Below are 57671 nucleotides of genomic sequence, written 5' to 3'. Positions count from 1 at the left end.
ATGTACTTCCATGCACACGGCGATGCCGCCGACAATGACCTGCGTGGTTTTATCCGCCTCGGTAAAGATCTTGACTCCAACTACTACGAGATCGAAGTACCCCTGAAGATGACCAACATCTCTGATACCGACCCGGTGTCGGTCTGGCCGGACGAAAACCAGATCGACCTTGCCCTCGACGAGCTCTACCGCCTCAAGGCCGACCGCGATCGCGAAGGTGTTTCGATGAACGTACTCTATCCGCAGAGCGGTCACCGCGTCGTTGGCTACCATGGCCTTCGCATTTTTGGTCGTCCCGACCTGACTGAAGTACAATCCATTATGATCGGTGTACGCAACCCGCGCACACCTGACAAACGTGCCTTTCAGGTGTGTCTCTGGGCAAATGAGCTGCGTGTCACAGATTTTAACCGCACCCCCGGCTGGGCCGTCAATGGCACCATGAGCGCCAAGCTTGCCGACTTTGCTACCCTCACCGGCGCCGTGCGGCATACCAGCTTCGGCTTCGGCAGTGTCAGCTCCAAGATTGGCGAGCGTACGCGCGAAGAGACTACGGGCTATGACATATCGGCCAACGTAAACGTCGACAAATTGCTGCCCGGCAATACCGGCATCAAAATACCGATGTTCGTCAGCTACGAAAAGACGACCATCACGCCATTGTATGATCCCGCCAACCCCGACTTAAAGCTGGACGCAGCCTTGCAATCGCTGAATGAAGACGAACGAAAGAATTACCTCAACATTGCCCGCGACCGAACCGTGGGGCGAAGTATCAACTTTGTCAACGTACGAAAGGTTAAAGTAAACCCGGATGCCAAAACGCATTTGTGGGACATCGAGAACCTCGCCTTCAGTTACTCCTACAGCGACCGCCGGCGTACCAACTTCTCGATGGCCGAGCTGTTCGAAAAACAATACCGCGGATCGGTCGCCTATACGTATAGCCCAAAGGCCACCGGCATCGAACCCTTCAAGAACGCCAAAGGGCTTTCATCGCCCTGGCTCAAGGCTATCAAAGACTTTAACATCAGCTTCCTGCCCAGCAGCTTGTCGGCACGCATGGACCTGGATCGCTCGCTGACGTCCACGACGTATCGTAACTCCAACGGCTATGGCAAGTTCATCGAGTCCACACCGAACTACATGAAGTATTTCACCTTTACCCGCCAGTATAACTTGCGGTGGAATCTTTCCAAGGGACTATCGCTGGAATATAGCTCGCGTGCCGATGCCGTCATCGACGAACCCGAGGACATGGTAAAAGGCGAAGTGGATACCAAGCCCGAGCGTGACTACATCATCAAGAACATCAAAAAGTTGGGGCGTATGAAGAACTTCACACAAAATGTGACGGTCAACTATACCCTGCCACTGGATAAAATTCCGGTGACCGACTGGATCGGCGCCGATTACCGCCACCAGATAACGTACGGCTGGAAAGCCGGCCCGGTCAACTATGCCGACTCGTTGGTGAACAGGCCCCGCGGCGATATCCTCGACGAATACGACTTCAAGAACACCATCCAGAACAGCCAGGATCAAAACTTCTCCGGCCGTCTGGACATGCTCAAGCTCTATAACAAAGTAAAGATCCTGAAAGACCTCAACACGCCTAAAAAGCCGTCGAAGATCGTGACAAACCCGCGCCTGCAGAAGACAGCCGCGAAACCCGACACAACCAAAACAAAAGCTCCGGCCGAAATACCTGGGGCCGTCAAAGGCCTGTTGCGCCTGCTCATGTCCGTGCGCTCCATCAACGGTACCTATACTGTTACACGAGGCACCATGCTGGCAGGGTTCGAGCCGTCTCCAAAATTCTTCGGCATGGACCAGGATTGGAATGCTCCGGGTTGGGATTTTATCCTTGGCAGCCAGGATCCGAACATCCGCTACAAGGCCGCCGAAAAAGGATGGCTCACCAAAAATCAAAGCCTCACCACACCGTTTAACCAAACGCGTACCGAGAACATCAACCTGCGTGCGAACATTGAGCCTTCAACCGACTTTAAAATTCAACTCGACGTCAAGAAAGAAACCAATAGCACATTCCAGTCCATCTTCCGGTACGAAACCGACGAGGTGACTGGCGATAGTGACTTCCAGGACCTCAGCCCCAGCCGTGGTGGTAGCTACCGCATCTCGACGATCAACATCAGGACTGCCTTTAACAGCAGCAATGATAAGATCGTCTCTGCGGTATTCCAGGATTTCGAGCAAAACCTGGAGGTGGTCCGGCAACGCTTCAACTACCTTTCCACGGGCGATCCTACCCCTCCGGAGGGTGTTACGCAGTATGATACCGCCGCGCAGGACATATTGATCCCGGCATTCATTGCAGCGTACACCGGCAGTGACGCCCAGCGGATAAGCCTTTCTCCGTTCCCGAAGACCCCCATGCCCAACTGGCGTGTAGACTATACGGGGCTTAACAAACTGGGTATATTCAAAGATGTCTTTAGTTCGATCACCCTCTCACATGCTTACCAGGCGTCATACTCTGTCGTAAACTATCAGAACTCCCTGGAATTTAGTGAGAGCGGCGATTTACGAGGCTTGCAGCTTGACCGCCCGGTGACGGACTACAATGTTTCCTACTTTGGTCGCGTCATCCCTGCCGATCCCGATGCCGGCACGGAGGCACGACTGCTGCCGGTCTATATCATCAGCCAGGTACTCATCAGCGAACAATTCTCACCCCTTATCGGTGTGAACATGCGCACGAAAGGACGCCTCTCCGCTAACTTTCAGTATAAAACCAAACGCGACCTGGCCCTGACCGTTTCTAACGCACAGGTGACCGAATTGAGTACGAAAGACTTTTCGTTCGAATTGGGCTATACCAAAAACAACATGAGGCTACCTTTCAAATCGCAAGGCCGCACCGTGGTATTAAAGAACGATGTCACATTCCGGATGAACGTCTCCGTAGCCGATACCAAAACTATCCAACGGAAGATTTACGAGACAAACATCATTACAAACGGTAACATCAACTTCCAGCTGCGCCCTAACATCAGCTATGTGGTAAACCAGAAGCTCAACATCCAGCTATATTTCGAACGTACTATCAACGAGCCGCTTGTATCGAACTCCTACCGACGCGCTACCACACGCTTTGGTACGCAGATACGGTTTAGCCTGGCGCAGTAGTAATCGCTTTTTAAGGTGTCGAGAGTATATAAAACGAGGCTCCTGTGATGAACACATGAGCCTCATTTTTTTCTTAAATAAACCGTGGATCAGCTTCCATCACCGTACCACACTTCTTACAGGTACGCAAGTCGACACTGCCGTAGAACTCGCGGAAGCGCGGCAGGAAGTCCTTCTCGATGTTGTCGAGGTGAAAGCGATATTCGTGTAGCTTGTTATTACAGCTCTCGCAGAACCACACCAGGCCATCCAGCACTTCCGGCTCCAGGCGCTTACACTCGATGACAAGCCCTACACTTCCAGCCGGACGTTCCGGGCGGTGTGGCACGCGCGCCGGTAGCAAAAACATTTCGCCTTCTTTCACGGCAATGTCGACCGGCTTGCCGTCTTCCTGGATGCGCACATTGATGTCGCCTTCCAATTGATAGAATAGCTCCTCGGTCTCATTGAAGTGATAGTCTTTACGGGCATTCGGCCCGCCCACGATCATGACAATATAATCGCCCGCATCGGCATATAGGTTTTTGTTGCCCACGGGCGGCTTGAGCAGGTCCCTGTTTTCCTGTACCCATTGTTTGAGATGAAAAGGTCTGCGGATGGCCATCGGTGTTTTGGTTAATGCGCAATTACTCCTTTAATTTAACAAAGATTACGATCGTTTCAACTACACGATGAACCTCGATTTAAACGGTAAACGAGCCCTGGTGTGCGGTAGCACCCAAGGCATTGGCAAAGCTTCCGCCATCGAGCTGGCCCTCCTCGGCGCCAGCATCACCCTGGTAGCACGCGACGAGACCAGGCTCCAGGCCGTCGTGCGCGAGCTGCAAGTGTACTCGGGGCAACAACACGATTATATCGTGGCCGACTTCAGCCAGCCCGAGGACCTGCATCAAAAGATACAGGCTTATGTTGCCACGCAGACAGCTCACATCCTGATAAACAATACCGGCGGTCCCCCGGCCGGGCCGGCCCTCGACGCAACGCCCGATGATTTTGTGCGGGCATTTTCAGCGCACCTGCTCTGCAACCACCTGCTTACCCAGGCGGTCGTGCCCGGCATGCGCCGCGATGGATACGGCCGTATTATAAACATCATCTCTACCTCTGTTAAAATTCCCATCAAAGGCCTCGGCGTGTCCAACACCACCCGCGGTGCCGTGGCCAACTGGGCCAAGACATTGTCCGTGGAGCTGGCGCCGTTCGGCATCACGGTTAACAATGTACTTCCCGGCGCTACGATGACAGGCCGCCTGGAAGGCCTGATTCAAAGCAAAGCGCAAAAATCAGGAAAGAGCTTTGAGGAAGCGAAACAGGAGATGATGGCCGAAATACCGGCTGGTCGTATTTCCGAGCCGCACGAAGTAGCCGCCGCGGTCGCCTTCCTGGCATCACCGGCAGCGGGATATATTAATGGCATCAATGTGCCTGTAGACGGCGGCCGCACGGGCAGCTTATAACCATGGAGAAAATTCTGAACTATATAAACGGTGTGCTCTGCGAGCCCCGGTCGTATCAATACCTCAACAACGTAAACCCCGCCCGCGGCGAAGTATACAGTCTTGTGCCCGACTCCGACCTGGGCGATGTCAAGCAGGCTGCCGGCTCTGCCAAGAAAGCATTCCCGGCGTGGTCGGGTATGCCAGTAGAACAACGATTGGCCATCCTCCTGCGTATCGCCGACCTGATCGACCGCGACCTCGACAAACTGGCGCTTGCCGAAAGCGTCGACAACGGCAAGCCTGTACAGCTGGCGCGTACGCTCGACATTCCACGTGCCTCCGCCAACATCCGGTTCTTTGCTACTGCCGCGATGCATACATCGACCGAGGCGCATCTCACCGGCGAGGAAGCCGTGAATTATACCGCACGCACGCCTATCGGCGTAGTCGCCTGTATTTCGCCATGGAACCTGCCGCTATACCTCTTCACGTGGAAGATTGCGCCCGCCCTGGCCGCGGGCTGCACGGTCGTGGCCAAGCCATCCGAGCTTACGCCCATGACCGCATACCTTCTCGCCCAATTGTGCATAGAAGCCGGCCTGCCCGAAGGTGTACTAAATATCGTCCACGGCCTCGGCGCCAAAGCCGGACAGGCCATTATTGAACATGCCGACATCGTCGCTATATCTTTTACCGGCGGCACAGCCACGGGCAAGAAGATTGCCGCCACCGCTGCACCCCAATTCAAAAAGCTCTCATTAGAGCTGGGCGGCAAGAACCCGAATATCATCTTCGCCGACGCCGACTTCGAGCAGGCTGTAAGCACGTCCATACGATCGTCGTTCTCGAACCAGGGAGAGATTTGTTTGTGCGGCTCGCGCATCTTCGTCGAACGGAGTATATATGACAGATTCCTGGAAGCCTTTGTCGAGCAAACCAACCGACTGGTAGTAGGCAACCCGCTAAAAGATGGTACCCACCTGGGGGCCTTGGTATCCGAAGCGCACCTGCAAAAAGTATTGTCGTACATCGAGCTCGCAAAGAAGGAAGGCGGAATGATCGTAACCGGGGGTACACGCATACAGCTGGAGGGTGAATGCGCGAGTGGCTATTTCCTCGGGCCCACGGTTATTACTGGTCTGCCGCAACAATGCCGCACGAACCAGGAGGAGATCTTCGGCCCCGTGGTGACCGTCATGCCGTTTGACACCGAAGAAGAAGCGATTAAAGCCGCAAACGCTACAGACTATGGTTTATCGGCGACGATCTGGACTGAGAACCTGAAAAAAGCTCATCGCGTATCGGCACAAGTCAAGAGCGGTATCATCTGGGTGAACTGCTGGCTCTACCGCGACCTGCGCACGCCATTCGGCGGCATGAAGCAGTCGGGTGTAGGACGTGAAGGAGGTTGGGAGGCACTGAAGTTTTTTACCGATACGAAGAATATCTGTATACGGCTTTAGCCTTCACTAGGCTCCAGCCGTAAAACATAGTAGTCGATTATCTTCAGTAAGTCCTCTTTTCTTTTAAAAGATAGTTTGTTTTCGCGGGCATATTGTTCCAGCAGCGTATACCGATTCTTGCCAATGCACTCCAGCAGGTAATCTTTACGCAAAGCCTTTCCTTTTTCGTTTTCACTATCTTCTTGTGTTAGCGCATCGGGATCGTACTCAATGGATGTTTTGAAGAGCCGACGGATCACGCCGTCTTTATCCATGAGATAAATGGACTCTAGCCGGGCCGCTGTTGTTTTTGTCACGACAATACTTGGACCTTGCGACGGAAGAGGCATACCCGAGGGATCGAAACCGGAGGATGATGGCGTAGCATACTCCTTGGTTACCACCGCCAATTGGTCCGACTTGGTTAGAATTGCAAATTGCCTGAGTTCCTTTAATATCTCGAAGAAATAAAGCTGTGAGGTGTGCGTTGTCGGATCTTCGAATGGAAGCGTTACAAACTGACGTTTCTTATTTAGTTTTTGATCGAGGAAATCAAACGCAATAACCCTTCGCTCATTAAATATTCTCGCATCATCGCCATCGTGAAATGACAGCGTACCCGTCCGATCATCGTATCGAACCTGTCCCCTCATTTCCGTTTCATCGGTCAACAAGATGCTTCCTTCTGCCCACGGAAGACCATCGTCCAGCGATACCGCCGCCTCTTCCTTCTTTTTCTGACCGAACAGTGCGGTTTTCTGACTGAACAGCGGGGACCATAATATGACACAGACTACCAACCATACAAGTTTTTTCATATAGCGCTATCATTATTACTCTAAAATAATGATTTCCCAGCGTTAGAAAGCGCCAACGATGAAAGTTTTGCAACCTACTTTTTCAACTGCTCTTTGTGGTAGTCGAGAATTTTTAAGAGGTCGTCTTGCGTTCTAAACTCCAAATCATTTTCCTTTGCATAGGACGCCATCTTTGCATACAATTCCGCCCCGGTATACTTCTCCAATAAATCGCCGTCAATGACCTTACTTCTTATGCGATCGTCCTCTCCGGTAAAGATTGAGCGCATTCCATTTTGCTCGAGCTTATTCTTAAAGTAAGCTTCGATTTCGCCATCTGTCCCCATGAGGTATACCGTTTCCAATTGAGACACTACTGTATATTTTGAGTTGGCAGTGGAAGCAGGCCCAGGATTGACCGCATTAAGAGGGTCAAACGGTCTCGCCATTACCGGTGACCGCCGCTCTGTTTGTATCGGGTCGCATTTTACCAAGACAGCAAACTTTTTATACTCACGCAGCATCTCAAAAAATTGTGGTTTCCGAACATTATCCTTCGGAGATTCGTAGTCAAGTGTGTAGAACACGCGCTGACGCTGCTGCACTTCATCAAAAAATTCAAATCCCATCACACTCCGGGGACCGAACGCCCGCGTGTTATCACCATTGTTGTAAGACAGTATTCCCTCGCGGTCGTTGTATTTTATCATGCCATTGAGTTCCGTATTATCGGCCAGCAGTATGCTACCCTCCGACCACTCGCCACGATCATTTAACAATTCCATTTTGGGAGATTTTTTCTCATCCTGCCCTACGGTCTGATACACTGAAAAGACAGCTACCAACAAAAAACTCAGGTATTTCATATTTCTAAATAAGCTGCAAACGCTTGTTTCGACTATTATGCGGCCAATCGCAAAAGTATTTGCATATCGCACTATATTGAGCCTCCAAAAATACGCTTTTTCCGACACGTCCGTATGTCTCTCTTCAGCATCGATAACATCTTTTTTGAGTTCCTGGGGTACAAAATGAGCTACCTCGAATTTTTCGGCGCCGTGTTCGGCGCAGTAGCGGTATGGCTATCGGCAAGGGCCGAGGTCCTGAGCTGGCCCATCGGTATCGTTAACGTTGTATTGTCGTTTTTTTTGTATTACCAAATCCAGCTTTACCCCGACATGTTTCTGCAAGTATTCTTCTTTGTCACCAACGTTCTTGGCTGGTGGCAGTGGACACATCCCAAACCGGGAGAGGAAGACCAGAAACAAGAACTGAAGGTTAGCTACATGGGGTGGCAAAAGTTCGCACTTGTCTGCATGGGCACTATCGCCGGCACGGCCGCGCTGGGCGCCCTGGCCGCCCGCCTGCATGAATGGTTCCCGCTGGTGTTTGCGCTCCCCAGCGCATTTCCCTATGCCGATTCCTTTATCCTCGTCATGAGTGTCATCACCACCTTCTTCATGATTCGCAAAAAGATCGAGTGCTGGATCATCTGGATCATCGTAGATGTTGTGGCAACCTATCTATACTTCATCAAGGGCGTCATGCTGTACAGTGTGTTGTACCTGGGTTTCACCATTATCGCAGCCTTCGGCCTCTGGCACTGGATCAAAGAATACCGCCGCTATAATCGCGAAGCAGCATGAAGCGTGGCCTGGTAATAGGCAAGTTTATGCCCGTCCACATGGGCCACCTCGCCCTGATCCGCTTTGCCGCAGAGCGATGCGACGAGCTGATCGTATCCATGAGCTACACACCAAACGATCCCATCCCTCCCACATTGCGCTTCGGATGGCTGCAAGCGCTCTGCCAGGATGACCCTATGATCAAACCCGAAATGGTAGCCGATGACTTCGACGATGAATCATTACCCTTACCGCAGCGCACGAAAATATGGAGTACATTCATCCGAAAAACGTATCCTCCTATTGACATCGTCTTTAGCTCCGAAGAATATGGCGAGCCATTTGCAATGAACCTGGGCGCAGCCTATATACCGTATGATCCACCCCGAACACAGATCCCTGTATCGGCTACGGCCATCCGGCAACATCCCTTTCGTCACTGGGAATATATCCCGCCCATCGTACGACCGCACTTCGTCAAAAAAATCTGCATCTATGGGCCTGAAAGCACCGGCAAGTCGACACTCACACAAAGACTGGCAGCGCACTACCAAACGGAGTTTGTCCCTGAAGTAGCGCGCGAGATCATCACCTCCAATGACTTCACCGTCGACGACATCATCCGTATCGGACATGCTCAACACGCACGCATTGAACAGAAGCTGAAAACCGCCAACAAGCTACTGTTTTGCGACACCGATATCATTACGACGCAGCTGTACTCCAACCATTACCTCGACCTTGTACCGAAAATACTATACGATCTCGAGCGCCAGGTATCGTACGAGCGATACTTCCTGCTCGATATAGACGTCCCCTGGGTAGCCGATGACCTGCGCGACCTGGGCCATCAACGTGAGCAAATGTTTACCGTTTTCCGACAGGCTTTGGAGCGGCGTAACATTCCGTATATACTCGTTCGCGGTACTTATGCAGAGCGGCAAGCCACCATCCGGCAAGAAATTGAACGGCTGTTAGCCGAGGGGTAATGCCGCCAGCTTGCGCTGCAGCAACGTGCGCCCTGCAGTTGTCGGCACCTGCGTCAAGGCCCGCTCATAACTCGATCGGGCCTCCACGAATGCCTGGTCAGCAGCATAAAAATCACCAAGCGCAGACAGGCACAAATAATCATCCTGCATATGCGGTATGGCTTTCAGCGCTTCGACACCAGCAGCCGGCGTCGAAGCATAACCAATAGCAATCGCGCGGTTCAACGCCACGATTGGCCCCGGCTTGATCGTCTCTAAAATATTATATAGTTGTACAATCCGGTTCCAGGCTATCGCTTCAAATGTCGCTGCCCGTGCATGGCAGGACGCAATGGACGCTTCTACGTGATAGGCGGAAATTTCATTACCCGTAGCCGATATCTCCAGAAAATGTTCGGCCTTTTTTATCAATGCCCCGTTCCAACGGCTGCGGTCCTGGTTTTTTAACAGCACCATGCTGCCATCTTCCGCCGTACGCGCCTCCTCGCGCGACGCCTGAAAACACATTAATGCCAACAATGCATATACTACGGGCAAAGCCGTAACCGGATTCTTGAGTAGCAACAGCGCCAGCCGAATAGCCTCCGCACAAAGCTCGTGACGGATCAGCTTGTCAGGGTGTGCCGAATGATAGCCTTCATTAAAAAGCAAATAGATAGCATGCAACACGGCATCCAGGCGCGCCGGCAGGGCCGCAGGTAACGGCACTTCTAATGCAATCTTCTCCTCGCGGATCTTCTCCCGGGCGCGGTATAGGCGTTTGCCAATGGTCTCTTCGTTGGTGCGAAAGCTTTGCGCGATCTCCCCCACACTAAGACCGCATAGCGTTTTGAGGATCAGCGCAAGTTGCGCTTCATAGGCGATGGACGGATGACAACACGCAAATATCATCCGAAGCTGACTGTCCTCGATCTCGTGATCGAGAAAGAGTTGCTGTACAGCGGGAGATAAGGTATACTCCGAGTGAAGCGCCTGGCCGATCACCGCGTGGTGCTGCTCCTGCATCCGGCGCTGCCGCAGCTTGTCCACAGCCTTGCGCCGGGCAACGGTATACAGCCACGCCGAGGGATTGTCAGGGATACCCTTGAGCTTCCACGAGCCCAGCGCCTGCAGCAAGGTATCCTGTACGATGTCTTCTGCCTCCTCCCACGCCTGTACACCCAGCAACCGGGTGAGCACGGCCGCCATCCGCCCCGCCTCGTGGCGAAACAGATGGCCTACCTTCTCATGCACCGATTCCTGCATCCATAAATTTATGGATTTCAGAAATTACATATCAAATTTCTGCACTACGCGGATCTCCACCACACCGCCGGTCTCGAAGTCGGGGAAGTCTTTGGCCATCTCTGTGGCTTCGTTCAGATCCTTGGCGTGGACAACAAAGAAGCCTCCGACCACCTCCTTGCCTTCGGCAAACGGACCATCGGTTACCGTTTTTTTTGCGCCAGCAATCGTTTTTCCACCCGGCAGCAGCGCTTCGCCAGAAACGTAACGACCTGCCTTGGTGAGCTTGTCCACCCAGGCAAACCACTTTTGCATGCTGGCTTCCTGTTCAGCGGGTGAAAGGCGGCTGGCGTCATCACCCATGAATACGAACATGTACTTTTCCATTGTTTATTGGTTTTTTGGTTTAAATGCTCTTATGACGATCCAACTTCCGCAATCCGGACACCCGAAATTTAAATTTTATTACATTTAAGATTCGTTGAATCTAAAAAAGTCATGGTCAAGCATGTTTCGATCAAAATAACCGGCAGGGTGCAGGGTGTGTTTTTCAGGGCCGCCACAAAAGAGCAGGCAGATACCCTGGGCGTAAAAGGCTTTGCCCGCAACGAGTCCGACGGCAGTGTGTACATCGAAGCCGAAAGCGACGAGATGACCCTGACCATGTTCCTCACCTGGTGCCGCAAGGGGCCACCCCTGGCGCAAGTGGACCGCGTACAGGTGCTACCCGGCGAGTGGCAGGGATTCAAACATTTTGTGATCAACCGCGAATAAACGCGCATGCCGTACCGCGTTGACCTCTTCGCCGTCTTTATCCTGATGGGCATTGTTCAGGCGCTGTTCCTGTCCTTCTTTTTCCTGACACGCGAAAACCGGAAAATGCCCGCCAATCTGTACCATGGCATTTTATTACTGACAATGGCGGCGTGCCTGCTGGAAATCCTGCTGCTGTATACCGGCTACATCCAGCACATGCTGCACCTGGTCGATTTTTCAGAAGCGCCCGCATTCCTCATTGGCCCCGCATTATACCTCATGGTGGTAAGCCTCATTCATGGCACCCCCGGCAAGCGCCCCTACCTGCATTTCATATTTCCGGTAGTATACCTGCTTTTGCAATTGCCCTTTCTGCTACAGCCCGAAAATGAAAAGTATAACGCTTATATTTTTTCCTACCACCCCGGCTTGCCGTACCGCGAAATGCACCACGCTTTCGACCCACGCCCGTTTTGGGTAACCGACAATCATTCCGCCACACTCCTCATCAGCCTCTTTCTATACGGTATCCTGGTCGTTGTCGAAGTCGTAAAAGCCTTTCGCCAAAAACGGGAGTCGTTACTACACACCCAAAATCCCGTGCTGCGTAAAGTGCGGGCGGGCATCCTGCACCTGGCCCTGGTCTTCGGCATCATCCTACTGGTAAAATTGATCTATCGTGCCGACACCGGCGATCATCTGTTGGCAGCATTCCTCTCGTTGACGGTCTACTTTACAAGCTTCAACATCATCCGGCAGTCTGGCTTTTTCAGCCAGGTCGGCCTGGCCGAGGCGCCGCGGTATAAAAACTCGAGCGTCACACCCGCCGCACAAAGAGAGCTGCTCGAAAAACTAACGCGCCTGATGGCGGAAGAGAAACCCTTTCTCAACAGCAACTTCTCCCTGCCGGGATTGGCCCAGGCGTTGCATGCCTCGGTGCACGCGGTGTCACAAGCGATCAACGAAGGGCTCGGCAAGAGTTTTTCCGAGCTCACGGCAGAGTATCGCATTGAAGAGGCCCGGCGCTTGCTCAAAGACATGCCCCACATCAAAGTAGAAGAGATCGGTTTGCAGGTAGGGTATAACTCCAAATCGGCATTTAATATCGCCTTTAAAAAGCTCACCCAGCGCACACCTTCCGAATACCGAGGTCAATAACAGCACAGTTCCCTGAGCGGGTATGGTTTTTTCGGCACCCGAGCGATATCCCTTGGTGAACTAAAATCTCATGCTGTTATGAAAGACCAGAAAAAGACTATGGAACACGCGCACAGCGAGCTGGTACAAATCCTGCTGGACTGCGCAGCGGCCTGCGAAACCTGCGCTGCCGCTTGTTTGTATGAAGAAGACCCCGCCATGATGGCCCGGTGTATCGAAACCGACCGCGACTGTGCAGACATTTGCACACTAGGTGCCCGCCTGCTGTTGCGCGATTCGGAAAACGCGAATCACTTTCTTAATGTGTGCATAGAGGCCTGCCGCCTGTGCGCCGAAGAATGTAAAAAACATAACAATGACCACTGCCGCCAGTGTGCCGAAGCATGCGACCGTTGTGCCGATGCCTGCATCGACCAGCACGCCGAGGCCGTGAAATAGGCTCTGCCACGTCATAAATCCCTGTAAACAATGCCCGGCATGCACGTGCCGGGCGTTTTTATGCGCAAGAAGCGGGTTGAGATCGCGTGGGCCGCACGCGACCTTTGTGTCATCACAAACCACTAATTTTGTTTTTATGGCGACGACACACGAGGATGACATTAACTACCGGCGCATCGAGCAAGCCATTCGCTACCTGGAAGAGCACTTCAAACGCCAGCCCGAGCTGAGCGAGGTAGCCGACGAAGTGAGCATAAGCCCCTTTCACTTCCAACGCCTCTTTACAGAATGGGCCGGTATCAGCCCCAAACGCTTCCTGCAATTTCTCACAATCGATTTCCTGAAGGACCGCCTACAGGCCTCTCGTAACCTGATGGAAGCCGCCGAGTCTGCGGGGCTCTCCAGCCAGTCACGGGTCTACGATCTGTTCACGACCCTGGAAGCTGTTACGCCGCAAGAATATAAACAACACGGTGCCGGCATTCACATTGAATACGGCTTTCACGAAACACCGTTTGGCCTTTGCCTGCTCGGCGTGACGGCGCGCGGCATTTGCTGGATGTCATTTCTGCAAGCCGACGAAGACGTCACGCAAGCCTTGCACGCCATGAAAGAGCACTGGCACAACTCAGTGTTCCACCAGGACCAGGAGCTTACGCAGGCATTCATCGGGCAAATCTTTCCGGCAAAGGATCAGCCGCAGCAAAAGAAGCTACATGTCTTTGTCAAGGGTACTAATTTTCAGATCAAAGTATGGGAGGCCCTCCTGCGCATTCCCGAAGGACATGTCACCACGTATCAACAGATCGCGTCTTCGATTGAAAATGCACGGGCCCTGCAGGCCGTCGGCTCTGCGGTAGGATCCAATCATGTGGCATACCTGATACCGTGTCATCGCGTCATCCGCAAAGACGGTATACTGGGAGAATATCGTTGGGAGCCTACCCGCAAGAAAAGCATGCTTGGGTGGGAAATGGCGCGACAGGGACTATAGACTAATATTTCTCGTCAGCGTTCGGAAAGCTTTTGGACTTTACATCCGAGACATATTTTCCCACAGCACCGGTAACGATGCTGCTAAGGTCTGCATACCGCCGCAGGAACCGGGGCTTGAACTCTTGTGTAATGCCCAGCATATCCTGCATCACCAACACCTGCCCGTCTACATCGGGACCGGCGCCAATGCCGATAATGGGTATATGCAACGACGACGATACCTTTCCTGCCAGCACTGCCGGGATCTTTTCCAGTACGATACCAAAGCAGCCGCATTCTTCCAGCAGTTTGGCGTCTTCCAGCAGTGTCTGCGCCTCGGCTTCTTCCTTCGCGCGCACAGAATACGTTCCGAATTTATAGATGGATTGCGGCGTCAGGCCGAGGTGGCCCATCACGGGAATGCCCGCACTGAGAATGCGTTGAACAGATTCTTTTATTTCATGGCCACCCTCCAGCTTCACAGCATGGGCACCCGCTTCTTTCATGATGCGGATCGACGAGCGAAGCGCCTCGCCCGAGCTGCCCTGGTATGAACCAAACGGCAGGTCGACCACCACCAGCGCACGCTTTACTGCGCGTACCACCGAGGCGGCGTGGTAGATCATCTGGTCCAACGTGATCGGCAAGGTTGTTTCATGGCCTGCCATCACGTTCGAGGCCGAGTCGCCCACCAGGACGACGTCGATACCGGCACCATCGATCAGCTGGGCCATGCTGTAGTCATAGGCCGTCAGCATCGCGATCTTCTCGCCCCGGTTTTTCATCTCTTGTAACTGGTGCGTGGTAATACGCTTGATATCTTGTTTGTGAACAGACATGATGGTGGTGGTAATAATAGAAATGCCCTAGTGTAAGTATACCGCCATAGTATCCTTTGTCAGGTCTACTTCGACGTGATCTTTTATGGTGGTGGAGAGCTCATACCCCACATACTGGGCGTGAACAGGAAAAAGCGGGTGGCTACGGTTGATCAATACCGCTGTCTCGATCTTTTTTACTTCAATGCTCAGGAACGGCTTCATACCGTATGTAAACGTGCGCCCGGTATTCAGCACATCGTCTACCATAATAATACTGCGTTTGCGTATATCCTTCAGGTCACAATCCAGCGTGATCTCGCTTTGCTGCGGCGCCGTTTTATCGATGCTGATCTTCACCAGCTTGACCTCCAGGGGTGAGATACTTTCCAGCTGCTTCGCCAGCAACTTCGCCAGTACATGTCCCTGCCCTTCGATCCCCGCAAGCACGACATTCTTTTCTTTGAAGTTGTGCTCATAGATCTCAAATGCCATGCGCCGAATCTTCTGCTTTACCTGGTCGGCATCGAGAATAAAACTTTTTTCAGCAAGCATACTCCTTCCTTTATTATCCGGGTATCGGAAGCGATTTACTGTCTTTGAAGGTAGAGAGGATCACCATCGACTGCAGGCTGTCGACCACTTCAATGTTCGACACCTTGTCCAACATCAGTTGTTGATACGCCGCGATGTCGGCACAGACAATCTTCAGAATGAAGTCGCCCGAGCCCGTGATGTGATGACATTCCACCACTTCGTCTACTGCTTTGATAGCGGTTATAAATTTGCTGATGTTCTCTTTATTGTGACCCTTCAACGAAGCCATCACAAATGTGCTCACACCTAAGCCTACGGCGGCCGGGTCGATCACGGCATGATAGCTTCTGATCACTCCGGAAGTCTCCAGCTTATTCACACGCTCCAGCGTCGGCGCCGGCGACAGACCGATCTCCTTGGCTAGCTGTGCATTTGTAATATTCGAATTACGCTGGAGGATTTCCAGGATCTTACGATCCGTACCGTCTAGTTTAATGTTCTTAATCATAATATAAAGCGAGGGTTCGTTTTCCAAATAAAATTTGGCCAAAAATAAGGGAAAAATGCAATTCTATGGCTAACGGCTGTTAATAATAATTTAAGAGGGATAAAACGTAGGTGAAGTACAAAAGAAGATCGGCTAGCCGCCAAGCCTATGGTATACCGTGTTATACCGCTTTACCCCCTCGGCCAACGAGAAAAAGTCGTCAAAGAATGCACGCGATACCGGGCCGGATGATACCGGAATAATAGGGGTTTGTTGTGCGTGCGGGTCCACCACCACCAGGCTATCAAGCTTATCTGCCAGAAAGGCCACATCGCCCCACCCAGGATTGGTAATAACAGGTACCCCCATCGCCAGCACCTCGGCCATCTTCGTCGCCGATGAGCCTTTCTTCGAAAACGATGGCTTGATAAAACAGACCGAGGCATCCGCCAAACTGATCAGGACGGGTACCTCCTGCCGGCTCACCGTACGGACAATAAAATCAGCATGGGGTATAACCTTGTCGACATCAGGCGTGAGGACAAGGAATTTAGCATTTGCATGCTCTTTTTGAAGGCGCTCAAAGAACAAAACCATTTCATTCCACAGGTACCAGGTTCCGATAGAGCCCAGGTACAGCAGCACATAGGCCCCGGGTGGTATACCCAGCTGCGTGCGCCATGCCTCGGTATCGGGGACTGCAACCGCACCGCGATCAAAAAGTTGTAAGTCGACACAACAAGGTATAACCGTAATCTTGTCGTCCACACCCCACGAAAGGATCTCCGCTCGTGCAGCCATGGTCAGCACAATCACCGCGTCGGCATCGTGCAGAAACTTGCGCTCTTGTCCTTTAAAGAACTTATAGACGCGGCGGTACAACGGACTGTTCAGGTTCCAGAGCCCTCCTTCTACACGCTCGTCCGCCCAGAACCCGCGCATATCAAAGATGAACCGTATGCCGTGCTTATTCTTCAGCCAGCGCCCCACCAGCGCCGTGATATAGCTTCGGCAATGCACAATCGTAAACGGCGTTTGCGCGTGAAGCTTTTGTGCCAGCTGCCGCATACGCCAAACGTCGTACAACGTAGAAAATACCGGCGGCTGCTTATGATACCGCAGGGGATGCCATGTCAGGTTATTCTGCCGGCAAAACTGGTGTATCTGTTCACCACCGGTTTCCAGCTTATCGTCTTTCTCAAAGCTAATGATGGAAATACGATGCCCCCGCGCGGCCAGGCCGGCGAGGTAGGGTAATATCTGCGATTGTCCCAGTGGATCGGTTAGGCCGTCATACGAAAGGTATAATACATTTTCCGCCATGGCCTTATCCGTTATCGTGTAGCCACTTGTGCAGAACAATCAACACCCACAGGCGGTTATACAGATAATCCTTCCCGCCAAAGAAGTCCTTCACCAACTGCTTGACATAACCGGCATCCAACACCCCCGCCGTGGCTACTGCCTCCGGGCTCAGGTAACGTTCCACCAGGTAACGCAAATCACCCTTTAACCACGTGGCCAGCGGCACGCTAAAGCCCCACTTAGGCCGGTCTACCAATGCCGAAGGTATATATTCCCGCAGCAGCTCTTTCAAGAGCCACTTGGCGCGTCCATCACGGACTTTCAGCGAAGCATCCAGCGAGAAGGCAAACTCAACGAGGCGATGGTCCAGCAAGGGCGAGCGGCATTCCAACGCATAATACATCGATGCCCGGTCTACCTTTACCAACAGGTCGTCACGCAGGTAATACTCCAGGTCAAACAGCGCCTGTCGTTCGCCCGCTGTAAAGCGCTGTTTACTATCCGTGGCATCCTGATAGCGAAAGGGCGTAAACCCGTTGGCATACGTATCCAGCTCTTGTTGTGAAAAGAAATATTGCTCTTGTGAAAAGATGTGGCTTCGTTCACTTCCCAGGGGAGACGCCAGCAGGTGCCCAATACGCTCCATGCGGCTTGTGCCGGCAGCTTTTAACACTCCCCTGAGCGGTGCACGCAACAGTCCCATGCCGGGCCGGTCCAGGCGGTTGGCCCAGGTGTATGTGCCATACCCCTGAAAAAGCTCATCACCGCCATCACCCGTCAATACCACTTTCACCTGCTGCCGCGCCAGGCGCGACACCAGCATAGTGGGGATGGCCGAGGTATCCGCAAAAGGTTCGTCAAAATGTTGCAGATAGGTTTCCAGGATACCCAGCGCTTCCTTTTCAGACAACGTATAGGCTGTATGGTCCGTGCCCAGATGTTCGGCCACTGCGCGTGCATACCGGCTTTCGTCAAACTTGCTTTCTTCAAAGCCAATGCTAAAGGTCTTCAGAGGGGTGCTCCGTTGTGCCGCCGCGACAGCCGTCACCAGCGACGAATCGGTACCGCCACTGAGAAACGCGCCCAGCGGTACATCGCTAATCATGCGTTTCGCCACGGCATCATGCAACAGTGTGCGCAGGGTATCTTTCACCTGCGCTGCATCCGTCAGGATCACATCCGATAAGTGATCTTGCAATTGCCAATAGGGACGGGCGTAGATCCGCAACGAGGCATCACACTCGCCGATATGCCCTGCCGGGAACTTAAAGATATTTTCGTAGATCGTCGCGGGACCTGGTATATAGCCCAGGTGCAGAAAGGTTGTAAAAACATCGCGGTTGATCTTTGCCTCCCGCCGGATCTCTGGGTCGCGCAACAACGCCTTCATCTCCGAGGCAAACGCCAGCGTTGTTCCCGACTGAAAATAGAACAAGGGCTTCTTGCCCGCGCGGTCACGCAACAGGTATACCTTGCCAGTTTGCTGGTCAGCAATAATGGCGGCAAACATTCCTTCCAGCCGGCCTGCAGCACCTTTACCCCACACGGCAAACGCTTCAACCAATACCTCGGTATCGCTCGTCGTGCGGAACGTTACGCCGTGACGTTCGCTAAGCTCGTTGCGCAGGGCCTGGAAGTTGTAGATTTCGCCATTGAAGACCACCACATACCGGTTGTCTCGCGAGTAAAAAGGTTGGTTCGCGTCGGTGCTCAGGTCGATGATGCTGAGCCGTGTATGCCCCAGGCCGACGGTTGCGCCCGCATCTACCCATACGCCTTGCGCGTCGGGGCCGCGATGCGCAAGGGCCATGGTTATCTGCCCGATGCGCTCACGCGTAACGCCCGCGCGCGAGAGAATACCTGAAATGCCGCACATAAACTATCGTATGCCTTTTACTGTATAGATTTCGTTGCCATCGCCATACCGCACAACCGAGGGGATCACCTCGCGCATGCCCGCTTCTGCAAACCATTTGGCAACGGTCTCCAGGCGCTGCGGCTGATCGTATTGTGGCGAAAACATATCAAAGGTATCTAATATCACCCATTCCCGCAGTTCTTCCTCCGACAGATTCGTTGGCAGTGTGCGACGAATGTCGCAGATCGGCAGGAACCGGTTCACGATCCGGCCTACACCCAGGCGATCAAAAAAACGATACGCACGGATAAGCCTGTCTGCGTGTTTCTCAATAAGATTCAACAGCCGGATGTGATCCATCCGGCGCGTAAACGGGCGCAGCAGATATTTCGCATGGATCTTCGTATACCATCCTTTTACCGGATAAAAATCCACGATCAGCTCGCCCCCTGGTTTTACCATCCGGATCAGACATTCTACCGAATGCTTAACGTCTGGCGTATGCTGCAACACGCCAAAACAAAATACCTTGTCGAATTGCCCCGCAGCAAACGGCAGCTCATATACGCTCGCCTGGAAAAGATTCAGACGATCATCGCTGCCATTGTTGCGATAGTTGGCCTCTACGGCGTCCGAATAATCCACGCTATACAATGTTGCCTGTGTATGCTGTAGAACAACCTGTGAGAACCGGCCCGCACCCGAGCCCACTTCTAAAATATTTTGCCCCGAAAGATCTTGCTCATTCCAACGCGTCACGGCGAAGAACCGGTCATAGCTCTGCGACGAATGACGCTGAAAGCGATCTACCTGCGTACGCTCAAAACGGTTCCATTGAAAACCGAAACTACCGGTGTAATTATCGCTCTTCACAAAACGCCATGCACCATTCACCCGGGGAAACGAATCCCCCGTGCTATCGATCAGCTGCGCTGACTGCTGCGTAAGCGGAGCACCCGTGTTCGGATTGATCAGTTGAGGGGTCATATTATTCAAGTACTATAGAATCGTATTTTTAATCACTGCCGCAAACCGCCGGGTGAAAAACACAGTGGGCTTGTTCTTGACGGCGGCCACCAGGTAGCGAATTACTTTACCGGTCGACAGTCCGGCCATGGCAAAGTGTAAGGCCATATAAATAAACAGGTAGGCGCGGAAGGTTCCCAGCCGGCGACCGTAAACCTGCATAAAACGTTCGTCCTGTTCCAGCGAGGTCTGCAAAAGCGCGATGCGGTACACAAACTTCGCTTCATTCATTTTCAGCACACTGCGCGACTGGTGATCCACTACCGTAGACGTGACCGTGTTGATACAATGAAAATCAAAACGCGCGGCCAGGCGTAACCACAATTGGTAATCTTCCGAGGCGTGCAGCTTTTCGAAAAAGGGATATTGTAAACAAACGTCGGTGCGGATAAACACACCGTTGCAGCTCAAATGATTGCCGTCGATCAACAGGTCGTTGATCTTCGCCGGCAGGGTATCAACGGCTCGAAGCAGTCGCTTCTTATCGTCCCTGACGTCATAACCCAAGTGAAAGACTTCGGGAGACTGTAACCGCTGCACCGTTTCCCACGCCGTGTGTACGTGGTGCGGATAAGCCAGATCATCAGAGTCAAAAAAGTTGATGTAGTCACCCTTCGCCAGCCGTGCCCCATAATTCCGCGCCGCCGACCGCTCGCCATTCTCCTTACGAAAATAGCGTACGCGTTTGCGGTCGAATGTTTCCATCACCGCACGCGTGTTGTCCGTACTACCATCATCTATTACAATGATTTCAAAATCAGACGCGGCAGCGTCCTGACTTAACAGGGACGATAAGGTCTTGCCGATATAACCGGCGCGGTTATAGGTGGGAATGACGATGGAGAGGAACATCTGATTTTACGGCAAGCAATGATACAGACCTTTTGAGCAAAATTAAGCAGATTGCCAGGGGAAACCTTAAGCATGTCTGTTTTTCCCTCAGATGCGCGCTTTTGAAGACGCTTGATACGCGGCATCCAGGCGCTCGATCATAACAGGCATACCAAACCGCTGGGTTACTGCCTCGTACCCTTGAGCGGTAACACGCTCGCGCAGCGTCACATTCTGTAGCAGATCCTGGATAGCATGCGAGATCGCGGCAGCATCGTGGTAGGGAACCACCCGGGCGTTCACCCTATCTTCCACAAACTCCCGGGCAATGCCCGACAGCGTAAAGACCGAGGGCACCCGCATCGCCAACGCTTCTACATACGTCTGCCCAAACGCCTCACAATCAGGCGCGATTGGCACGTGCACAAAAACATCGAACAATGCATACAGCGCCCGGACGTCCTCCTCAAACAAGATCTCAGTAAAAGACCCCGGCGGTAGCGCGTGCAGTTTTGAAGACAACACCTCTTTGTAATCACCACTGGCATTGCTCAGGACCAGGTGCGCTTGCGGGTAGCGCTGGCGCAGTGCAGCAAATGCCTCAATCGTGTATTGAATACCCTTAAGATGCGTATAGCGGGAAATGACGCCAACGACCGGATGTTGCCCGGTGGGAATGCCGTGTTTGATTCGCACCGCTTCGATCTCTTCTGGCCGGCGCACAAAGTAAGAAAAATCAAATCCGTGCGGAATCCGTGTGATCTTTTCCGGCGCCACATGTTCCCGTGTCACCAGCACATTCTCCACCACCTGGCTGATGGCGACCAGCCGGGTCGAAAAGAAATTGATGATCCTGTCGAGAACGACAGCCTTCTTAAAATAATCGTGGTGATAGCTGCTATAGTGTCTCGTATAAATTCGGTGACGCACACCGGCCAGCCAGGCCGCCGGCAGCGCGATAATGCCGGCGTAAAATAAATGTACATGCACTACGTGCGGCTTCGTACGACGCAAAATCCGGAAGATCTTGTAAAAGGTCGGCAGCAGGTCGGCCTTGCCGTCATACGGCACGACATCGTATGGTACGTTTTGCTGCTGCAGAAATTGGGTGAAGGGTGTGTTATCCTTTCCCATCATGATAAAGGACAAGTCATATTTTGTCCGGTCCAGGTTTTCAATCACCCACTCGACGGGCAACGACTTCTCTACAAAAGACAGAATATACACCAGCTTCTTTTTCATACGAAGTCCGTAGAGTTTGCTGTAACGATCACATCGTAAAACCGGTAGCGGATCTTCACCGGCAGAAAGGTAAATACACCCACGTCCGCCCACCGGATATAGAAGGGAAATGCGAAGAAACGATAGATCATTTTTTTCAACAGATTTCCCTGCCAGGGCGTTTCCGCGGTATACTTCTTCACGGCCGGATTGCGTTCGCGCAGCGCACGATGCGCATCTTTATATTGATTCAAGCGGCGTACATACACCTGCATGCTCTGTTGCAGATGATGACCGACACGCAATGCCGGATCAAAATACAGTTTATATCCCTTCTCGAATAATTTCACTGCCAAATCAAAATCCTCGGCATCGCGCAGGCCTTCATCGAAACCACCCACCTCATAAAAGATTTTCTTTTGCACGAACGCATTCGCAGCCGACATATACGGCGTCTTCATATACCCCGCCGTGTTGCCGTTCAGGTTGGCGCTCCACTTCGTATTGAGGTATTCGAAATAGTGAAAGAACTCGTTCCGGCTTTCTTGTACAGAATAAAGCCCGCCGACTACCAGGGCTTCTCCTTGTTGGTGATATTGATAGTAACACCCGAGCACATCCGCCGCGACGATCACATCGTCGTCAAAAAATACAACGGCATCTGTCCGTGCCGCTTGTACGCCGGCATTCCGCGCACCCGCCCGCCCCTTGTTCTGTTGTACGACCACACGAAGCTGGAGGTTGACACCCGCCCCCTGCACCACGGCCTCGGTGTTGTCCGTGCTGCCATCGATCACCACGATCACCTCGAAGTCGCGAAACGATTGTTGCTCCAACGAACGCAGTACCGTCAGGATGCGCTGTGCTCCCTGATAGGTGGGAATCACCACCGACAGCCTTACCCCACTATTTTCTACGGTCGCTGTCATGGTATCAGTAAACGGTCTAACTGCCGGATCACAGATCGCTCTACCGGCGAGTAATACATATTCATAAAGATGGCGGCATTCTTTTCGATCAGATCCGACTTCGCCCCGCCGCTCTTACCCATCAGGTGCAACACCCTGGCCGCCGGCTCATAGGCAATATGATAGCCCAGCTTCTTAAACTCCAGGCACCACTGCATATCCTCACCATACATAAAGAAAGTCTCCGCCAGCTTGTTATCTTTTAGTTCGTGCAGCAGCTTCTTCTCAAACATAAAGCACGTCCCCCAGATCCAATCCGTCTCCACCGGTTCGGTGTGATCAAAGAAATAGCCCTGCAGTATTTTTCCACCGACACGACGGGGAAGGAACTTTTGTAACCGGAACAGCTCGAAGAGCTTATACCGGATCGAAGGGAACCGCTGGCAATTATGCTGCCGCGTGCCATCATCAAAGAACAGCGCCGGACCCACCACCGCCACACGCGGGTGCGCGCGCAAGTACTCCAGGCAAATATGCATGGCGTTGTTCTGCAATACCGTATCGCTGTTCAGTAAGACTATGTATTGCCCTTCGGCCACCGCAATGCCGAGATTGTTTCCGCCGGCGAAGCCCACGTTCTTTTCGCTCTTCACAAGCTTGATAAACGGATAGCGCGCAGCGAAATCCTGCGGGTCGCGTTCGCGCGAAGCATTATCCACGACAATGATCTCATACCGAACGTTCTGCGTCTGCTCAACAACACTATCAATACATTGGCATGTCAGGCCAAACGTATTGTAGTTGATGATGACGATGGACAGCGCGATCATGAAAATAATTTAGAATACAACGCCTTGATCCGCGCTACGTTTCGATTATTCCGCATCGCCAGGCGCAGGGGTGAAAGCGGAAAGACGGGAGGCTTATAGTTTTCCATAAACTCTTCCACCGACTTGCCCGGGCAGAATCCCAACGTAGGCCACACAGTTGCTTGTGCCGGGTGAAAATTCGACAAGTATTGATAATTATACTCATCCAATACTTTCCAGAGATTGTAATAGCTCTGCCGGGCGTTTCGCTCCACCAATTCATCGCCCACGTGCCCCCAGTTATTCATCTTAAACCATAGCTCGTCCTCCGACCGCGCCCAGGTTTCATGAATCACATAGTGCGACGTCAGGATATTAAAATGCCCGCTATGCCGCGCACGTTCATATTGCGGCAAGGTCGTCGCCACCGGTACCACTTCCGGCACCTGATCTTTAAAGTCGACATAGATATACCCATTGGGTACGCGTCGGATCAACGGAACCCAACAAACACAAACATTTATCGGCTTTTCCCTGCCAGTAGGGTTTGGGTTGATCTTTTTAAGTTGCCGGGTAAAGCTTCCAAAGTCCAGGAAATATTCGTCGCTGTCCACCTGCACGTGCCAACCGCCTTCTCCCAACCGCTGGGCCATTAGCATTCGCTGCCGGCTGTCGTTTTGCATCGGAGAGAGCCCATCGATGGAAAAATCGTCTTCGTACAGGTCGACCTTTTTATCCGGATCCGCCTGTGCCAGCCAGGTAGCAAAGGCTACTTCATCAAATGTATAGTGTTGCCGATTCCAGCTTGCACGATTTTTATCGAGTGAAAAACAAATCCTGTCCGCATGCGCATACACCCGCGGCAACGACCGCTTCAACATCTCCCAATCGTATGAAACGCAAAAACCAACCTTGATCATACCGTTGTTGTTTGGGTAGACGATTCCTTTCGCTTGAAGCGGTCCGCAAGCCGTCCGAAATAAAAACGCGTCGTCCGAAGCGGATGCCGCAGCAAGGTGCCGGCCAATAGTTGGAAAGCTTTGCCCCACTTACCTTGCACGCGATAGGCATACATGGCGCTCTTGTCGTACTCGAATTGGTTGTCGCGCATACATGCATGGTATTCCGATGCTGTGATCTGCCCGTGTTGATAATAATAGATTATAATCATGCTCCGCACTTCATACAGGTTCCGTTCCCGCTTGCTCAGCTTCAGTATTTGTGTACGGGTAAAATTGTCGGGCCGTACCCGATAAGAATAATATACCTGGTTGATCCCATAAATGCGATAGTGCGCCCCAATGCGATACCACATTTCCGTATCTCCGGAATCATGCAGGGAGAAAGGACCGATTTCCTCAAAGATGCGCCGCCGGATCAAGCCGATGCCCTGCTTCATAACGTTGTCCATCAGCATGCCATACGTGCCGCGCTTTACCAGAGAGGCTCCAGTAAACGCCGCATTCCGCGCATAGGCCGGCAGGTCACCTTCGATGCCTGGCAGAGGCTGGTTGTTGTCGTCAATCAGCCGATACTGTGAAAACACCATGCCCACCGATGCATCCTGCTCCAGGATGGTATAACATGCCTGGAGCATCTCCGGTGCCCATACGTCGTCACAATCGAGTTTGGTAAAATACCGGGCCGTGCAAAGCGACAATCCATAATTCCAGTTGCCCATCATCCCCAGGTTTTCCGGATTTCGAATCAGTTTGATCCGGGCATCCGCGGCGGCAAAGCCGGCAACAATATCTGCCGTACCATCGGTCGAGCGATCGTCTACAACGATTAGCTCCCAGTCTGTAAAGGTCTGGGCCATCACCGACCGGATCGTCTCCGCGATATATTTCTCCGTGTTGTAAGCAGGTATCAGAACGGATACGGCGGCCATTACTTTGTTGCTTCTAAGATCATTGTCTCCAGGGCGTTGTTCGCCTCACCCATCTCCACCATGTGTTGCTCTACATTCCGCAACATCGGGTCATCGCTTACCCCTACAGCACAACGCCGCACCTGGGTAAACCCCGCTTGCTGCAGGGCATGCGTCAGCGAGGACTCGTTGTAAACAAACTGGTGCCCGAATTGGTAGAACAGCGTGTTCACCATCTGCGCCGGGTCATAGGGCACAGTGGGACCGACAAACCGGTCAACATAAAACCGGATGTACCGCTGCACCGCCGGATCCTGACTGTCGGCCAGCACACGCACAACCGTCTGCAAGTCGGGCGTGGCGATTCGTATCTTGCCGCCCGGCTTCAGGGTCCGATAACACTCCTGCAGCATCTTTCGCCCGCCTTCATAGCTCACATGCTCGATCATGTGCTCGCTAAAAACATAATCCAATGAATTGCTCTCAAAAGGAAAGGTCTCCGTGGCATCCATATAGGCCACGGTGTTGGCCTTTGGCAGAATGTCTACGTTCAGCCACCCCTCGATCGAGTTGCTTTGCGCACCGATCTGAAGCTTTCGAACGGCATTCGTTTTCCGGTATGCGTCCAACAGCATCTGCTGCCGCCGTTTATGAAAATTAATATATTCTCTCTGCGGTGTCGTAAAAAAACCGTACTTGATCTTCCGGTATACCTTCTTTAATGGTTCAAGCATAGCATGTCGTTAGAAAAAATTCCACTGGCACTCAGGAATTATATAGCCGTCAAATTTTGCATTGCGACCTTGTTCAGGACTCATCTTTGTTATCTGGAACAGGATGGGGTCCTTTGTCTCAAAAAAGTTGCGACGGCTATCGCCAAACCATACGTATAGCTGGTATGTACCCTCCATAAACTTCGGCGACGAGATCGTTACCTCGATGCGTCCTTCGCGCGAGGGTTTGTAGGGTCGCATATTTACTTGTGACTTCATGGGGTTTGTACCCGCCAGCGGGTGGCCAAACATATCGCGTATAGAAAAACCGAGGTTGGGATAATCAATCACCGCGTCGTGCTGGTAGCACACGGTCAGCACAAGCGTCTCGCCTTGCTGTTGGATCTCTACCGAGCGCACCGAGCCTTTCTCGAGTGTCATGCTGTTATGGTGCGTCTCGTCGTGGTAGCTCCGTACAATCTCGTGAATGTCACCATAACCTTCCACCTGACCTTGCTTCAAAAAGACACCCTTCTTGCACAGAGCTGTTACTGCATCCATGTTGTGGCTGACAAATAAAATTGTCCGCCCCTGGCCGGCCACGTCTTCCATCTTTTTCAAGCACTTCTTTTGAAACTCGGCATCGCCCACGGCCAATACTTCGTCCACGATCAATATCTCCGGCTCCAGGTGTGCTGCCACGGCAAACGCCAGGCGTAATTGCATTCCGCTGGAATAATGCTTGATGGGTGTATCGAGAAAATTCTCCACGCCACTAAAGTCCACGATCTGATCAAAGCTCGCCGTGATCTCCGACCGGCGCATGCCGAGGATCGAGCCGTTCATAAAGATATTCTCCCGGCCGGTAAGCTCCTGGTGAAAGCCCGTTCCCACTTCCAGCAAGCTGGCAATGCGGCCACGGCTCACAATCCGACCGCTCGTGGGCGGCGTAATCCGGGAGAGAATCTTCAACAAGGTAGACTTGCCGGCGCCATTCTTACCAATAATCCCGAGCGACTCACCGGGCGCCACGGAAAATGAAACATCTTGCAAAGCCCAGAAGGGCTCTTGTTTTTCACGGCCACGGAAAAGACCCGTCAGACGCTCACGCAGACTTAAATAAGGCAGCCCTTGATGACTGATCAGAAAGAGCTTGGAGATGTGCTCAATGTCGAGGATGGATTTCACGCAATGTCAGCAAAGTAGGCTTCCGTTCTTCTAAAATAATATAATCCCAGTACCAGAAAAATAACTGTCGATCCCATACTTATATACAGCAGGGGCATGTCAAAGGTCATCGGCATCAACCCGGCACGGAACAATGTAATGGCCGCGTACATGGGGTTGATGGCCAGACAGTAGCCAATCCAGGCATGGCCCGTGACGGTGGTGGGATAGATCACCGGGCTTACAAACAGCGCCAGCTGCAGGCCAAAGGGCACAACGTAGCGAAAGTCGCGATATTTCACGGTCAGCGCCGACAGCAAGCTGCCGATACCCAATGCGCCGACAAGGGTAATCAGTAACCCGAGCGGCCAGAAGAGCAGGATCGACAGCAACTCAACGTCTACTGCATAGTACACCAGCATGGCGACAAATACCACAAAGGCAATGGCCAGATCAATAAAGGATACCAGTAGCGACGATGTCGGAATGATGATCCGCGGAAAATATATCTTCTTGATGATGGGTGCATTGTTCAGCATGCTGTTCCCCGCTGTAATGATACTGGAGGAGAAAAAATTCCACAGCAACAAGCCGGAAAAGACAAACAAGGGGTATGGCAGCGGATCGGTGTTGATATTCAGCGCACGGCCGAAGAACAAGGTGAAAATGAGTACCATCAGCAAAGGCTGCATGACCACCCAGATTACACCCAGGGCGGTTTGTTTGTATTTGACCTTGACGTCGCGCCAGGTGAAAAAATAGAACAGCTCCCGGTATTGCCAAACTTCGGTAAGGTTCAAAGAGAACTTACGCGGGGGCTCTATAACCAATACATCCTCCAGATCCTTCATAGTATGACTATTTCCATGGCATCCATTCCCCCGTTACCGCATCATCCTGAACACTTGCATGGGCATCGGATAAAAGACACTAATATCGCTTGTACCGCCGGCATAGTAGGTTGGATACAGGCAAACCAACAATACGCCCAGGGCAATATAACGCAGCGTGCGTTCTGTCTGCGTTTTCTGCAGCACCACCAGGCTTGCAAATATCGCCGGCAGCAGATAGGCCATGCTCCGGGTCATGTCGAACACACAGACAGCCACAAAAATAATCACGCCCATACCCAGGATGAACAAGAAAGCAAAGGAATACTTACGTGCGTAGGCCAGTACAAAAAGGGCAACTATCACCAGGATCCAAAAACCCTCCAACCCCGTCCACACAGCAAATGGCGCCAGGTTGATCTGTCTCCCCTGGGTCAACGCCAGGTAGTCTGTCAGGCCCGTCGCGTTGGTCCGAAAACCGAAAACATGCGACAGGTAGGATCGAATCCCAAAATAAACGACCCACGACACTAACACGGCCACCAGCCGCTTGTTCAAAAAGAACAGGTGCTTAAATTTCAAGTCTGTCAGGTCGCGCGGATTGGCAAACACAAAAAACAGGTATACCAGACTGGAAGCAATCAACGCGCGTTCATCGGTGAAGTATGCCAGCAGTAAAAAAAGAAACGTCAGGATGGAAGGCCCGGCAAGCATACCCGCCACCAGGAAAAGAAAAGCAAATACGTCGAAGAATCCACGATAGTCCGAGCATAGTACATTTCCGATAAATACAAATGCCGTGGCCAGCGTGAGCAAACAGGCCACCACGTTATCCGTGACGAGCCTTTGAAACAGTCGGCCAACCAGCACAAACAAAACGATCAGGGCCACACCCTGAAATACCAGAAAACCCGTCAGCGTGTGAATCCCCGACAAACCGCCCAACAACGTGGGGGTGAACCGAAAAGCAATATTCGCAGCATGGCTGGCAGGATCGTACTCGACTGCGTTCAGAACATTGTGAGATTGTAATAACACCGCATCCCAACTGTGGGCCATTTCCGGCTTATTGGCAACATCGTACGATGGAAATGCAAAAAACAACGAAAGTATTACCGCTAAAAACGGCATGACGACCATCGCGTATCGCTTCTCCACTAGCGCGACGGTCGCGCCGATGATCCCGTCCGCGCCGCGCACCAGAATGTGCCCCAGATGCATACCTGTTCTGTTCAGTTCCATCTTAATTTTATCGCTCGGGCTATGGCCAATGATCTATTCGTGTATTGCTCCATGCCCTTATTTTAAGATCATAAAACGCTCACCTGATTTTGAATCCGTTATTTCGCGCGTCACTTCCGTTGCCAACGCCGCCGGCAAGGCTGCGTTAGCCGACAGGATCACAAACTGCATGTGATGGCGGCGAATAAACGCCACCTGCTCACGCTCGATGACGTCCCCGGACGGAACCTTGTTTTTGTGCGTTTGCATAACCTGCTTATAAAACAATCCGTTTTGAATAGCTTTCACCGACCGGTATTGATTTAATACCGACGACGAGTCTATGGGTGTGTTGAAGTCGCCGATGTTCACAACCGAAAGACCATCTCGCATGACGACCAAATAATCTCCCATGGGATACGCTGCATTATACTTCGAAAAAATATCTTTCAAGGCCCCTGCGTCCTTAATCGAAACACCGGCCTGAAGACGGTATTGCGCCACAGCCCGTTGCACCGCACTCAGATATTCCGACGAATGCACGTCCGGCGCATGCAGTCGTGAAAATGCCTGGGCTCCCTGCGCGAGCAATAAGGCCATCATCAGCATTAAACATGCCGTGCTATACTTCACCGCCCTACTCGAAAGCCGGTTATACACGTATATAACACCGACGGCCATCAGGATGTTTAACAACACAATGCTGATATTACTAAACACCTGAAAAGAATTCAGTTCCTGGTATAACAAAGCCCAGGCGCCGATACCACCCAGGATACACAGTATAACAACGCCTGCCGGTAAGAAATAACGCCTTGGCAGCCGTATCTTATTCACAACAATAAAGATCAGCAACGGCAACGCGACGGGTGCATATAAAATAAACAAGTGCAGCACACTCCCAACCACAATATTAAACCGTGTGCGCCACTGAAGACCGTCTGCCGCTTGCGCCAACAATTTTGCCGGCGCGGCAATTTCCGCTCCGCCCAACCCCAACTCATTTTGTTTGAAGATCGCATAAAAGATGAAGACACCACACACCGGCACCGCGAGACAAAGTACTTGCTGCCAGAACATGTGTGCCGGTACAGTCTTCCTGAAATACGCCACGACGACAACACCACCGGCAGCGCACCAAACCGGAAACGAAACGACGTTTGCCACCGGCAGACTACACAGGCAAAGCAGCGCCAGATTCGTTTGCCCATGTCGATACAACAACAAAGCCGACAACAGGAAAACATAAAAATACGACAGCTTGTTGATCGTGGGCGTCAGCACATTGAATTGCAAGCTTGCCAGGGATTGCAGGAAAGGATGGTATCGATAAAAATGAAAGTATATTCCACTGACAAACAACAGCGAAATCAACACCATGAACGAACGCCAGGGTATATCATGTTGGTGAACCAGCGCACCATATCCCAAAAACACAAACCAGAAAAAGAGTGGATATACCACCAGTTTGAGCGTGAGGTAATGATTCAAAGAAAATATCGTCGCCACCGCCGAGCCTCCCCACAAATCAAAATAATGATAAGGCTCCGCGCCGTGGTACGTCGCATCATAGATATTCAGAAAATTAAACCCGTTCTCATATCCGGTGAAGCCAATCATCTGAGATATTCGACTATACAGCACGTAATCTGTGTATCCATAGTCGGCCATGACGTCGTGCAGATCGGTATACAATGTCCACCAGCTCCACACAAACAGCAGCACCAGTGCCGCCAACGCAGATCCTACGACCGACCGGGCGGGCCGCACGACAGGTTTGATCGTTGCCCGGTTCTTCCGGACTTCCCAATACGCCAACGCCAGTATCGGAACAAAAACAAGATTTACTGTTATGCCGCCCGTACATACCGCGGCATAGACGATCAGTACCAACAGGTACCCCACAAATCCCCGGGTCAGCCACGATGCATACGGATTGCCTATGCGCCATCCAACCATGCGCTGCCCAATGCTTCCCAACAGACAAAGTACTCCCGCCGTCAGCAGGAGCACCACACCATATTGAACAAACAGGAAGCGCGCCTCGGTCATTTTGCTCGCTTTCGGGCAACCGCCAATACAGACGTACCGAGTGGGGGCGCTTTGAAGATTGCCATCTCCAGCTTCATCCAGATTTTGAACAATGTGTTCACTATCGGGGCAGGTGGTTTAAATCCGCGTTCGATGACTTTCTCTGGTGGCACAAACGCCAGGTATAGCTTGCGCAAAAGAGCGATGGGTATCAGCGATAATCCCCAATAGCCAACATGCAGCGGCTCCAGGCCACTGGCCTCCAACGCGGCGCGCAGGCTTTGCCGTGTGTACCGCCGCTTGTGACCCGCCGCCGTATCATACTTACTGAACAGTGTCTGCAAGGCCGGGACATTCACGACCACCAGGCCCCCGGGTTGCACGTGGTCATGCGCCGCCGTTAAAAAGCTGCGGTCATCATCGATATGCTCGATCACATCCAGCAGAAATACACCGACATACTTGCCCAGCATCTCCGCCTCTTGCTTATATATATCGTATACGTAAATGTTGCCTTTCACGGGAGGGATCTGTTGCAAGGCATACAGGTTCAGATCACAGCCATCGGTAATGAAGGCGGGATCGCGCTCGAGCTGTTGAATGAAGGCACCATGCCCACAACCGATCTCGAGAAAACGACCACCAGTTCCCGGTGTCAACGTACCGGCCTTGTGCAGCTGATGCACAATCGCACGAAAGCGCCACTCCATCCAAAAATGGTCGGGCGAGGCAATCGCGTACCACTCGTCTGCCATACTCACCGGGGCCGCCGGTGATAACATGATCACTTCTCTAGTCATGAATAATTTGTCCTTCTGTAATTCGCTCTTTGACAATAAACAATGGCCTGTTCTTTACCTGCAAAAACGTCCGCGACACGTACTCGCCGATGATACCGATCGAGACAAGCTGGATGCCACCGAATAAGATGACCATAAACAGCAGCGCCGTGAATCCCACCGGCACATCACCCCACACCAGTTTGCGCACGAGGGTAATAACAAAGTAGCCCACGGCAAGAATCAGGCAACACGCGCCGGAGAAGGTCAGAAACTTAATGGGAAAAACGCTGAAATTAAATATGCCTTCATAGGCCAGCTTCATCAACCGCGCCAGTGTGTATTTGGGCTCCCCGCCCGCCCGCGCATCCCGGTCATACGGAACACCCTTCTGGTTGAAGCCTATCCAACTGCGCAGTCCCCGCAGGAAGCGGTTGTCCTCGGGCATGCTGTTGATGATATTGGTCACCCGTCTGCTGATCATCGAAAAGTCACCCGAATCCAGAAATACCGGTGTGTTGGAAATACGCTGGAGCAAGCGATAGAACAAAAAATAGCTCATTCTCTTAAACGCTCCTTCCTTCCGCTTTTTCCGCACGCCATAAATGACGTCAAAACCTTCGAGGTAACATTGATAGAATTCGAAAAACAACTCCGGTGGGTCTTGCAGGTCACCATCCAGGATCATGACAGCTTCCGTCGCCCGTGCATACCGCAGACCTGCGCTGAGCGCATATTGGTGACCGAAGTTGCGCGAAAGAAAAATGCAATGATACCGTGGATTGTTCAGGGCCACCTGCCGCATCAGGTAAGGCGTCTCATCCCCACTACCGTCGTCAATGAGGATCACTTCCAGTGTCTGCTCCACACGTTCCGCCAACGCATCGATCCGTTGAATGAGCTTTTGAAACACCAGTGCCTCGTTGTACAGCGGAATAATGAAGGATATCTGCGGGGTCATTCGGAAAGTTCCTGTGATAGAAGGGCGCTAAATTCTCTCTAATTCCCGATTTTTAGGTGAATTTACAATGAAATTATTTTTACTCATACCGTACCCGGTAAAAGAATCGCCCTCCCAGCGCTTTCGCTTTGAACAGTATTTCCCCTTACTGACAACAACCGGTATCACCTATCGATACCAATCCTTTTGGGATCTCCAGGCATGGAGAATCCTGTACAAAAAAGGCCACGCTGTTCAGAAGGTCATGGGCTTTGTGCGCGGCATGCTGCGCAGAATGTTCGCACCGGTCCTCATACTCTCGTACGACATGGTCTTCATCCACCGCGAAACGATGCCCGTCGGTCCGCCGGTATTGGAGTGGTTCATTGCCAGGGTATTGCGCAAAAAAATCATCTATGATTTCGACGACGCCATCTGGCTTCCCAATACGTCTGATGCCAACAGCATCGCGGCACGTATAAAATGGCACAGCAAGGTGGCCGCCATTTGCCGGTGGAGCTATAAGGTTAGTTGCGGCAATGCTTACTTAGCCGACTACGCCCGGCAGTTTACGCCACATGTCGTGATCAACCCGACCACTATCGACACTGACCACCTTCACAATCCGGCGCTCTATCCACAGCAACCTGCCCGGACTGTCACCACCATCGGCTGGACGGGCTCGCACTCTACACTCAAATATCTCGACGACATTGTCCCGGTGCTTCAAACATTGGAAGCACGGCACGGTAACAGCATCGAGTTTGTCGTCATTGCCGACAAAGCCCCCACGCTGGCGCTCAAACACTTTCGCTTCGTGCCCTGGCGCAAAGAGCAGGAGGCGCAAGACCTATTACAGATCGACATTGGCATTATGCCGTTGACCGATGACATCTGGGCCAAAGGTAAGTGCGGCTTCAAAGCCCTGCAGTACATGGCACTGGAGATACCCGCCGTCATCGCGCCGGTGGGTGTCAATACGGAAATCGTTGACCCGGGGGAAAATGGATTCTTATGCAGTACGCCATCGGAATGGCTAGACGCACTGGAAGTGTTGATCAAACACAAAGACCAGCGACGCCGCATGGGCGAAAAAGGCCGGGAAAAGATCCTCCGTGCCTACTCCGTACGCTCCAATGCATCGACCGTACTAGGTCTGTTCACAAAATACAACTGAATTAACGTCAGGGTATAAAATGGCAGCAACGGAATCTTATACCGACTTAGGGTGCCGAAGTTGAACGACGACACGCCGACGGCAAAGGCAAAGGTAATGCTGAATACCAGGCAAAAAATTACGTGCGGGTTTGCCAGCGAACGCGTGATCATCCGCCGTCGCGCCACCAGTACATAGAGTGTTAATACCAACAATGCCGTCGACTCCAGTGCCGACATCAGCATCAACGGATTACGAACCTCCCAGAGGTACGGGCGGAAGAGCGATACGTTCACCGCCTGCGGAGCGAGCTTCATCATGCCGCCGAAAGAGCCGTCGAGCTCCCCCAGCGAATAGGTACTACCGGCATCGCGGCCCGTTTGATACGCGATATCATACGCCGTAAGCTTTGCCGTGCTGCCCAGCTTCTCGAGCGCATACCGCGGATCATCCTTCCCCACCTGTGCTACTGCATAGTACCCCAGTGTTGCCACGAGCATGGTAACGACCGGAAACATTAGCATTTTCAGCATCGCCGAGCGTACATATGTCAGATTGACGGCATATACCCATACTATAACGGCCGGCAGGTAACATAAAAGAATATACTTCTTGATCAGAAAAATAAAGTATAAGGATACAATCAGCGCGATCAACCGCGATACGCTGAATTGTCTGTCCAGAAAAATGCGTTTTATGCAAAATGTTGCAACGCCCAGGCCCGCCAGCGTAATGGTGTCCTTGAGCAGCCCCGACCCCCAAAAAACAACCGAGGGAATAAACAGCGTTGCCAGCGCGGTCCATTTATGTTGCTCGGGGGCAAGCTCGTAAAATGAACGGAAGAGCATCCATAAACCAATAAAGCTCACAACCGAGAATAATACCGCCGTGGCCGAATACGATGAAAATGTGATCAGGTCAAACACCGCGGCAATGCGGATGACAACGAACGATTGAGCATCCCGAAAAAAAGCAATACGGCTCGCGTACTCGTACACATCGCTGTGCATTTTTCCATTTGAAAACAACAATTTGAATCCCGTCTCCGGGTTGTCCATAAAGGCCCTCCAAATGTGCCGGCTGCCGTGTGTATGAAAATTATAGGTATCCCCGCCGTTGTAATAAAATTGGTATACAAACCCGAGCGCTAGCGCCCCCACGATCTTCGCAGTCAGCGCCGGAAAAAAATAGCGACGCGTCCAATCATCCGTTACCCGGGAGTAAACCAGATACGCGCCGACATACACCAGCACGATCACAAACGGTGTCACGATAAGATCCCTGAGCTCCACTTATTGTTTTTTAGTGGGATTCATTAGTCGCCTTTCTCCAATCGTTTTAGCTTCCACTTGGCATCTTTGTAAGCCTCGTCCTTGCGCCCCGCTTTCTTCTGCACCGCCTTAAACCAGGTCTTAGCTTCCGCCTTGCGTCCTTGTTTTTCAGCAATCTCGCCCAGGGCAATCATGGAGTAGAGGTAATAACCCGATTCCGTTGCGCCGATCTGCTCGGCAAACTTCATGCATAGCTCATACTGCTTCTTGGCGTCGTCCAGCTTACGCCGCGCCTCGTAGATTTGCCCCAGGAAGAACGACGCATACCGGCCGCTGGTGGCTTCGTAGCCCACCTGGCCACTGTCGATCTTCGCCAGGATGTTCTTACAAACCGGCTCTGCTTCCACATACCGACCCAGCGAATACAACATTCGTGCATAATACCGATGAAAATAAGGATTGTCCGGATAGGTTTGAAAAAGGTATTCACTGATTTGAAAGGCTTGCTGCTGGTCTTTCTCGTAGCTGTTCAAAATACGCATCAACCAGACCATCGCCTCCGTGCGTGTATAAAAGGCGTTGTACGACACCTCTTTCAGCTGCTTCAGCCCCAGGGCCTTGTCGCCCTTCCGGAAGAACCAAAGCACGGGCCGCAACGCGGGATAATTCTCGGGTACCCACACCGAAAAGTAATTATACAACGCATCGCCAAAGAGTAACTCAGGGCTCAGGTTTTCTTGCTCCTTGCCTTCCTCGAGATAGTTCAGTGCGCTTTTCCCGGCCGAGGCCGCCTTGCGCCAATTCTTACGTTCTTCATCCGAATACAAGCGGCCTTTGAAACCGTACGCCGCTGCCAGAAAGAAGGCTGCTTCCGTTTTGTAGGCCGGGTAATCGTCATACAGCTTCTCGCCCACCTCGATGGTCGAGTCCATATACGCCAGGAACTTCTCGTCGTGCGATGTGTCCTTGGTGTTCGGCATGATCTTCCACCACTCGATCAGTCCCATCAGGAAATACGGCAGCGGGTGCCACCGGTAGCGGGCCCGCAGGTATTGAAACTGGAACTCCGCCTCGGGAAACTTAAAATTATACAGATCGTTCAACGCCTGAGTACACTCCAGCTGGACCCCCACATTGGAAAGCAAAATGATGGTCGTATCTTTTCGGGTACTGGGCTGCGCCTGGCTCCGGATGTCGGCAACCAGCAGGAGAACCACCACGAGAAGGAAAATCTTGAATACAGAACACTCCATGCACGAAACTAAATCTTTCTTTGCTGCCGACAAAAAGCTGCTTTTTATCCTGTTATGTATGGCCTCCCTGTTGTTGTTATACATCAAAATTGCATTTATTGAAAACGAGACCGCCGCGTTCGAATTCCTGCAAGATCGCCCCCAGGGCGGCATCCTGCAGATCATCAACGCCGTTAAATACTTTTCCATCCCCTTTGTCTACGCCTGGAAATTCGTCGTCATCACCTTTGTCATCTGGGTGGGATGTTTCATGTTTGGCTACCGCGTCACCTACAGCCAGTGCTTCGGGGTTGTCATCGGCGCCGAATTTATCTTCCTCCTTCCCGAGGTTCTGAAAATCGCCTGGTTCATGGTCATCGAGACCGACCCTACTTATAACGACATACGCGGGTTCTACCCGCTATCCCTCATGCATTTTTTTGATTACAACACCCTTGACAAACGCTGGGCCTACCCCCTGCGCGCCCTCAATGTATTTGAGGTCGCGTATTGCTTCGCCCTGGTGGCCGGCATCCACCACTATGCGCAAAAAGACCGGCGCTACGTCTGGACCATCGTTTTGTGCTCCTATGTGCTTATTTTCCTACTCTGGCTGGTGTTTTATGTGATCGTCTACAAATAACCCCGGAGCACCGTTTTTAGGCATTATTTACTTATTTTCGCCCCCTAAGTCTTTAAAACCTCATGAATTCAACTTTTCAGAAATTCAACAACATCGTTGGCTGGGGCGTCTTCGCGATTGCGCTCATAAGCTACTGGCTTACCATGGAAGAAACAGCCAGCTATTGGGACTGCGGTGAGTTCATTTCCGTTTCCTACAAGCTGCAAGTACCCCACCCTCCGGGAGCTCCGTTGTTCCTCCTCATCGGGCGCATGTTCTCCTTCCTCGCCATGGGCGATGTTACAAAAGTTGCATACTGGATTAACTTCAGCAGTGTACTCGCCAGCGCGTTTACCGTACTGTTCCTGTTCTGGTCCATTACCCTGTTCGGCCGCAAGCTGATGAAAATCCGCCCTTCGGAAGAGATTCCGTCCGACAAAATATGGGTGCTGCTGGGCGCCGGCCTCGTGGGGTCACTGGCTTACACCTTCTCCGACTCCGCCTGGTTCTCAGCCGTGGAAGCGGAAGTGTACGCCATGTCATCATTCTTCACCGCCTTTGTGGTGTGGGCCATGATGAAGTGGGATGTCATTGAAGACGAATCCAAGGCCAACCGCTGGCTGCTCCTGATCTTTTATATGATGGGCCTTTCCATCGGCGTCCACTTATTGAACCTCGTAACGATCCCCGCACTGGCGCTCGTATATTACTTTAAAAAGTATACACCTACCATGTGGGGTGTGATTGCCTCCATGTTGATCAGCTTACTGATCATCTTCTTTATCAACGAGATCATCATCCCCGGATTGCCGACGTTCGCCGGCCACTTCGAAGTATTCTTTGTCAACACCCTCGGCCTGCCGTTCAACACCGGCGCGTTGGTCTTTACGATCATACTGGTTTCCGCACTGGTGTGGGGCATCGTGTTCTCGCAAAAGCGGCAGCGCGTCGTGCTCAACACGTTCCTCAACGCTGTAGCCTTCATTCTCGTAGGCTACGCATCGTACGCCCTGGTCGTGATCCGCTCGAACGACAACCCGCCGATCGACGAAAATGATCCGTCGGATGTGATGAGCTTCGTAAGCTACCTCAAGCGCGAGCAATACGGTAGCCGTCCGTTGCTGTACGGACCGTACTTCACCGCCCAGGTAACCGGCATTAAAGAAGGCGCCGCCATCTACAAGAAAGGCAAAGACAAATACGAGATCAAAGACCATAAATTTGAATACGAGTACGACCCCGGTCAGCAAACCTTTCTGCCACGGATTTATAGCAGCGACCCCGAGCACGCACGCATCTACCGCTCCGAGTTGAATCTGCAGGAAGGCGAAAAGCCGAAGTTCTTCTCCGACAACCTGCGTTTCATGTTCGAGCACCAGATCGGCAACATGTACATGCGTTATTTCATGTTCAACTTCGCCGGCCGCGAGAGCGACATTCAAGGCGCCGACTGGCTCAGTCCGATGCACTGGTTTGACAAGCTGCCGACGGAGCTGGCCGAAAATGCCGGCCGCAACAACTTCTTCATGATCCCGTTCGTGCTCGGTCTCATCGGCATGTTCTGGCAATCGGTACACAACACGCGTAACTTCGTGGTGGTAGCCCTGCTCTTCATCCTCACGGGTGTAGCGCTGGTCGTATACCTCAACTCGCCGCCGACCGAGCCGCGCGAACGTGACTATATCTACACAGGCTCATATTATGCTTTCTGTTTCTGGATCGGCTTTGCCGTCATTGCCATTGCAGAGTGGTTAGGTAGAATAGTAGGCAATCTAAAGACCGCGGCCGTCATCGCCACGCTGGTTTGCTTTTCGGCGCCCGTGCTCATGGCACAACAAGGCTGGGATGATCACAACCGCGCGAACCGCTACTTCTCCGTAGACTCTGCGGTAAACTATTTACAATCCTGCGCGCCGGAAGCCGTGCTGTTTACCGGGGGTGATAACGATACCTTCCCCCTCTGGTATGCACAGGACGTGGAAGGTGTGCGCACCGACGTACGCGTAATCGTGTTGAGCTACTACAACACCGACTGGTACATCGACCAGACTACGCGCGCCGCATACGAATCGAAGCCGTTCCCGTATACCCTTACGGTAGAAAACTACCGCGACGACAAGACACAGTACATTCCGTACTACAATGCAGGCATCAAACAGATGGACCTGAAGAAATACCTGGAGCTGCTGCGCGACAACAATAAAAGCCTACTGCACCCCGAGTATCGCGGCGAGCGCTATATGCTGCCTACTAAAGACATCGTGTTGAAAGTGGATGTTGATAAAGTGCGTAGCCTGGGCATCATTCCCGAAGGCATGGACAGCCTCGTGGTACCCGAAATGCACCTGCGCGTAAAAGGAAACGCCCTGGAAAGAAAAGACCTGGCGATGCTCGATATGCTGGCCTCCGCCAACTGGGAGCGTCCGCTCTATGTCAACAATACGTCACTGGCACAATTCAATGTGGACCTGAGCCGCTACGTGGTACAGGAAGGCAACGCTTATCGCATTCTGCCGGTGTTTAATCCCAACTCGTTCAACCAGGCCGAATTGGTCAACACCAAAGTGAGCACGGAGAATATGCTGAAGAAATTCCAGTTCCGCAACCTGGACGATCCGAACGTATACTATACACAGGACTATCGCAATTTCGTGCTCAACCATCGCAGCAGCTTCAACTCCCTGGCACAGGCACTCGTCAACAAAGGCGAAACCGCCAAAGCCCGCGAAGTATTGCTGTTCAGCCTGTCGCACATGCCCGACACGTCAATCCCCTATGACTACACGTCGGCGCAAGCTGTCGCCCTGCTCTTCGAAGTAGGCGAAAAAGCAAAAGCCCTCGAGATTGCGAACATCATGTGGCCCCGCGCCGACGCCCTGGCCGACTACTACATCCGCACGCGCGACTACGGCCGCGACCTGCAGGTAAACGTCATCATCCTCGGCGAGCTGCAACGCGTACTGGCACAATACGGCGAGAAAGAGCTGGCCGAGAAGGTCGAAAACGCATACTCGAAGCACGGCGCCGCCCTGCAGCTCGACCGTTCGAACTTCTAGTCGAAAACATCACCCAATACCAAAAGAGGTTGCATCCGGCAACCTCTTTTCTTTTATAGCCAACCCATTTTCCTACTTTTGCCGTGTGACCCGCGGAAGCACCCTGATACTGATCGTATACGCCATGACCATGCTCAGCTACGGCGCACTGGAAATGGGTCACGACCTCCTGCACTACCTCGACGCCCACAGCCACATTCACGTCCATCACCACGAGCATGGGCACGACCACACAATTAACGATCACCATCATCATTCCCACGACGAGGTACATAGCCATATCCATGCCTCTGAGCCCGCTAGTGCGGAGCTGCCGTCGTTGGTGAGTCTCTTCCTCTACACACAATCTCTCGCGGACATTCTCTTCATACGTCACCTCCTGGATCGTATACCACCGATCGGGACGAATGTACCCCGTTCATTATACCGCTCTCCCACGACCCCACCTCCCCGGTGCTAAGCCACCATCGATTAACATTTTAGAGGTTCATTCATACCCCCGTATAAAAATGCGCACCTGGCGCAATGCAAGGGCATGAACCCCAGATCATTTTTGACTATTTCTTCCATGAAACAAAGTATACTATCAATACTATACATAGTACTGTTAGCCCCTACCCTCTTGTTTGCACAAAGCACGGGCACGCTAACAGGCACAATCACGCAAGAGGGCAAGGTCCCCTTGCCCGACGTAAACGTCTACCTGCCGTCATTGAACCGTGGCACCTCCACCGACAAGCTCGGCCGCTTCAAGATCACCGATCTACCCTCCGGCCAATATGATATCCATATATCCTTTGTCGGTTACGCCGCCGTGCAACAACCTGTCATGATCCAATCCAGCGAAACATCCGTCTTCAACGCCATGCTCAAACCCGGCGACTTATTACTGGAAGACGTCGTCGTACAGGATCAGCTGGCACAGGAGACAAACACACTCTCGCAGGTAGACATCCGCTTACGCCCGATCAACACGTCGCAGGATATTCTGCGCATGGTCCCCGGCCTCTTCATCGCGCAGCATGCCGGTGGCGGTAAAGCCGAGCAGATCTTCCTGCGCGGATTCGACATCGATCACGGCACCGACATCAACCTGGAAGTAGACGGTCTGCCCGTTAACATGGTGTCACACGCGCACGGCCAGGGTTACTCCGACCTGCACTTTCTTATTCCTGAGATCGTCGGCACCGTAGATTTTAACAAAGGCCCTTACTATGCCGCCAGGGGAAACATGACGACGGCCGGCTACGCCGCGTTCCACACCCGCGATGCGCTCGACCAGGATATGATCAAGGTCGAAGGCGGCCGCTTCGGCACCTTCCGCAACGTGAATGCCATTACCCTGTTCGACAAGCAGCAAGATGACCGGCGCAGCAACGCCTACATCGCTTCCGAATACTTCCGCACCGATGGATTCTTCGACGCAAACCAAAACTTCAACCGGCTGAACTTAATGGGCAAGTATACCGCTTACCTCGACGGCAGTCAGGTCGTTACGGCAGGGCTGTCGACGTTCAACAGCCGGTGGGATGCCTCGGGGCAGGTACCTGCGCGCGCCGTCGCCAACGGCGACATCACCCGCTTTGGTTCGATCGATCCCACGGAGGGCGGCGAGACGTCGCGTTCGAATGCCTGGATCAAACACCTGAAGACGCTCGACAACGGGGCTGTGATCGAAAACCAGCTATACTACAGCCGGTACGATTTTAACCTCATCTCGAATTTTACGTTCTTCCTGAACGATCCTATCAACGGCGATCAGCTTACACAGAGCGAAACCCGCAACATCTATGGCTATCGCGGCAGCTACACGCAGGATCTTACGCTCGCCGGCCTGCCGGTGCAAAGTGAAGTCGGCGCAGGCTTTCGGTACGATGACATAAACGATATACACTTGTATCACACCCGGTCGCGCAGGGTATTTCTAAAAGACATCGCGCGCGGCGACATCGACGAGACAAACCTGTATGCCTACATGCAGGAGACACTTCACCTCTCGCCAAAGCTCTCGGTAAACGCCGCCGTACGCCTCGATCATTTCACCTTCAACTATATCGATGCGCTCACACCCGAGTACGACCGGCAAAGTGTCAGCAAGGCCACCGTCAGCCCCAAGCTTAACGTCAGCTACAACGCCACGCGCAAGCTAAACCTGTTTGTGAAAAGCGGTATCGGCTTTCACTCCAATGATACACGCGTGGTCGTAGCCCAACACGGCGAGGACATCCTGCCAAAGGCTTACGGCGTCGACGTCGGTGCAACCTTGAAGGTAAGCAACAGGCTGTTACTGACCGCCGCCGCCTGGACACTGCACCTCGATCAGGAGTTTGTCTACGTCGGCGATGAAGGCGTCGTCGAACCCGGTGGCAAAACCGCGCGCCAGGGTCTTGACCTTTCCCTACGTTATCAGATCATGCCCTGGCTCTACCTCGACGGCGACGTAAACCTGACAGATCCCAAAGCAAAAGATGCTCCCGAAGGTGAAGATTATATTCCGCTGGCGCCCACGCTCACCAGCATCGGCGGTATTTCGTTCCGGCTGAAGAATGGCATCAACGGCAGCCTCCGCTATCGTTACATGGGTGATCGCGCCGCGAACGAAGACAACTCGGTCGAAGCAAAAGGATACTTCCTCGCCGACGCCGTGCTAAAGTATACACGCGCTAAATTCGAGCTGAGCTTTGTAGCCGAGAACCTGTTCAACGAAGCGTGGAACGAAGCCCAATTCGATACCGGGTCAAGACTTCAAAACGAGATCGATCCGGTCTCCGAAATACACTTCACTCCCGGCACGCCCTTCTTCTTCAAGACGGGAATCTCGTTCTTCTTTTAACTTGCACCTGGCTCGTGCCGGCGCCGTCTCCTAAAAGAGGCATTTGGTTGGAATCCAAATGCCTCTTTTTTTTTAGCATGTCGGTATATAAAAAATCACCCAATAGCTATTTGTTCCACTGGCAACCCGACGGCATTTCTTCACGTTGTTACGGCACCTCAAAAAAGTATACACTTGTCCAACCCCCATTTTTATCATGCAAACAAAGTTTCTCCTACCGCTGTACGCCAGTTGCCTCCTGTTACTCGCACTAACCACATCTTCATGTAGTAGCGACGACAACAACAAATCCGAAAACGACGGTACGCTCTCCCTGCGCTTCACTAACCCTACCAGCGGCCAGACCATCAGCGGCACCGTTACCGTATCCCTGCAGGCCGAAGGTACCAGCACGCCCGACAAAATAGATCTATACCTAAACGACGCCCTGATCGAAACCCTCACCATTACACCCTATTCATTCTCCTGGAACACAACGACACTGACCGCCGGCGCCTACCGCCTGAAAGCCGTTGCCATCGACCTCGCGGGACGCGAGGCAGAAGCAAGCGTACAGGTGACACTACAACCATCCCAAACACAGGAGCTTCTGACCGTACCGGTACGCGCAGGTTTCTTCCACGGTACCAACCGACCGGAGAAAGGGTACATTGTCATCACCGATCACGACTGGAACCTCATCGTTTCCGGCGAGCTTCAAAATGACAAAACACTAACCCTCGCTTCAAATACTTTTACAGGCGACGACTTCATTGTAACAGAGCTCTATATAAACAACGATTACATCAATGCCACGTCGTATCTTCATACCGCCGCGGGCACCTGGTCGTTGAACGATCCCTATTTATTAGAAGCGCGCAATCCGATCAACGTGTCCGTTAACTTCCTAACAAGCGGCGCCAACTACACGGTAAGCACCAACGCAAATTTCTCTTCGCCCTCCATTTACAGCAATGCCTTTTTTAACGAGCTCAACCTGCTGTCAAAAGATCTGGACCTTACCGTTTCACCGGGCAAGCTTTACGTAACTCAGTATGGCCAGGGCGCCCTGTACTTCCATATGTATGATGACAACACCATTGTAAAAGGCGGCCAGTACAAGGTCGACCTCTCCCAAATAAACACCGATGATATCCGCTACCAGCTTCTCGACCATCCGGTAGAAGTAGAGCCTGGTCGGAACGCAACGGTCGAGCTTTTCGGACTCACAACGGCCGGCTCATTACAAGAGGGTTTCCGCATCGGCATCTTTCAACAGTTCGATAACGTCCTGGCCTACTTCCTGCCGCCCGACGATTTTAATCCCTTTCAGGACTACTTCTCTATTACATCTTTTACCTGGCAAAATCGAGAAATCGAAAACTCCGGCTTCGGTCTGTACGACTTAAGCCGTCCCGAAGTCCAGGCTACCATCAGCGACGAGACCACGGCAGGCCTGACCTTCACCACCAGCGGCGATCTTGATCTCTTCCAGCTGACATTCGATGTTGGTGAAGACGCAACCTTTGTGGACGGAACCTGGCGGGTTGTTGGCCCCGCTGTCAACGACCAACACATTCAGGCTCCCGAACTGCCAGAGTACATCCAGGATGCTCTTTGGTTTACAGACTTCAAGACCGTTCGTGTTAAAGGGAAGGTTCGTCTAATTGACTATACATCGCTTGACAGCTATGCCGACATCACGACACATATCCGAAACACACCGCGCGGCTTTACGGCGCTAAACGATAAAAAAGAAAAAAAACAAGTAGATCTAGACTTTAGAAATTAACGATAGATACATTTAGATCTCTGGCGCGAGTGTCGCACCGGCGCTAACGCTTAGTGCGACACTCGCGTCAGAGATGGCGTTAAGCACCGGGCGTTAGCAGAAGCGTTGAATTCCACACCGCAATCGTATGCGGAAATAATAGGCAATAACCGGAAATTATAGGACAAAAGCTGTCATTTGCGGCCATCCACGGCTCCCTCATTTGCAAAGATCACCACGATCGTGTTCTTTAGAGATATATAAAAAAGATATCACGACTTCCCCAAAATTTGCCTTGCAGGGACCGGATATAAAGGGGATGTCCTAGTGTTGAGCTAGAGTCAAGCTAGACTTAAGCTAGAGATAAGCTAGTGCTAAAAGGACTAGGACAACAGTCGCATATCCCTCGCAACAGACGCGGGTATATAGATAGTACGAATGGATTTTGCCGACTTGCGGCGACCTTTTTTTGGGGTCGTCCTGGAATGTTATTGCAATCAATTAACCAATTATAAACGTATGGCAACATTAAAAGGGCTCGATATAACCGGGCCGTTAGGAAATCTCAGCATCTACGAGATTCGTGGCGTCGATAAAAAAATCGTTCGTCAGAAAGGCGGTCCTGATCGCAAAGACGTCCTGCATGGCGAGAATTTTTCCAACACGCGACGACATCATCGGGAGTTTACGGCTGTCACGCTGGCTGCACAGCATGTGCGGTGGACGTTTCACACCCTTCGGGACTTGTCAGGCGGGTTCAACTTCACCGGGCCCATCAATGCACTCATCAGGCTCGTACAAAAGCAAGATGGCCTGAGTGAATGGGGCACACGCAATATTGTTCTTTCCCGATACCCTGACGTGCTGCGAGGCTTCCCACTCAATAAAGTAAACCTGTTTGATACGATCGTCCGGACCACACTGGAGTGGTCCCTGGACCGCCCCACCCGCACAGCCCGTGTTGCGATCCCTGCACTGATGCGAGGGGTCAATTTTCTTCCACAGGACGATCATGCGCTATTCCGCTTCGAGATCTCGATGGGTATGGCACCAGACTTTACTTATGACCACGACCGCAAAGAGTTTCTTCCTCCGAAATGGTATGGAAGTCTCAATAACGGTACGGGTACGCTTAAAGCAGAAACATCCTGGTACCCCGCCAAGCAAGGCTGCCCATCCTCCACATTGGAAATAGCGCTGGACCGCATACCAGAAGACGAAGCCTATACGCTGGTACTCACAATCGGCATCCGCTTCGGAGCGCTATACGGCGATAGCATCGTCAAAGAAGTGAAATACGCCGGCGCCGCGAAGATCCTCGGCGCAGCAGGCGCATAATATATTCTGGCGCGAGTGTTTAACGCTCGCGCCAGGCTTAAGGTTCGTCGCATTAGAAACAACGTATCGCCTAGGCATCCAACGTACCGGGTACTGAAGATTTTGGAGTTGTTTGAAAAATTATGCGCCTAATTTATCGCGATGAATTATATTTGGCCTTTAACTGTATGCAGAAGATTAAAGATCAGGTATTCAACATCAACGATGCCACCTCGTTTGTCAAGCAACTTCGGAATTATGAAATCAAGAAGATTCTTAGCGAAGCAAGTCTAAGGGCTTATCTCTCAGAACGGTACCAGATCGAAAATCTATCGAAGGTAAAAACAACCTTCATGTGGAAATCACTGAAGGAGTTGCAGATAGCACCTGTCAATTGGGTTCACTACAGCCCGATCATGCTAACCTTACAAGAAGATCCGGATCACGAGGCAGCGATGGAGTACTGTCTCACCATTGTGCACGACGAGATCTTTGCGTCCATCAAGCACCTTATTTAATCTTTTACTTCTTCCCGAGCATAAGAATCTGCTCCAGGTCTTCTTCCGATTTGTAAAACTTCCCTTTGTACTTGAAGTCGTGTTTCGTACAGAAAACCATGTGTACATTTCCTTTTTCGTCGGTCATTAATATCCGCCATGTTGGAGAGAACTTTATTGAATCCAATTCGGCGTTATTTATAGCGTCAACAAATTGCGTTACAACGTCACGGTCGTTGACTATTTTGGCATTATCCAGCGAGGAAGTATTTTCTTCAATTCTGATCTCTTCGATTTGATTTGCCTTAAACATTTCGGGTTTGCTGCATCCCGCGAGCACGAGCAGAAAACAAATACACCAAATCAGGTTCTTTTTCATGTCATTTATTCTTTATACGACTCATCGATATACGACCTTCAAAAAAAAGCGGCTACCTTTTAGGTAGCCGCTCTCGTATTATTCTTTACATCACGGCTTACAAGTGAATCACTTCACCATAAGCAGCCGCAGCCGCTTCCATAATCGCTTCACTCATTGTCGGGTGCGGATGCACTGACTTGATGATCTCGTGGCCTGTTGTCTCCAGCTTACGTGCTGCTACGACTTCGGCAATCATCTCGGTTACGTTCGCACCGACGAAGTGCGCGCCTAACCATTCGCCATACTTCGCATCAAAGATCACTTTCACAAAGCCGTCGGTAGCGCCGGCAGCCTTTGCTTTGCCCGAAGCCGAGAAGGGAAACTTGCCCACTTTGATCTCGTAGCCGGCTTTCTTCGCGCCTTCTTCGGTATACCCTACCGAAGCGACCTCTGGTGTGCAATAGGTACAGCCGGGGATGTTATTATAGTTCAGCGGCTCAGGATTCTGACCGGCGATCTTTTCTACGCAAATGATACCTTCGGCAGACGCTACGTGTGCCAGGGCCTGGCCTTTTACGATATCACCGATAGCATATACGCCGGGCACGTTGGTTTGGTAGAAGTCGTCTACCAACACTTTGCCTTTCTCGGTCTTCACGCCCACGTCTTCCAGGCCTATACCTTCCAGGTTGGTTGCTACACCTACTGCCGACAGGACGATGTCCGCTTCCAGTTTGATCTCGCCATCGGGCGTTTTTACGGTTGCTACACAGCCTTTGCCAGAGGTATCAACTTTCGTTACTTCCGAGTTGACATAGATCTTCATGCCATCCTTCTTGAAGATCTTATCAAGTGTTTTTGACACTTCCTCGTCTTCAACCGGCAGAATACGCGGCAGGAACTCGATGACAGTCACTTCCGTGCCCAGTGCATTATAGAAGTACGCAAACTCGATGCCGATGGCACCTGAGCCTACGACCAGCATTTTCTTGGGTTGCTCGGGCAGTACCATGGCCTCGCGGTAGCCGATGATCTTCTTGCCGTCGATCTTCATGGCGGGTAGCTCGCGTGAGCGGCCACCGGTTGCCACGATCGTATGTTTCGCTTCGTAGTCGGTCTTCTTACCGGCGGCATCGGTCACTTCCACTTTGCCACCTTTCTTCAGTTTACCGAAACCTTCGAGAAGGTCGATCTTATTTTTCTTGAACAGGAATTGTACACCTTTGCTGTTGCTGGCGGCCACGTCGCGGCTGCGCTTTACTATACCTGCAAAATCGGCTTTAAAGTCTTTTACCTCTACACCGTAATCTTTGGCGTGCTTGATGTATTCAAAAACGTTCGCGCTTTTCAACAATGCTTTGGTGGGGATACAGCCCCAGTTGAGGCAGATACCACCTATTTCGGCCTTCTCCACTACCCCTACCTTCATTCCCAGTTGAGAGGCACGGATGGCTGCCACGTACCCCCCGGGACCACTCCCGATCACAATCAGATCATATTTTGACATAGTATAGGATTTATAATTCGCTGCCAAATATACGCGGTGCCACTACATTTACGCAACGTTTGAAATAAGGAATGCTCCCGCCGCCATTTTCTCGTGTTTTTGCTGGAATTGACTATTTTTGGCACTTTTTGGCAGCGATCCTTTCGGCCAAACCGGAGGGTGCGACATTTAATTTTAACACCGGAATTTGAACTTTTTGGTATGAAACTATTACAAGGAAAAACAGCGCTTGTCACAGGCGCATCAAAAGGCATCGGAAGGTCTATTGCCTTGAAGTATGCCGAACAAGGCGCACAGGTGGCCTTCACATATCTGTCCAGCGTGGAGCAAGGACAAGCCCTTGAAGCGGAGCTTACCGCCAAAGGTGTGAAGGCGAAGGGTTATCGCTCGGATGCATCCGACTACGCGCAAGCGGAAAAGCTGATCAACGATGTGATCGCTGACTTTGGCTCGCTGGACATCCTCGTAAACAATGCCGGCATCACGGCCGATACACTGCTGCTGCGCATGACTGTAGAGATGTGGGACAAGGTGATCAACGTCAACCTGAAATCTTGCTTCAATACCGTGAAGGCTGTCACCAAACAAATGATGAAACAGAAAGGCGGCTCGATCATTAACATGACGTCGGTGGTAGGTCTGAAAGGCAACGCCGGTCAGGCTAACTATGCGGCATCGAAAGCCGGTATCATTGGCTTTACGAAGTCGGTTGCCCTGGAGCTTGGCTCGCGTGGCATTCGCGCGAACGCCGTGGCACCCGGTTTCATTGAGACCGAAATGACGGCAGTGCTCGACCAGAAAGTCGTGCAAACGTGGCGCGACGCCATTCCGCTGAAACGCGGTGGCCGCCCCGAAGACGTCGCCGATGCGTGTGTGTTCCTGGGCTCGGATATGTCTACGTACATCTCCGGCCAGGTGCTGCAGGTTGACGGCGGCATGCTGACCTAGCGATTCAAAATTCATCCGCCACACACTGTCAACCAGGTGTGGCGGATCTTTTTCAGATCCCACCCGGCGCGGTTCAAAAAAGCGCCTCTACGATATTCCCAGTGCGGTTTTTACACAAATTCCCGAACGCTTGTACGGTGTTTTGCCATAATTTTTTTCTGACGGCGTTTGGAAAGCAGCTTTTCAGGCTCTAGGTTTGTAGTATCAAAGTCGAATGGGCATACCTGCCAATCGATTTATAAAGAAGCGCGGAGAGACAGGCTCTAAGAAGCGCTAGCAACCACTCCCAATAGGGAAAAGGTGCTAAATCCTGACTCCGGCTTGGATGGTCCAGGCCGGGAAATATAAAACGATGAAAATGAAAAGCATCATCAACACCATCTTTCCCGGATCGGCCCTTCTTCAGGGTCCGCGTGCTTACGTCTCTGCTTTATTCAGCTCTATTATTTGTTGTATGTGCAACAACGCGTGTTGTTGTATGTGCCGTTGCTAGCAGCGCACCGCCATTAGCAACACACTAGCGTACGATCTACCCGGTGACAGGTACGATTACGGCTACGTCCACGTCGCGCCACCTCTACAACAAATCATTCACTGAATAAAACATTAACATCATGTCAACCTTACGTTTCGAAACACTACAGCTTCACGCAGGCCAGGAAATAGATCCCACAACAGGCGCACGCGCCGTACCCATTTACCAAACTACCTCGTACGGTTTCCGCGACTCCGAGCATGGCGCCAACCTCTTTGCCCTCAAAGAATTTGGCAACATCTATAGCCGCATCATGAACCCGACCAACGACGTGTTTGAAAAACGCCTCGCAGCATTGGAAGGCGGCGTTGCAGCACTCGCGACGGCTTCGGGACAAGCTGCGCAATTCATTGCCCTCAATAATATACTTCAGGCCGGTGACAATTTTGTTACCACAACGTTCTTATACGGCGGCACCTATAATCAATTCAAGGTAGCCTTCAAACGCCTCGGTATCGATGTGCGTTTCGCTGACGGCGACAAAGCCGAGTCCTTTGAAAAACTGATCGACAAAAACACCAAAGCCTTATACCTGGAGACCATCGGCAATCCGGGCTTTAATATACCGGACTTCGAAGCCATCGCCGCGATTGCCAAGAAGCATGACTTGCCGCTCATTGTCGACAATACGTTCGGCGCGGGAGGTTACCTCTTCCGTCCGCTCGAGCACGGCGCACACATTGTCGTAGCCTCTGCCACCAAATGGATCGGCGGCCATGGCACTTCTATTGGCGGTGTCATTATTGATGGCGGCAACTATAACTGGGGCAATGGCAAATTCCCGCAGTTTACGGAGCCTTCGGAAGGGTATCACGGTTTGAAGTTCGCGGAAGTATTTGGTGAAGGTAATCCGCTGGGGCTTCCCAACATTGCCTTTATCATTCGTGCACGCGTAGAGGGCTTGCGCGACTTTGGTCCGGCGCTGAGCCCCTTCAACGCGTTCTTGTTATTGCAGGGATTGGAAACACTGTCGCTGCGTGTACAACGCTCCGTCGATAACGCGCTGGCATTGGCACAGTGGCTGGAGCAACACCCGCTGGTGGAGAAAGTATTCTATCCCGGCCTGCCGAGCAGCCCGCATCACAAGCTGGCGAAGAAATACCTGCGCAATGGTTTTGGCGGTGTATTCTCGTTCACGCTGCGCGGTACCAAACAACATACGACGCGTTTTGTCGATAGCCTGAAATTGGTGAGCCACCTGGCGAACGTGGGCGATGCCAAAACGCTCATTATACAACCTTCGGCCACCACGCACCAGCAGCTTAGTGATGCCGAGCAGGCAGCGGCCGGTGTATTGCCGAACCAGTTGCGCATCTCGGCGGGCATCGAACACATCGATGACCTGAAGGCCGATCTGCAACAGGCCTTCGAGAAAGTGTTCGAAGGAGAATTAGTATCCTAAGTTAAAGTAGTTTATAGAGTACCTGAACGTCCCTTTCCGGTAACACCGGAAAGGCGACTTCGGGGAGAGTAAGTGAAGCATGCAAAAGCACGATCATACATTCCACCACCAGCATCCCTTTCCGCTCGAAGCCGGCGGCGTATTGCCAGGTTTTCAATTGCGATACACCACGTTAGGGAAGCTCAACCACGATCGTTCCAACATCGTCTGGGTTTGTCACGCACTGACGGGCAGCTCTGATTTCACCGATTGGTGGGGCGACCTGTTTCGCGAAGGCAGCGCGTTCGATCCCAACCATTATTTCATCATCTGCGTGAACATGCTCGGCGGCTGCTACGGCTCTACCGGCCCGCTGTCGATCAACCCCGAAACCGGCAAGCCGTTTTACCACGCGTTTCCGACGTTGACAAACCGCGACTCGGTGCGTGCTTTCGACCTGCTGCGTCGGGAGCTACAGATCGATAGCATCCATACATTGCTCGGCGGCTCTCTCGGTGGACAACAAGCGTTGGAGTGGGCTATTCAGCAACCCGGTGTCTTCAAACATCTTATCGCGCTCGCGACAAACGCTGCGCACTCACCGTGGGGCATTGCCTTTAATGAAGCACAGCGGCTGTCGATCGAAGCCGATCCTACGTGGAAAGAAAACGATCCGCGTGCCGGTGCCCAGGGCCTCAAGGCTGCCCGTGCTATCGGTATGCTCTCCTATCGTTACTACGAAACATTCAACCAGACACAGATCGAAAAGGACCACGACAAGCTCGACGACTTCCGCGCCTCCACGTACCAACGGTACCAGGGCGAGAAGCTCGTGAACCGCTTCGATGCCTTTTCGTACTATACACTTTCTAAAATGATGGACAGCCACAACGTTGGCCGTACGCGCGAAAGCATCGAGGCCGCGTTGCAGACGGTCCAGGCCAGGACTCTTATCGTAGGCATCGACACCGATATACTCTTCCCGGTGCACGAGCAAAAATTCCTGGCTACTAACATTCCGGGGGCCACGTACATCGAGCTTACTTCGCTCTATGGACACGATGGCTTCCTAGTGGAGTTCGAACAATTGGATTCAGTCATAAAACACTTTTATCAGCAAAAGCAATTAAGCACGGTATTATCATGAGAAAGAAACTTAAGTTAGGTTTGTTTGGATTCGGATGTGTGGGACAAGGACTCTATCACGTACTGAACGAAACACACGGCAGTGTAGAGGCCGAGATCAAAAAGGTCTGCGTTAAAAATAAAACCAAAGAACGCCCCGTAAACGACGACTTCTTTACCTTCGACAAAGAAGAAATCCTCAACAATCCCGAGATTGATGTTGTCGTCGAGCTCATCGACGACGCCCGTGCTGCTTTTGAAATCGTAAAGACCGCCCTCCTCAACGGCAAAGCCGTGATCACTGCCAACAAAAAGATGCTGGCCGAACACCTGCAGGAAATCTACAACCTGCAAAAGCAAACCGGTCTTCCGGTGCTTTACGAAGGAGCCGTCTGCGGTAGCATTCCCATCCTGCGTAACCTGGAAGAGTATTATGACAACGATCTGCTGAACAGCATCGAAGGTATCTTCAACGGTTCGACCAACTATATCCTCACGAAGGTTTTCGAAGAAAAGAAGAGCTACGCCGATGCGCTGAAGAAAGCGCAAGAGTTGGGCTTTGCCGAAAGCGACCCGAGTCTCGACGTGAAAGGCTACGACCCCAAGTATAAACTGGTCATCGCCATTGCGCACACCTTCGGCCTGTTCCTCAAGCCCGAAGACATCATCAACATCGGCATTGATAAAATCTCCGACCAGGACCTGAAGTTCGCCCGCGACAATGGCTACTTCATTAAATTGATCGCACGGTCGTTCCGCATTCAGAACAAGGTATATGGTTTCGTGGCACCGCAGTTCATAGAAGCCACGAACCCGCTCGCCTCGGTACGCAACGAGTATAACGCCGTACAAGTGCAAGGTGCCTTCGCTGAAAAACAATTGTTTATCGGCAAAGGCGCCGGTAGCTACCCCACCGGATCGGCGGTATTGTCCGATATCTCCGCGCTATCGTATGACTATGCCTACGAGTATAAAAAATTCCACCAGGCTGATCGCTTCGAGTTCTCGAACGACCTCCTTGTAGATGCACACGTCAGCTTTGATGATACGATCAAAATTTCGATTCAGGATTTTGAGCTATTCCAGTCGGGCTATGCTGCAAGTGGTAAGCAGTATATGGTTGGGCAAGTGCGCCTGTCTAAGCTGCGCGAGTGGTCGCAGCAGGATGGCGTAGGTATCATCCTGGCGCAGGGGGCTACTTTTACGCCGATTGCGGCTACTGTAAAGAAAGAACAGGCTGTGGCTTAAATACTGGCCGATTACAAATAAAAAAAGGCAGGATGTCCATCCCGCCTTTTTTTATGGTGTTTATATTTTTCTTACGGTGCGATTTTCTCCACGCGCAGCCCCACGGCCAACACGCCATCGAGCGTATCCTTTCGCATAAACTGCTCCAGCCTTACCGTGTACTTGCCCGGCTTGGGAAACTGATAGTTGCTTAACAACACCAACTGGTGATCATATATATCGCCCAGCCCGCTGGTGCCCAGCGGCTTGCCGGACTTGGCGTCAAACAGGTAATTACCGAGCAGGTTTTTATGCAGCTGCGTGCCGGTCGAGTCATTCAGATAATAGGTAATAAAGATCCTCGACCACGGATAGGACACTTCGTTTCGGATGTTCCCGATAATGTCATACCGCGCTTGTGTATCCTGTATGTCGAATTCGAACTCGGGCTTTTCGGATACCAACCAGTGGCGGTCTTCAAAGTCTACATACTTCTCGTACACACGGTTGTCGTCACCGCAGGCCGCTACCAGCAGTCCCGCGACGATCATCCATACGGCTCTCACGCTCATTGCGGGTTATCGGGTTTGGGCGTTTGACCTTCTCCTCCACCGCGGTTCTCCCGGCCTTGTCCGCCGCCGCGATTCCCGCGGTTACGGTTACGGCTCCGCCCTTCGCGGTTACCGCCACCCCCTTCGCCGCCACCACCGCCGCGTTGTTCGCGGTTGCCACGAGGCTGTCCCTGGCCCTGGCGGTTCTGCGGGTTATTCTTTTGTTGCGGGTTGTTACCGCCTCCCGAATTTTTCTGGTGCTGCTGCCGGCCTCCACCTTGCACCTGGTCGCCAGGAGCATTGTGGCTTTCTTTTGCCGGCGCCGCGCCTTCTGCGCCAGCAGCCTGGGCGTTGGCATTGCCACGTCCATGGCCACCCTCGGGGCCTTTTTTCTTTTTCTTCTTGGTGCGCGACTTGTTCTTGAACTTCTTGTCCATCTGGTCCAGATCGCTGTTCAGCGGGCCGCCCATGACCTTCTCTTCTACAATGTCGATATCCAGTGTCGCCGGGCGCTTGCCCTCGCGATTCATGCGTAAGATGTGGTTCACGCGCTCGATGTTGAGCGGGTACCAGGTGTTTTCTTCCTTGAAGCCAAACCACATAATCTTGCGGAAGATGTCGGTCTTCTGCAGCGTTGCTTCGCCTTTTTCGGTCTGCAGCGGCGCTTCGATCTTCGGTATATCTTCCAGCGCGTCCATATAGGTTTCCAGCTCGTAGTTCAGGCAGCACTTCAGGCGTCCACATTGGCCCGACAGCTTGCTGGGGTTCAACGACAGGTTTTGATAGCGTGCCGCGCTTGTGGCCACGTTCTTAAAATCGGTTAGCCAGGTGGAGCAACACAGCTCGCGGCCACAGACACCGATGCCGCCGAGGCGGCCTGCTTCCTGACGCAGGCTGATCTGCCGCATCTCGACACGAATCTTAAACTCGCCGGCCAGGAGCTTGATCAGCTCGCGGAAGTCTACGCGGTCGTCGGCCGAATAAAAGAACGTTGCTTTGATGTTGTCGGCCTGGTATTCGATATCCGACAGCTTCATTTCCAGTTTCAGGTCGCGGACGATCTCGCGCGTGCGGTAGAGCGTAGGCAGCTCGCGTTTCTTTACCTCTTCAAATTTCTCGAGGTCTTTCTGATGCGCCAGGCGGTATATCTTTTTGATCTCTCCGTCATTGGCGATCTTCTTCTTTTGCATCTGCAACCGCACCAGCTCGCCTTGCAGCGAAACGTGGCCGATGTGATGACCGTTTGGAACTTCTACCACTACGGCATCGCCCGTGGTTAGTCCCAGCTTATCGCCGTTGCGAAAGAACTCCTTGCGGCCGTTCTTAAAGCGCACTTCTACGATATTAAATCTATCTTCTACCGGCGTGTCCATGTTCGACAGCCAGTCGAATACATTCATCTTATTACAGCCGCCGGTCTCACACGCGCCGTTGTTCTGGCAGCCGGCGACTTTGCCGTCTTTACTTTTAGTTCCACAGGAACATCCCATAGTGGTTATATTTTAAAGTTCAACAAATCCTGGCCGATATCCTTCCGGAAGTACAAGCCATCCCATTGAATCTGATCGGCCACTGCGTAGGCCTTTGCACGAGCATCTTCCAGCGACGATCCTTTGCCCGACACGGCCAGCACACGCCCGCCTTCGGTCACAACCTTGTCCTGTTGTTGCTTGGTACCAGCATGGAAGACCAGCGCGGGCTCATAGTTGCCCAGGCCGCCAATCGCCTTGCCTTTTTCATAGTCACCCGGATAGCCACCGGATACCAGCGCGATCGTGACGGAATGGTCCGGATCGATCTCGATGGTCTTGCCTTGCAGGGCACCTTTGCCCACAGCTTCCAGCAGGTCGACCAGGTCACTTTTAATACGGGGCATTACCGCCTGTGTCTCGGGGTCGCCCATGCGGGCGTTATACTCGATTACATAGGGGGTACCACCCACGTTCATAATTCCTACGAATATAAATCCTTTATAGTCAATACCGTCTTTTTGCAGACCGGCAATCGTAGGTTTTACTACTTCGTCTTCTACCCGCTTCATAAAAGCCGGTGTAGCAAACACCACGGGCGACACCGCGCCCATACCGCCCGTGTTCGGACCGGTATCACCATCGCCAATGCGTTTGTAGTCTTTTGCTTCGGGCAGAATGACATAATCTTTACCGTCGGTCAGTACAAATACCGACACTTCGATGCCGTTCAGAAATTCTTCGATCAGCACCTTGGCGCTGGCTTCACCAAACTTCTTGTTCACCAGCATGTCTTTGATCACAGCCTTGGCTTCTGTTTGGCTTAGGCTGATGATCACACCTTTACCGGCGGCCAGGCCGTCGGCCTTCAATACGATCGGAGGTTTGCACGTGCTGATATAGTCCATGGCCTGGTCCAGCTCGGCGGCCATAAAGGTGCGGGCTTTGGCGGTGGGGATGCCGTTGCGCACCATAAACTGTTTGGAAAAATCCTTGCTTCCTTCCAGTTGAGCGCCCACTTTACCGGGACCTACGATGAGAATATGTTGAAGCTTGGGGTCTTGTTCGAAATAGTCGCGGATGCCTTTTACCAATGGGGCTTCGGGGCCGACTACCAGCAGGCTGATGGATTGGGCAAGACAAAATTCGCCCAGTCTGGAAAAGTCGTCGGTGGCAATGGGCACATTCTCCGCTACCTGGGCCGTGCCGGGGTTGCCGGGGGCCACAAACAGCTTGCTGCACCGGGGACTCTGGCGAATCTTCCAAGCCAAAGCATGCTCCCTGCCGCCGTTACCAATTATGAGGATATTCATGGGTTCAAATCTCGTTGAACCTCAAAGATAGACGTGAAATCCGGTAATAAAAACAATCCGGCCGGCGGTGGCGCGGCTCTCAAAAGGTGCGCCACCCGCCGGCCGGCCTCTTGGCTTTGTTATTTCTGTGTCTTATTCAAAACTGGCGCTGGCCCCCAAGTTGGCGGTGTTGA

At 52.2% G+C, this 57671-nt stretch carries 52 protein-coding genes and 1 riboswitch (1 of these 53 running past the window's edge); of the genes, 21 read left to right on the top strand and 31 right to left on the bottom strand.

The genetic code is table 11. The features are described from left to right. On the top strand, positions 1–3153 hold the 3' portion of the coding sequence (gene sov, locus KK062_RS07670) for a T9SS outer membrane translocon Sov/SprA (RefSeq protein ID WP_254083684.1). Its footprint begins 4203 nt before the window's first position; 3153 of the gene's 7356 nt are visible here — the last part of the coding sequence; its start codon lies beyond the left edge, outside the window; its stop codon occupies positions 3151–3153. 73 nt (positions 3154–3226) lie between these two features. On the opposite strand, the gene KK062_RS07665 is transcribed toward sov, so the two are convergent. After that, positions 3227–3757 carry a 3-hydroxyanthranilate 3,4-dioxygenase gene (locus KK062_RS07665; protein ID WP_254083683.1) on the bottom strand — a complete coding sequence of 177 codons (531 nt, stop codon included), beginning with the start codon at positions 3755–3757 and terminating at the stop codon, positions 3227–3229. A gap of 67 nt (positions 3758–3824) precedes the next feature. Between KK062_RS07665 and KK062_RS07660 the strand changes: the two genes are divergently transcribed. Then, positions 3825–4610 carry an SDR family oxidoreductase gene (locus KK062_RS07660; protein WP_254083682.1) on the top strand — a complete coding sequence of 262 codons (786 nt, stop codon included), beginning with the start codon at positions 3825–3827 and terminating at the stop codon, positions 4608–4610. Positions 4611–4612: 2 nt separating this feature from the next. After that, positions 4613–6055, top strand: coding sequence for an aldehyde dehydrogenase (locus KK062_RS07655; protein WP_254083681.1), 1443 nt, complete (start codon positions 4613–4615; stop codon positions 6053–6055). On the opposite strand, the gene KK062_RS07650 is transcribed toward KK062_RS07655, so the two are convergent. Then, on the bottom strand, positions 6052–6852 hold the full coding sequence (locus KK062_RS07650) for a hypothetical protein (RefSeq protein ID WP_254083680.1): 801 nt from the start codon (positions 6850–6852) through the stop codon (positions 6052–6054). The two genes, KK062_RS07655 and KK062_RS07650, sit on opposite strands and share 4 nt — an antisense overlap. Positions 6853–6926: 74 nt before the next feature. Then, the gene (locus KK062_RS07645) at positions 6927–7697 is read right to left on the bottom strand and encodes a hypothetical protein (RefSeq protein ID WP_254083679.1); all 771 of its coding nucleotides are present in this window, start codon (positions 7695–7697) and stop codon (positions 6927–6929) included. 114 nt (positions 7698–7811) lie between these two features. Here KK062_RS07645 and pnuC point away from each other — a divergent pair, with 114 nt between their 5' ends. Beyond that, positions 7812–8477: a nicotinamide riboside transporter PnuC gene (gene pnuC, locus KK062_RS07640; protein ID WP_254083678.1), complete on the top strand. Its 666-nt coding sequence runs from the start codon at positions 7812–7814 to the stop codon at positions 8475–8477. Then, positions 8474–9445, top strand: a complete 972-nt coding sequence (locus KK062_RS07635; RefSeq protein ID WP_254083677.1) for an AAA family ATPase — start codon at positions 8474–8476, stop codon at positions 9443–9445. Before pnuC ends, KK062_RS07635 begins: the two co-directional genes overlap by 4 nt. Here KK062_RS07635 and KK062_RS07630 read toward each other — a convergent pair. Both KK062_RS07630 and KK062_RS07625 read right to left on the bottom strand, forming a co-directional pair. Continuing rightward, on the bottom strand, positions 9431–10690 hold the full coding sequence (locus KK062_RS07630; protein WP_254083676.1) for an RNA polymerase sigma factor: 1260 nt from the start codon (positions 10688–10690) through the stop codon (positions 9431–9433). The two genes, KK062_RS07635 and KK062_RS07630, sit on opposite strands and share 15 nt — an antisense overlap. Positions 10691–10714: 24 nt before the next feature. Further along, the gene (locus KK062_RS07625) at positions 10715–11056 is read right to left on the bottom strand and encodes a YciI family protein (protein WP_254083675.1); all 342 of its coding nucleotides are present in this window, start codon (positions 11054–11056) and stop codon (positions 10715–10717) included. 111 nt (positions 11057–11167) lie between these two features. Here KK062_RS07625 and KK062_RS07620 point away from each other — a divergent pair, with 111 nt between their 5' ends. The 4 genes from KK062_RS07620 to KK062_RS07605 all read left to right on the top strand — a co-directional run bounded on the left by KK062_RS07620 (position 11168) and on the right by KK062_RS07605 (position 14015). Next, positions 11168–11443, top strand: coding sequence for an acylphosphatase (locus tag KK062_RS07620; RefSeq protein WP_254083674.1), 276 nt, complete (start codon positions 11168–11170; stop codon positions 11441–11443). Positions 11444–11449: 6 nt separating this feature from the next. Continuing rightward, on the top strand, positions 11450–12583 hold the full coding sequence (locus KK062_RS07615; RefSeq protein WP_254083673.1) for an AraC family transcriptional regulator: 1134 nt from the start codon (positions 11450–11452) through the stop codon (positions 12581–12583). A gap of 78 nt (positions 12584–12661) precedes the next feature. Beyond that, positions 12662–13021: a four-helix bundle copper-binding protein gene (locus KK062_RS07610; RefSeq protein WP_317195753.1), complete on the top strand. Its 360-nt coding sequence runs from the start codon at positions 12662–12664 to the stop codon at positions 13019–13021. Positions 13022–13157: 136 nt separating this feature from the next. Next, positions 13158–14015 carry a methylated-DNA--[protein]-cysteine S-methyltransferase gene (locus KK062_RS07605; RefSeq protein WP_254083672.1) on the top strand — a complete coding sequence of 286 codons (858 nt, stop codon included), beginning with the start codon at positions 13158–13160 and terminating at the stop codon, positions 14013–14015. Between the two features lies 1 nt (position 14016). On the opposite strand, the gene panB is transcribed toward KK062_RS07605, so the two are convergent. The 19 genes from panB to KK062_RS07510 all read right to left on the bottom strand — a co-directional run bounded on the left by panB (position 14017) and on the right by KK062_RS07510 (position 33368). Beyond that, the gene (gene panB / locus KK062_RS07600) at positions 14017–14835 is read right to left on the bottom strand and encodes a 3-methyl-2-oxobutanoate hydroxymethyltransferase (protein WP_254083671.1); all 819 of its coding nucleotides are present in this window, start codon (positions 14833–14835) and stop codon (positions 14017–14019) included. A 27-nt stretch (positions 14836–14862) separates the two neighbouring features. After that, positions 14863–15369, bottom strand: a complete 507-nt coding sequence (locus KK062_RS07595) for a phosphoribosyltransferase family protein (RefSeq protein ID WP_254083670.1) — start codon at positions 15367–15369, stop codon at positions 14863–14865. A gap of 13 nt (positions 15370–15382) precedes the next feature. Next, a complete protein-coding gene (locus tag KK062_RS07590; protein WP_254083669.1) occupies positions 15383–15859 on the bottom strand; it encodes an Lrp/AsnC family transcriptional regulator in 477 nt (158 codons plus the stop codon). A gap of 132 nt (positions 15860–15991) precedes the next feature. Continuing rightward, on the bottom strand, positions 15992–17161 hold the full coding sequence (locus KK062_RS07585) for a glycosyltransferase (RefSeq protein ID WP_254083668.1): 1170 nt from the start codon (positions 17159–17161) through the stop codon (positions 15992–15994). Between the two features lie 4 nt (positions 17162–17165). After that, the gene (gene asnB, locus KK062_RS07580; protein WP_254083667.1) at positions 17166–19019 is read right to left on the bottom strand and encodes an asparagine synthase (glutamine-hydrolyzing); all 1854 of its coding nucleotides are present in this window, start codon (positions 19017–19019) and stop codon (positions 17166–17168) included. 3 nt (positions 19020–19022) lie between these two features. Then, complete coding sequence (locus KK062_RS07575; protein ID WP_254083666.1) at positions 19023–19988, bottom strand: class I SAM-dependent methyltransferase; 966 nt, start codon at positions 19986–19988, stop codon at positions 19023–19025. 12 nt (positions 19989–20000) lie between these two features. After that, positions 20001–20879, bottom strand: a complete 879-nt coding sequence (locus KK062_RS07570) for a glycosyltransferase family 2 protein (RefSeq protein WP_254083665.1) — start codon at positions 20877–20879, stop codon at positions 20001–20003. Positions 20880–20966: 87 nt separating this feature from the next. After that, positions 20967–22100: a glycosyltransferase family 4 protein gene (locus KK062_RS07565; RefSeq protein ID WP_254083664.1), complete on the bottom strand. Its 1134-nt coding sequence runs from the start codon at positions 22098–22100 to the stop codon at positions 20967–20969. Beyond that, the gene (locus KK062_RS07560) at positions 22097–23008 is read right to left on the bottom strand and encodes a glycosyltransferase family 2 protein (RefSeq protein ID WP_254083663.1); all 912 of its coding nucleotides are present in this window, start codon (positions 23006–23008) and stop codon (positions 22097–22099) included. Before KK062_RS07560 ends, KK062_RS07565 begins: the two co-directional genes overlap by 4 nt. After that, positions 23005–23817, bottom strand: a complete 813-nt coding sequence (locus KK062_RS07555; protein ID WP_254083662.1) for a glycosyltransferase family 2 protein — start codon at positions 23815–23817, stop codon at positions 23005–23007. Before KK062_RS07555 ends, KK062_RS07560 begins: the two co-directional genes overlap by 4 nt. Continuing rightward, the gene (locus tag KK062_RS07550) at positions 23814–24716 is read right to left on the bottom strand and encodes a hypothetical protein (RefSeq protein WP_254083661.1); all 903 of its coding nucleotides are present in this window, start codon (positions 24714–24716) and stop codon (positions 23814–23816) included. Before KK062_RS07550 ends, KK062_RS07555 begins: the two co-directional genes overlap by 4 nt. Beyond that, positions 24713–25687: a glycosyltransferase family 2 protein gene (locus tag KK062_RS07545; RefSeq protein WP_254083660.1), complete on the bottom strand. Its 975-nt coding sequence runs from the start codon at positions 25685–25687 to the stop codon at positions 24713–24715. Before KK062_RS07545 ends, KK062_RS07550 begins: the two co-directional genes overlap by 4 nt. Continuing rightward, on the bottom strand, positions 25687–26400 hold the full coding sequence (locus KK062_RS07540; RefSeq protein WP_254083659.1) for a class I SAM-dependent methyltransferase: 714 nt from the start codon (positions 26398–26400) through the stop codon (positions 25687–25689). The genes KK062_RS07545 and KK062_RS07540 overlap by 1 nt, the downstream gene beginning before the upstream one ends. 9 nt (positions 26401–26409) lie before the next feature. Then, complete coding sequence (locus tag KK062_RS07535; protein WP_438835849.1) at positions 26410–27567, bottom strand: ABC transporter ATP-binding protein; 1158 nt, start codon at positions 27565–27567, stop codon at positions 26410–26412. Then, positions 27564–28397, bottom strand: coding sequence for an ABC transporter permease (locus KK062_RS07530; RefSeq protein WP_254083658.1), 834 nt, complete (start codon positions 28395–28397; stop codon positions 27564–27566). The genes KK062_RS07535 and KK062_RS07530 overlap by 4 nt, the downstream gene beginning before the upstream one ends. Before the next feature lie 33 nt (positions 28398–28430). Further along, entirely contained in the window at positions 28431–29618 is a 1188-nt protein-coding gene (locus tag KK062_RS07525; RefSeq protein ID WP_254083657.1) for a hypothetical protein, read from the bottom strand. Positions 29619–29675: 57 nt separating this feature from the next. Next, positions 29676–31649: a hypothetical protein gene (locus KK062_RS07520; RefSeq protein WP_254083656.1), complete on the bottom strand. Its 1974-nt coding sequence runs from the start codon at positions 31647–31649 to the stop codon at positions 29676–29678. Then, positions 31646–32428 carry a class I SAM-dependent methyltransferase gene (locus KK062_RS07515; RefSeq protein ID WP_254083655.1) on the bottom strand — a complete coding sequence of 261 codons (783 nt, stop codon included), beginning with the start codon at positions 32426–32428 and terminating at the stop codon, positions 31646–31648. The genes KK062_RS07520 and KK062_RS07515 overlap by 4 nt, the downstream gene beginning before the upstream one ends. Beyond that, the gene (locus tag KK062_RS07510) at positions 32421–33368 is read right to left on the bottom strand and encodes a glycosyltransferase family 2 protein (protein ID WP_254083654.1); all 948 of its coding nucleotides are present in this window, start codon (positions 33366–33368) and stop codon (positions 32421–32423) included. The genes KK062_RS07515 and KK062_RS07510 overlap by 8 nt, the downstream gene beginning before the upstream one ends. A gap of 307 nt (positions 33369–33675) precedes the next feature. On the opposite strand from KK062_RS07510, the gene KK062_RS07505 reads away from it, so the two are divergent. Then, a complete protein-coding gene (locus KK062_RS07505) occupies positions 33676–34524 on the top strand; it encodes a glycosyltransferase family 4 protein (protein WP_438835848.1) in 849 nt (282 codons plus the stop codon). Here KK062_RS07505 and KK062_RS07500 read toward each other — a convergent pair. Both KK062_RS07500 and KK062_RS07495 read right to left on the bottom strand, forming a co-directional pair. Further along, positions 34467–35795: a hypothetical protein gene (locus tag KK062_RS07500; RefSeq protein WP_254083652.1), complete on the bottom strand. Its 1329-nt coding sequence runs from the start codon at positions 35793–35795 to the stop codon at positions 34467–34469. The genes KK062_RS07505 and KK062_RS07500 overlap by 58 nt on opposite strands. Before the next feature lie 23 nt (positions 35796–35818). Beyond that, positions 35819–37027, bottom strand: coding sequence for a tetratricopeptide repeat protein (locus KK062_RS07495; protein WP_254083651.1), 1209 nt, complete (start codon positions 37025–37027; stop codon positions 35819–35821). On the opposite strand from KK062_RS07495, the gene KK062_RS07490 reads away from it, so the two are divergent. From KK062_RS07490 to KK062_RS07460, 7 genes are all read left to right on the top strand, one after another. Continuing rightward, positions 37026–37649 carry a hypothetical protein gene (locus KK062_RS07490; protein ID WP_254083650.1) on the top strand — a complete coding sequence of 208 codons (624 nt, stop codon included), beginning with the start codon at positions 37026–37028 and terminating at the stop codon, positions 37647–37649. The two genes, KK062_RS07495 and KK062_RS07490, sit on opposite strands and share 2 nt — an antisense overlap. A gap of 62 nt (positions 37650–37711) precedes the next feature. Beyond that, positions 37712–40684 (top strand): glycosyltransferase family 117 protein, encoded by a 2973-nt coding sequence (locus KK062_RS07485; RefSeq protein WP_254083649.1) that lies wholly within the window; start codon positions 37712–37714, stop codon positions 40682–40684. Between the two features lie 85 nt (positions 40685–40769). Beyond that, positions 40770–41144 (top strand): hypothetical protein, encoded by a 375-nt coding sequence (locus tag KK062_RS07480; RefSeq protein ID WP_254083648.1) that lies wholly within the window; start codon positions 40770–40772, stop codon positions 41142–41144. 108 nt (positions 41145–41252) lie between these two features. Further along, entirely contained in the window at positions 41253–43517 is a 2265-nt protein-coding gene (locus KK062_RS07475) for a TonB-dependent receptor (protein WP_254083647.1), read from the top strand. Positions 43518–43713: 196 nt separating this feature from the next. After that, entirely contained in the window at positions 43714–45288 is a 1575-nt protein-coding gene (locus KK062_RS07470; RefSeq protein WP_254083646.1) for an Ig-like domain-containing protein, read from the top strand. Positions 45289–45786: 498 nt separating this feature from the next. Then, the gene (locus tag KK062_RS07465; RefSeq protein ID WP_254083645.1) at positions 45787–46605 is read left to right on the top strand and encodes a hypothetical protein; all 819 of its coding nucleotides are present in this window, start codon (positions 45787–45789) and stop codon (positions 46603–46605) included. Between the two features lie 167 nt (positions 46606–46772). Then, on the top strand, positions 46773–47102 hold the full coding sequence (locus KK062_RS07460) for a hypothetical protein (protein WP_254083644.1): 330 nt from the start codon (positions 46773–46775) through the stop codon (positions 47100–47102). Between the two features lie 4 nt (positions 47103–47106). On the opposite strand, the gene KK062_RS07455 is transcribed toward KK062_RS07460, so the two are convergent. Together KK062_RS07455 and lpdA are read right to left on the bottom strand one after the other, a co-directional pair. Then, positions 47107–47460: a hypothetical protein gene (locus KK062_RS07455; protein ID WP_254083643.1), complete on the bottom strand. Its 354-nt coding sequence runs from the start codon at positions 47458–47460 to the stop codon at positions 47107–47109. 97 nt (positions 47461–47557) lie between these two features. Further along, positions 47558–48949: a dihydrolipoyl dehydrogenase gene (gene lpdA, locus KK062_RS07450; protein ID WP_254083642.1), complete on the bottom strand. Its 1392-nt coding sequence runs from the start codon at positions 48947–48949 to the stop codon at positions 47558–47560. A 201-nt stretch (positions 48950–49150) separates the two neighbouring features. Here lpdA and fabG point away from each other — a divergent pair, with 201 nt between their 5' ends. From fabG to KK062_RS07430, 4 genes are all read left to right on the top strand, one after another. Further along, positions 49151–49897 (top strand): 3-oxoacyl-[acyl-carrier-protein] reductase, encoded by a 747-nt coding sequence (gene fabG, locus KK062_RS07445; RefSeq protein ID WP_254083641.1) that lies wholly within the window; start codon positions 49151–49153, stop codon positions 49895–49897. Positions 49898–50130: 233 nt separating this feature from the next. Next, a riboswitch (SAM riboswitch) is annotated at positions 50131–50248 on the top strand. Between the two features lie 263 nt (positions 50249–50511). Next, positions 50512–51834 (top strand): O-acetylhomoserine aminocarboxypropyltransferase/cysteine synthase family protein, encoded by a 1323-nt coding sequence (locus KK062_RS07440; RefSeq protein ID WP_254083640.1) that lies wholly within the window; start codon positions 50512–50514, stop codon positions 51832–51834. 79 nt (positions 51835–51913) lie between these two features. Next, positions 51914–52960: a homoserine O-acetyltransferase MetX gene (gene metX, locus KK062_RS07435; RefSeq protein ID WP_254083639.1), complete on the top strand. Its 1047-nt coding sequence runs from the start codon at positions 51914–51916 to the stop codon at positions 52958–52960. Beyond that, positions 52957–54186 carry a homoserine dehydrogenase gene (locus tag KK062_RS07430; RefSeq protein WP_254083638.1) on the top strand — a complete coding sequence of 410 codons (1230 nt, stop codon included), beginning with the start codon at positions 52957–52959 and terminating at the stop codon, positions 54184–54186. The genes metX and KK062_RS07430 overlap by 4 nt, the downstream gene beginning before the upstream one ends. A 71-nt stretch (positions 54187–54257) precedes the next feature. Here KK062_RS07430 and KK062_RS07425 read toward each other — a convergent pair whose 3' ends face one another. The 3 genes from KK062_RS07425 to purD are packed head-to-tail and all read right to left on the bottom strand — an operon-like array spanning position 54258 to position 57498. After that, the gene (locus KK062_RS07425) at positions 54258–54737 is read right to left on the bottom strand and encodes a gliding motility lipoprotein GldH (RefSeq protein ID WP_254083637.1); all 480 of its coding nucleotides are present in this window, start codon (positions 54735–54737) and stop codon (positions 54258–54260) included. Then, positions 54734–56206 carry a PSP1 domain-containing protein gene (locus KK062_RS07420; protein WP_438835847.1) on the bottom strand — a complete coding sequence of 491 codons (1473 nt, stop codon included), beginning with the start codon at positions 56204–56206 and terminating at the stop codon, positions 54734–54736. Before KK062_RS07420 ends, KK062_RS07425 begins: the two co-directional genes overlap by 4 nt. A 5-nt stretch (positions 56207–56211) precedes the next feature. Then, positions 56212–57498 carry a phosphoribosylamine--glycine ligase gene (purD, locus tag KK062_RS07415; protein WP_254083636.1) on the bottom strand — a complete coding sequence of 429 codons (1287 nt, stop codon included), beginning with the start codon at positions 57496–57498 and terminating at the stop codon, positions 56212–56214. Between the last annotated feature and the right edge of the window lie 173 nt (positions 57499–57671).

It is taken from the genome of Dawidia cretensis (genome assembly GCF_018598175.1).
In the GTDB taxonomy this organism is placed as follows: Bacteria; Bacteroidota; Bacteroidia; order Cytophagales; family Cyclobacteriaceae; genus Ohtaekwangia; species Ohtaekwangia cretensis.
This window is presented reverse-complemented; position numbering and strand designations above follow the sequence as displayed.

What these genes read in the sequence shown, in the direction of transcription:
- KK062_RS07540 (WP_254083659.1), bottom strand. Translation starts at nt 26,400, where the DNA reads ATGCTTGAACCATTAAAGAAGGTATACCGGAAGATCAAGTACGGTTTT.
- lpdA (WP_254083642.1), bottom strand. Translation starts at nt 48,949, where the DNA reads ATGTCAAAATATGATCTGATTGTGATCGGGAGTGGTCCCGGGGGGTAC.
- KK062_RS07430 (WP_254083638.1), top strand. Translation starts at nt 52,957, where the DNA reads ATGAGAAAGAAACTTAAGTTAGGTTTGTTTGGATTCGGATGTGTGGGA.
- KK062_RS07570 (WP_254083665.1), bottom strand. Translation starts at nt 20,879, where the DNA reads ATGTTCCTCTCCATCGTCATTCCCACCTATAACCGCGCCGGTTATATC.
- KK062_RS07530 (WP_254083658.1), bottom strand. Translation starts at nt 28,397, where the DNA reads ATGAAGGATCTGGAGGATGTATTGGTTATAGAGCCCCCGCGTAAGTTC.
- KK062_RS07615 (WP_254083673.1), top strand. Translation starts at nt 11,450, where the DNA reads ATGCCGTACCGCGTTGACCTCTTCGCCGTCTTTATCCTGATGGGCATT.
- fabG (WP_254083641.1), top strand. Translation starts at nt 49,151, where the DNA reads ATGAAACTATTACAAGGAAAAACAGCGCTTGTCACAGGCGCATCAAAA.
- metX (WP_254083639.1), top strand. Translation starts at nt 51,914, where the DNA reads ATGCAAAAGCACGATCATACATTCCACCACCAGCATCCCTTTCCGCTC.
- KK062_RS07650 (WP_254083680.1), bottom strand. Translation starts at nt 6,852, where the DNA reads ATGAAAAAACTTGTATGGTTGGTAGTCTGTGTCATATTATGGTCCCCG.
- KK062_RS07605 (WP_254083672.1), top strand. Translation starts at nt 13,158, where the DNA reads ATGGCGACGACACACGAGGATGACATTAACTACCGGCGCATCGAGCAA.
- KK062_RS07550 (WP_254083661.1), bottom strand. Translation starts at nt 24,716, where the DNA reads ATGATCAAGGTTGGTTTTTGCGTTTCATACGATTGGGAGATGTTGAAG.
- KK062_RS07490 (WP_254083650.1), top strand. Translation starts at nt 37,026, where the DNA reads ATGCACGAAACTAAATCTTTCTTTGCTGCCGACAAAAAGCTGCTTTTT.
- KK062_RS07460 (WP_254083644.1), top strand. Translation starts at nt 46,773, where the DNA reads ATGCAGAAGATTAAAGATCAGGTATTCAACATCAACGATGCCACCTCG.
- KK062_RS07625 (WP_254083675.1), bottom strand. Translation starts at nt 11,056, where the DNA reads ATGGAAAAGTACATGTTCGTATTCATGGGTGATGACGCCAGCCGCCTT.
- KK062_RS07575 (WP_254083666.1), bottom strand. Translation starts at nt 19,988, where the DNA reads ATGACCCCTCAACTGATCAATCCGAACACGGGTGCTCCGCTTACGCAG.
- asnB (WP_254083667.1), bottom strand. Translation starts at nt 19,019, where the DNA reads ATGTGCGGCATTTCAGGTATTCTCTCGCGCGCGGGCGTTACGCGTGAG.
- KK062_RS07585 (WP_254083668.1), bottom strand. Translation starts at nt 17,161, where the DNA reads ATGGCGGAAAATGTATTATACCTTTCGTATGACGGCCTAACCGATCCA.
- KK062_RS07610 (WP_317195753.1), top strand. Translation starts at nt 12,662, where the DNA reads ATGAAAGACCAGAAAAAGACTATGGAACACGCGCACAGCGAGCTGGTA.
- KK062_RS07525 (WP_254083657.1), bottom strand. Translation starts at nt 29,618, where the DNA reads ATGGAACTGAACAGAACAGGTATGCATCTGGGGCACATTCTGGTGCGC.
- KK062_RS07470 (WP_254083646.1), top strand. Translation starts at nt 43,714, where the DNA reads ATGCAAACAAAGTTTCTCCTACCGCTGTACGCCAGTTGCCTCCTGTTA.
- pnuC (WP_254083678.1), top strand. Translation starts at nt 7,812, where the DNA reads ATGTCTCTCTTCAGCATCGATAACATCTTTTTTGAGTTCCTGGGGTAC.
- KK062_RS07655 (WP_254083681.1), top strand. Translation starts at nt 4,613, where the DNA reads ATGGAGAAAATTCTGAACTATATAAACGGTGTGCTCTGCGAGCCCCGG.
- KK062_RS07475 (WP_254083647.1), top strand. Translation starts at nt 41,253, where the DNA reads ATGAAACAAAGTATACTATCAATACTATACATAGTACTGTTAGCCCCT.
- KK062_RS07630 (WP_254083676.1), bottom strand. Translation starts at nt 10,690, where the DNA reads ATGCAGGAATCGGTGCATGAGAAGGTAGGCCATCTGTTTCGCCACGAG.
- KK062_RS07425 (WP_254083637.1), bottom strand. Translation starts at nt 54,737, where the DNA reads ATGAGCGTGAGAGCCGTATGGATGATCGTCGCGGGACTGCTGGTAGCG.
- KK062_RS07440 (WP_254083640.1), top strand. Translation starts at nt 50,512, where the DNA reads ATGTCAACCTTACGTTTCGAAACACTACAGCTTCACGCAGGCCAGGAA.
- KK062_RS07555 (WP_254083662.1), bottom strand. Translation starts at nt 23,817, where the DNA reads ATGATCGCGCTGTCCATCGTCATCATCAACTACAATACGTTTGGCCTG.
- KK062_RS07420 (WP_438835847.1), bottom strand. Translation starts at nt 56,206, where the DNA reads ATGGGATGTTCCTGTGGAACTAAAAGTAAAGACGGCAAAGTCGCCGGC.
- KK062_RS07565 (WP_254083664.1), bottom strand. Translation starts at nt 22,100, where the DNA reads ATGAAAAAGAAGCTGGTGTATATTCTGTCTTTTGTAGAGAAGTCGTTG.
- KK062_RS07465 (WP_254083645.1), top strand. Translation starts at nt 45,787, where the DNA reads ATGGCAACATTAAAAGGGCTCGATATAACCGGGCCGTTAGGAAATCTC.
- purD (WP_254083636.1), bottom strand. Translation starts at nt 57,498, where the DNA reads ATGAATATCCTCATAATTGGTAACGGCGGCAGGGAGCATGCTTTGGCT.
- panB (WP_254083671.1), bottom strand. Translation starts at nt 14,835, where the DNA reads ATGTCTGTTCACAAACAAGATATCAAGCGTATTACCACGCACCAGTTA.
- KK062_RS07495 (WP_254083651.1), bottom strand. Translation starts at nt 37,027, where the DNA reads ATGGAGTGTTCTGTATTCAAGATTTTCCTTCTCGTGGTGGTTCTCCTG.
- KK062_RS07665 (WP_254083683.1), bottom strand. Translation starts at nt 3,757, where the DNA reads ATGGCCATCCGCAGACCTTTTCATCTCAAACAATGGGTACAGGAAAAC.
- KK062_RS07485 (WP_254083649.1), top strand. Translation starts at nt 37,712, where the DNA reads ATGAATTCAACTTTTCAGAAATTCAACAACATCGTTGGCTGGGGCGTC.
- KK062_RS07515 (WP_254083655.1), bottom strand. Translation starts at nt 32,428, where the DNA reads ATGACTAGAGAAGTGATCATGTTATCACCGGCGGCCCCGGTGAGTATG.
- KK062_RS07595 (WP_254083670.1), bottom strand. Translation starts at nt 15,369, where the DNA reads ATGCTTGCTGAAAAAAGTTTTATTCTCGATGCCGACCAGGTAAAGCAG.
- KK062_RS07520 (WP_254083656.1), bottom strand. Translation starts at nt 31,649, where the DNA reads ATGACCGAGGCGCGCTTCCTGTTTGTTCAATATGGTGTGGTGCTCCTG.
- KK062_RS07620 (WP_254083674.1), top strand. Translation starts at nt 11,168, where the DNA reads ATGGTCAAGCATGTTTCGATCAAAATAACCGGCAGGGTGCAGGGTGTG.
- KK062_RS07510 (WP_254083654.1), bottom strand. Translation starts at nt 33,368, where the DNA reads ATGACCCCGCAGATATCCTTCATTATTCCGCTGTACAACGAGGCACTG.
- KK062_RS07590 (WP_254083669.1), bottom strand. Translation starts at nt 15,859, where the DNA reads ATGATTAAGAACATTAAACTAGACGGTACGGATCGTAAGATCCTGGAA.
- KK062_RS07505 (WP_438835848.1), top strand. Translation starts at nt 33,676, where the DNA reads ATGGTCTTCATCCACCGCGAAACGATGCCCGTCGGTCCGCCGGTATTG.
- KK062_RS07660 (WP_254083682.1), top strand. Translation starts at nt 3,825, where the DNA reads ATGAACCTCGATTTAAACGGTAAACGAGCCCTGGTGTGCGGTAGCACC.
- KK062_RS07545 (WP_254083660.1), bottom strand. Translation starts at nt 25,687, where the DNA reads ATGGCCGCCGTATCCGTTCTGATACCTGCTTACAACACGGAGAAATAT.
- KK062_RS07455 (WP_254083643.1), bottom strand. Translation starts at nt 47,460, where the DNA reads ATGAAAAAGAACCTGATTTGGTGTATTTGTTTTCTGCTCGTGCTCGCG.
- KK062_RS07560 (WP_254083663.1), bottom strand. Translation starts at nt 23,008, where the DNA reads ATGACAGCGACCGTAGAAAATAGTGGGGTAAGGCTGTCGGTGGTGATT.
- KK062_RS07645 (WP_254083679.1), bottom strand. Translation starts at nt 7,697, where the DNA reads ATGAAATACCTGAGTTTTTTGTTGGTAGCTGTCTTTTCAGTGTATCAG.
- KK062_RS07635 (WP_254083677.1), top strand. Translation starts at nt 8,474, where the DNA reads ATGAAGCGTGGCCTGGTAATAGGCAAGTTTATGCCCGTCCACATGGGC.